At 62.2% G+C, this 57,671-nt stretch carries 48 protein-coding genes and 4 pseudogenes (1 of these 52 running past the window's edge); 29 read left to right on the forward strand and 23 right to left on the reverse strand.

The features are described from left to right. The first annotated feature begins 107 nt into the window (after nt 1-107). Entirely contained in the window at nt 108-431 is a 324-nt protein-coding gene (locus AC0L2H_RS09285) for a hypothetical protein (protein ID WP_155249129.1), read from the forward strand. 120 nt (nt 432-551) lie between these two features. On the opposite strand, the gene AC0L2H_RS09290 is transcribed toward AC0L2H_RS09285, so the two are convergent. The 4 genes from AC0L2H_RS09290 to AC0L2H_RS09305 form a co-directional block, all read right to left on the reverse strand. Then, nucleotides 552-716, reverse strand: a complete 165-nt coding sequence (locus AC0L2H_RS09290) for a hypothetical protein (protein WP_155249128.1) — start codon at nt 714-716, stop codon at nt 552-554. Nucleotides 717-1,128: 412 nt separating this feature from the next. Further along, nucleotides 1,129-1,479, reverse strand: coding sequence for a peptidoglycan-binding protein (locus AC0L2H_RS09295; RefSeq protein WP_155249220.1), 351 nt, complete (start codon nt 1,477-1,479; stop codon nt 1,129-1,131). Between the two features lie 215 nt (nt 1,480-1,694). After that, complete coding sequence (locus tag AC0L2H_RS09300) at nt 1,695-2,309, reverse strand: radical SAM protein (RefSeq protein WP_063827332.1); 615 nt, start codon at nt 2,307-2,309, stop codon at nt 1,695-1,697. A 417-nt stretch (nt 2,310-2,726) separates the two neighbouring features. After that, entirely contained in the window at nt 2,727-3,074 is a 348-nt protein-coding gene (locus AC0L2H_RS09305; protein ID WP_020628967.1) for a hypothetical protein, read from the reverse strand. Between the two features lie 211 nt (nt 3,075-3,285). Here AC0L2H_RS09305 and AC0L2H_RS09310 point away from each other — a divergent pair, with 211 nt between their 5' ends. Beyond that, the gene (locus AC0L2H_RS09310) at nt 3,286-3,705 is read left to right on the forward strand and encodes a hypothetical protein (RefSeq protein ID WP_019859975.1); all 420 of its coding nucleotides are present in this window, start codon (nt 3,286-3,288) and stop codon (nt 3,703-3,705) included. A gap of 1,177 nt (nt 3,706-4,882) precedes the next feature. On the opposite strand, the gene AC0L2H_RS09315 is transcribed toward AC0L2H_RS09310, so the two are convergent. From AC0L2H_RS09315 to AC0L2H_RS09325, 3 genes and pseudogenes are all read right to left on the reverse strand, one after another. Then, the gene (locus tag AC0L2H_RS09315; RefSeq protein WP_019859973.1) at nt 4,883-6,076 is read right to left on the reverse strand and encodes an IS91 family transposase; all 1,194 of its coding nucleotides are present in this window, start codon (nt 6,074-6,076) and stop codon (nt 4,883-4,885) included. 3 nt (nt 6,077-6,079) lie between these two features. Next, a complete protein-coding gene (locus AC0L2H_RS09320; RefSeq protein WP_019859972.1) occupies nt 6,080-6,988 on the reverse strand; it encodes a tyrosine-type recombinase/integrase in 909 nt (302 codons plus the stop codon). A gap of 375 nt (nt 6,989-7,363) precedes the next feature. Then, nucleotides 7,364-7,537: pseudogene (locus AC0L2H_RS09325) on the reverse strand (tyrosine-type recombinase/integrase); the annotation flags it as partial. Nucleotides 7,538-7,638: 101 nt separating this feature from the next. Here AC0L2H_RS09325 and AC0L2H_RS09330 point away from each other — a divergent pair. Then, the gene (locus AC0L2H_RS09330) at nt 7,639-7,839 is read left to right on the forward strand and encodes a hypothetical protein (protein WP_473589923.1); all 201 of its coding nucleotides are present in this window, start codon (nt 7,639-7,641) and stop codon (nt 7,837-7,839) included. Between the two features lie 665 nt (nt 7,840-8,504). Here the strand turns inward: AC0L2H_RS09330 and AC0L2H_RS09335 are convergent. Together AC0L2H_RS09335 and AC0L2H_RS09340 are read right to left on the reverse strand one after the other, a co-directional pair. Beyond that, a pseudogene (locus tag AC0L2H_RS09335) lies at nt 8,505-9,194 on the reverse strand (tripartite tricarboxylate transporter permease); the annotation flags it as partial. 97 nt (nt 9,195-9,291) lie between these two features. Beyond that, entirely contained in the window at nt 9,292-10,668 is a 1,377-nt protein-coding gene (locus tag AC0L2H_RS09340) for an aminotransferase-like domain-containing protein (protein WP_473589924.1), read from the reverse strand. Between the two features lie 139 nt (nt 10,669-10,807). Between AC0L2H_RS09340 and AC0L2H_RS09345 the strand changes: the two genes are divergently transcribed. From AC0L2H_RS09345 to AC0L2H_RS09385, 9 genes are all read left to right on the forward strand, one after another. Then, nucleotides 10,808-12,127: a hydroxymethylglutaryl-CoA reductase, degradative gene (locus AC0L2H_RS09345; RefSeq protein ID WP_473590359.1), complete on the forward strand. Its 1,320-nt coding sequence runs from the start codon at nt 10,808-10,810 to the stop codon at nt 12,125-12,127. A 3-nt stretch (nt 12,128-12,130) separates the two neighbouring features. Then, nucleotides 12,131-13,138: an ABC transporter permease gene (locus tag AC0L2H_RS09350; RefSeq protein WP_473589925.1), complete on the forward strand. Its 1,008-nt coding sequence runs from the start codon at nt 12,131-12,133 to the stop codon at nt 13,136-13,138. 37 nt (nt 13,139-13,175) lie between these two features. After that, nucleotides 13,176-14,192 (forward strand): sugar ABC transporter substrate-binding protein, encoded by a 1,017-nt coding sequence (locus tag AC0L2H_RS09355; protein WP_473589926.1) that lies wholly within the window; start codon nt 13,176-13,178, stop codon nt 14,190-14,192. Between the two features lie 14 nt (nt 14,193-14,206). Further along, nucleotides 14,207-16,321: an ABC transporter permease gene (locus tag AC0L2H_RS09360; RefSeq protein WP_473589927.1), complete on the forward strand. Its 2,115-nt coding sequence runs from the start codon at nt 14,207-14,209 to the stop codon at nt 16,319-16,321. Continuing rightward, nucleotides 16,321-17,427 (forward strand): SMP-30/gluconolactonase/LRE family protein, encoded by a 1,107-nt coding sequence (locus AC0L2H_RS09365; protein WP_473589928.1) that lies wholly within the window; start codon nt 16,321-16,323, stop codon nt 17,425-17,427. The genes AC0L2H_RS09360 and AC0L2H_RS09365 overlap by 1 nt, the downstream gene beginning before the upstream one ends. Then, the gene (locus tag AC0L2H_RS09370) at nt 17,420-18,931 is read left to right on the forward strand and encodes a sugar ABC transporter ATP-binding protein (RefSeq protein WP_473589929.1); all 1,512 of its coding nucleotides are present in this window, start codon (nt 17,420-17,422) and stop codon (nt 18,929-18,931) included. The genes AC0L2H_RS09365 and AC0L2H_RS09370 overlap by 8 nt, the downstream gene beginning before the upstream one ends. Further along, nucleotides 18,915-19,805: a hydroxymethylglutaryl-CoA lyase gene (locus AC0L2H_RS09375; RefSeq protein WP_473589930.1), complete on the forward strand. Its 891-nt coding sequence runs from the start codon at nt 18,915-18,917 to the stop codon at nt 19,803-19,805. The genes AC0L2H_RS09370 and AC0L2H_RS09375 overlap by 17 nt, the downstream gene beginning before the upstream one ends. 217 nt (nt 19,806-20,022) lie before the next feature. Next, on the forward strand, nt 20,023-20,319 hold the full coding sequence (locus AC0L2H_RS09380; protein ID WP_473589931.1) for a hypothetical protein: 297 nt from the start codon (nt 20,023-20,025) through the stop codon (nt 20,317-20,319). 189 nt (nt 20,320-20,508) lie between these two features. Further along, nucleotides 20,509-21,570, forward strand: a complete 1,062-nt coding sequence (locus AC0L2H_RS09385; RefSeq protein WP_473589932.1) for an aromatic ring-hydroxylating oxygenase subunit alpha — start codon at nt 20,509-20,511, stop codon at nt 21,568-21,570. A gap of 292 nt (nt 21,571-21,862) precedes the next feature. Here the strand turns inward: AC0L2H_RS09385 and AC0L2H_RS09390 are convergent. Both AC0L2H_RS09390 and AC0L2H_RS09395 read right to left on the reverse strand, forming a co-directional pair. Continuing rightward, nucleotides 21,863-22,078, reverse strand: a pseudogene (locus tag AC0L2H_RS09390) (GMC oxidoreductase); the annotation flags it as partial. A 928-nt stretch (nt 22,079-23,006) separates the two neighbouring features. After that, on the reverse strand, nt 23,007-23,183 hold the full coding sequence (locus AC0L2H_RS09395) for a hypothetical protein (protein ID WP_473589933.1): 177 nt from the start codon (nt 23,181-23,183) through the stop codon (nt 23,007-23,009). 391 nt (nt 23,184-23,574) lie between these two features. Between AC0L2H_RS09395 and AC0L2H_RS09400 the strand changes: the two genes are divergently transcribed. Then, nucleotides 23,575-24,921 (forward strand): SGNH/GDSL hydrolase family protein, encoded by a 1,347-nt coding sequence (locus AC0L2H_RS09400; protein WP_473589934.1) that lies wholly within the window; start codon nt 23,575-23,577, stop codon nt 24,919-24,921. A 549-nt stretch (nt 24,922-25,470) separates the two neighbouring features. Here AC0L2H_RS09400 and AC0L2H_RS09405 read toward each other — a convergent pair. Next, entirely contained in the window at nt 25,471-27,387 is a 1,917-nt protein-coding gene (locus AC0L2H_RS09405) for a hybrid sensor histidine kinase/response regulator (RefSeq protein ID WP_473589935.1), read from the reverse strand. Nucleotides 27,388-27,666: 279 nt separating this feature from the next. Between AC0L2H_RS09405 and AC0L2H_RS09410 the strand changes: the two genes are divergently transcribed. Further along, complete coding sequence (locus AC0L2H_RS09410) at nt 27,667-29,106, forward strand: DUF7125 family protein (RefSeq protein WP_473589936.1); 1,440 nt, start codon at nt 27,667-27,669, stop codon at nt 29,104-29,106. Then, a complete protein-coding gene (locus AC0L2H_RS09415; protein WP_473589937.1) occupies nt 29,103-30,155 on the forward strand; it encodes a sensor histidine kinase in 1,053 nt (350 codons plus the stop codon). The genes AC0L2H_RS09410 and AC0L2H_RS09415 overlap by 4 nt, the downstream gene beginning before the upstream one ends. A gap of 171 nt (nt 30,156-30,326) precedes the next feature. Here the strand turns inward: AC0L2H_RS09415 and AC0L2H_RS09420 are convergent, their stop codons facing one another. Then, entirely contained in the window at nt 30,327-30,644 is a 318-nt protein-coding gene (locus AC0L2H_RS09420) for an AMP-binding protein (RefSeq protein ID WP_473589938.1), read from the reverse strand. Between AC0L2H_RS09420 and AC0L2H_RS09425 the strand changes: the two are divergent. Further along, a pseudogene (locus AC0L2H_RS09425) lies at nt 30,595-31,178 on the forward strand (FAD-linked oxidase C-terminal domain-containing protein). The gene AC0L2H_RS09420 and the pseudogene AC0L2H_RS09425 overlap by 50 nt on opposite strands. Nucleotides 31,179-31,453: 275 nt before the next feature. Here AC0L2H_RS09425 and AC0L2H_RS09430 read toward each other — a convergent pair. From AC0L2H_RS09430 to AC0L2H_RS09470, 9 genes are all read right to left on the reverse strand, one after another. Continuing rightward, entirely contained in the window at nt 31,454-32,680 is a 1,227-nt protein-coding gene (locus AC0L2H_RS09430) for a PQQ-dependent sugar dehydrogenase (RefSeq protein ID WP_473589939.1), read from the reverse strand. A 230-nt stretch (nt 32,681-32,910) separates the two neighbouring features. Beyond that, nucleotides 32,911-33,915, reverse strand: coding sequence for an ABC transporter permease (locus AC0L2H_RS09435; protein WP_473589940.1), 1,005 nt, complete (start codon nt 33,913-33,915; stop codon nt 32,911-32,913). Next, nucleotides 33,912-35,567: a sugar ABC transporter ATP-binding protein gene (locus AC0L2H_RS09440; RefSeq protein ID WP_473589941.1), complete on the reverse strand. Its 1,656-nt coding sequence runs from the start codon at nt 35,565-35,567 to the stop codon at nt 33,912-33,914. Before AC0L2H_RS09440 ends, AC0L2H_RS09435 begins: the two co-directional genes overlap by 4 nt. Before the next feature lie 29 nt (nt 35,568-35,596). Then, nucleotides 35,597-36,652, reverse strand: coding sequence for a sugar ABC transporter substrate-binding protein (locus tag AC0L2H_RS09445; RefSeq protein ID WP_473589942.1), 1,056 nt, complete (start codon nt 36,650-36,652; stop codon nt 35,597-35,599). A 308-nt stretch (nt 36,653-36,960) separates the two neighbouring features. Beyond that, nucleotides 36,961-37,749 carry an SDR family NAD(P)-dependent oxidoreductase gene (locus AC0L2H_RS09450; RefSeq protein WP_473589943.1) on the reverse strand — a complete coding sequence of 263 codons (789 nt, stop codon included), beginning with the start codon at nt 37,747-37,749 and terminating at the stop codon, nt 36,961-36,963. 15 nt (nt 37,750-37,764) lie between these two features. Beyond that, entirely contained in the window at nt 37,765-38,724 is a 960-nt protein-coding gene (locus AC0L2H_RS09455; protein WP_473589944.1) for an ABC transporter permease, read from the reverse strand. Beyond that, nucleotides 38,721-40,265: a sugar ABC transporter ATP-binding protein gene (locus AC0L2H_RS09460; protein WP_473589945.1), complete on the reverse strand. Its 1,545-nt coding sequence runs from the start codon at nt 40,263-40,265 to the stop codon at nt 38,721-38,723. Before AC0L2H_RS09460 ends, AC0L2H_RS09455 begins: the two co-directional genes overlap by 4 nt. Next, a complete protein-coding gene (locus AC0L2H_RS09465) occupies nt 40,262-41,275 on the reverse strand; it encodes an ABC transporter permease (protein ID WP_473589946.1) in 1,014 nt (337 codons plus the stop codon). Before AC0L2H_RS09465 ends, AC0L2H_RS09460 begins: the two co-directional genes overlap by 4 nt. A gap of 103 nt (nt 41,276-41,378) precedes the next feature. Beyond that, entirely contained in the window at nt 41,379-42,476 is a 1,098-nt protein-coding gene (locus AC0L2H_RS09470; protein ID WP_473589947.1) for a sugar ABC transporter substrate-binding protein, read from the reverse strand. A gap of 306 nt (nt 42,477-42,782) precedes the next feature. On the opposite strand from AC0L2H_RS09470, the gene AC0L2H_RS09475 reads away from it, so the two are divergent. The 11 genes from AC0L2H_RS09475 (at nt 42,783) to AC0L2H_RS09525 (ending at nt 54,215) form a co-directional block, all read left to right on the forward strand. Continuing rightward, nucleotides 42,783-43,868 carry a LacI family DNA-binding transcriptional regulator gene (locus AC0L2H_RS09475; protein ID WP_473589948.1) on the forward strand — a complete coding sequence of 362 codons (1,086 nt, stop codon included), beginning with the start codon at nt 42,783-42,785 and terminating at the stop codon, nt 43,866-43,868. 456 nt (nt 43,869-44,324) lie between these two features. Next, nucleotides 44,325-45,089 carry an SDR family oxidoreductase gene (locus AC0L2H_RS09480; protein ID WP_473589949.1) on the forward strand — a complete coding sequence of 255 codons (765 nt, stop codon included), beginning with the start codon at nt 44,325-44,327 and terminating at the stop codon, nt 45,087-45,089. A 60-nt stretch (nt 45,090-45,149) separates the two neighbouring features. Next, complete coding sequence (locus tag AC0L2H_RS09485; RefSeq protein ID WP_473589950.1) at nt 45,150-45,794, forward strand: glucose-6-phosphate isomerase; 645 nt, start codon at nt 45,150-45,152, stop codon at nt 45,792-45,794. Between the two features lie 100 nt (nt 45,795-45,894). Further along, nucleotides 45,895-46,848, forward strand: a complete 954-nt coding sequence (locus AC0L2H_RS09490; RefSeq protein ID WP_473589951.1) for a shikimate dehydrogenase family protein — start codon at nt 45,895-45,897, stop codon at nt 46,846-46,848. A gap of 4 nt (nt 46,849-46,852) precedes the next feature. Continuing rightward, a complete protein-coding gene (locus AC0L2H_RS09495) occupies nt 46,853-47,788 on the forward strand; it encodes a phosphoglycerate dehydrogenase (protein WP_473589952.1) in 936 nt (311 codons plus the stop codon). Beyond that, nucleotides 47,785-48,642, forward strand: a complete 858-nt coding sequence (locus tag AC0L2H_RS09500) for an MBL fold metallo-hydrolase (RefSeq protein ID WP_473589953.1) — start codon at nt 47,785-47,787, stop codon at nt 48,640-48,642. The genes AC0L2H_RS09495 and AC0L2H_RS09500 overlap by 4 nt, the downstream gene beginning before the upstream one ends. Before the next feature lie 21 nt (nt 48,643-48,663). After that, complete coding sequence (locus tag AC0L2H_RS09505; protein WP_473589954.1) at nt 48,664-49,554, forward strand: SIS domain-containing protein; 891 nt, start codon at nt 48,664-48,666, stop codon at nt 49,552-49,554. 19 nt (nt 49,555-49,573) lie between these two features. Further along, nucleotides 49,574-50,317 carry a deoxyribose-phosphate aldolase gene (gene deoC / locus AC0L2H_RS09510; RefSeq protein WP_473589955.1) on the forward strand — a complete coding sequence of 248 codons (744 nt, stop codon included), beginning with the start codon at nt 49,574-49,576 and terminating at the stop codon, nt 50,315-50,317. A 40-nt stretch (nt 50,318-50,357) separates the two neighbouring features. Further along, on the forward strand, nt 50,358-51,905 hold the full coding sequence (locus AC0L2H_RS09515; RefSeq protein WP_473589956.1) for a xylulokinase: 1,548 nt from the start codon (nt 50,358-50,360) through the stop codon (nt 51,903-51,905). Then, nucleotides 51,902-53,422, forward strand: coding sequence for a xylulokinase (locus AC0L2H_RS09520; RefSeq protein WP_473589957.1), 1,521 nt, complete (start codon nt 51,902-51,904; stop codon nt 53,420-53,422). Before AC0L2H_RS09515 ends, AC0L2H_RS09520 begins: the two co-directional genes overlap by 4 nt. A gap of 46 nt (nt 53,423-53,468) precedes the next feature. Further along, nucleotides 53,469-54,215, forward strand: a complete 747-nt coding sequence (locus tag AC0L2H_RS09525) for an SDR family NAD(P)-dependent oxidoreductase (protein WP_473589958.1) — start codon at nt 53,469-53,471, stop codon at nt 54,213-54,215. A gap of 179 nt (nt 54,216-54,394) precedes the next feature. Here AC0L2H_RS09525 and AC0L2H_RS09530 read toward each other — a convergent pair whose 3' ends face one another. Beyond that, nucleotides 54,395-55,156, reverse strand: coding sequence for an SDR family NAD(P)-dependent oxidoreductase (locus AC0L2H_RS09530; protein WP_473589959.1), 762 nt, complete (start codon nt 55,154-55,156; stop codon nt 54,395-54,397). A 307-nt stretch (nt 55,157-55,463) separates the two neighbouring features. Here AC0L2H_RS09530 and AC0L2H_RS09535 point away from each other — a divergent pair, with 307 nt between their 5' ends. Next, nucleotides 55,464-56,927: an aldehyde dehydrogenase family protein gene (locus tag AC0L2H_RS09535; RefSeq protein ID WP_473589960.1), complete on the forward strand. Its 1,464-nt coding sequence runs from the start codon at nt 55,464-55,466 to the stop codon at nt 56,925-56,927. Nucleotides 56,928-56,932: 5 nt separating this feature from the next. Further along, a protein-coding gene (gene xylB, locus AC0L2H_RS09540) for a xylulokinase (protein WP_473589961.1) crosses the window boundary here: on the forward strand, nt 56,933-57,671 show its 5' end (the start). 782 nt of this gene lie beyond the right edge of the window; 739 of the gene's 1,521 nt are visible here — the first part of the coding sequence; the start codon lies at nt 56,933-56,935; its stop codon lies off the right edge, out of view.

Here is a 57,671-nt window from a genome sequence, read left to right on the forward strand (position 1 = left end):
CCACAGAGAGCACAACCACCTTGTAGATGGCCAAAGATCGCCCTGATCGGCGAGAGAGGATGCTCTCTGCGGTGTAGTTGGCGAGTTCAGGAATAAGTGAGATAATCATGCCGATCTCGCTGGTTACAGTGATATTGATCCATGATGCTGCCAATTGTCCAGCATGTCTTCGGCGCTTACTACACCAACGAAATACTACAGCAGAAACTGAGGCTATGAACCAAAGACCACCGGAAGTTGATGATGCCGCTTCTCGAGTTGACTCGGTTAAGCCGTATACTGATATGTCGGTATTCATCGTTTTTCTTTTTCAAAAAAATTCAACGATGAATGTCGGCGATCATCCTGCCGCTTGGCAGCACTCCCCCGCGCCTAATGGCGGCAATACCCATGCCGACCACGCAAATAGAGGCCAAAAAGGCGTTCTGTAGCTTGTTCCCAACCCAACTGAGAGTGCGTCGGCCGTACATCACGCCGCCGACAAACTAGGCGACAGCTGCCCGGAGGTGACCGAGATCAACCCCAGGTAGTTGCGAATATTGTCGATCGTCTTAATGATGCTTAAGATATCTTTCCAAGGCTGCTATAGCCAGTCCTAACGCAGCAACTGCGCCAAATCCTGCCACCGCTGCCCAGAACCACCACCCTCCGGACGTTGCACATGCTTCTTCGCGCGTTAACTCGGTCACACCACAGGCTTGCATATTGGTCTTCATTTTTTTTCTCCTTTCCTAGAGCTCGAAATCACAGGATGAAGCAATAATGCACCGTAGCAGCGTGTGCCGCCGCACAACGAGATCATCAAAGGTCGTGCCAACTGCACAGGAAACCGCGAAACGGCTTAGTTGTGAGCGCGGCGGCAGATCGCGGCGAACAACACAGTGTCACGAACTCGACAAAACCGACAAAGATGACCAAAGATCGTTCTGGCCGTGGATGCTCTCTCCAGGTAGCTGGATACGTCAGGGGATATTTTTCCATAGCCCAGATAGTGACCAGTAGTAGGCCCATGACTTCTTCTTCGTTAGTTCTAGAATGACAGCGATTATAACTGCGACACTAAAAGCTCCAAACAATAACCAGAGAAGCCACCCGCCAGAAGTTGAGGATGCCTCTTCCCGAGTTAGCTCAGTCACGCCATATACAGACATATCGCTGCATGCGCAGTAGCCCGGCCCTCAGCTCCGGATTCATCTCGCCGTCTATCTCCCCGCTGTAGTAGCCGAACGCGAGCAACGCGAACTGGACCTCCTGGACGATGTCCCTGAACTTGTAGGAATTGCCTGGGAGTGTCTTCAGCGGTGACGGCGCTGGCGCGATAGCGGGCGGTTGATAGATCGGGGCAAGCGTGGACGGCGCGTTATACAGCGGAGCGGCTTGGCTCGGCGCTGCGGGGTGTAAGAATAGCCGCCCGACGACGACCTGTGGCTCGAGTGAGAACTGTGACTGCTGTGGCTGCGATGTCCCGCCAAGGTATATAGGTGGTCGAGCTTAAAAATATCGAACAGAGATTTCGTGTTTCCGAGATCGCCATCCAACGTTGGCTTGGTCGGCAGCGCCTGTGCATTGGCAGGCAAGAATCCCGCAGCGAGTAGCGACGGTATCGCGAAAAGTCGCTTCTTCATTGGATAGCCCCAAATTGCTGTATCCGTGGTTAGCTGGATGCCACTCGAAAAATCCCCCGCACCGAGCCTTCAACGAGCATCCGTCACACTCCTCTCGGTAGGCACGCTTCCAGTCGGAGATCGTAGCCGGCGCCAGATGGCGGTATGGCTCCGGTACCGTGCAGAGCGGGAAATTGTAGAGCCGGCATCTATTCCCCGGCTCCGCACCAGATCGATGGAACGGCCGACGACATCGAAGCCTTCCGAACTGTCGTAGAAGAGCGTCTTCCAGTTCATTCGACCGAAGCCGATGTTCTCCATCTGCATGACTGCCCATGTCCGGATGAACGGCAGAGTGGAGATGATGAACCTTGCCAGTAGAGGCAGCCCATCCGCATTCGGACGCATCAGAACGGTGCGGAGCTCTACCTGGGCACCCAGGCGGCACATGAGCGCCAGGTTCTCGAGCAGCTGGGCGTGCGCGCCGGCCTTCCCGACGATCTCGTCATGAACAGCGGGATCGCAGGAATAGAGAGGGATCCCCCAGACCACCCTTCCCCGATCGATACGACTCATTGCCTCCCAGTCATCCAGATCGAAATGCTGGCCATTGGTCAGGACGTGGAAGGAAAGGTCCGGGCGCGCCAAAAGCACCCTTTCTAGAAATCGGAACAGTTGAGTTTTGAAAAGTGTCGGCTCCCCCACCGGAGATCCCGATCGTCACGCCTTCCGGCGCAAGCAATGCCGCAGTCTCGAAATACGGGAATAGGTCGACGTGGTGGCTCTTGGGCGGCTGGGAGCACATTAGGCAAACCTGGTCGCACCGCTCCGTAACTAGGAAGGTGTTGTGTCGCGAATCACTACGGATAAGGCGGTCCGCAGTTCCGCGCCGCGGGTTCACGAGCAACACGTCTCCATCGACCTTGGAAGGATCGATGCCAATGATTCGTATCGGACCGCCCTCGCTGACGTAATCAGCCCCTTTCGGGCCGACGCGCTCCAGCGCAGCGTCGAAAGGATTCAGTTGTTCAGTCCCTTGCCCGCAGAGCGAGAGCTCAAACGACCGAAGCCTGACCACGAAAAGCTGGTCAGCGTTTGCTTCCACCTTGATGCGTAGGGGTATCATGGGTGGACCGGCGCTATATTGCCGTTCCAGCCGGCAACGCCGAGCCAAGCGGCCAACGAAGCGCGCGTCGGCTCGTCGTTTCGGTAGAGAATCTCAAAGATTTTGTCGAAGAGCGACAAGTGCCGGCCGCAGAACCATGTTTCAGGCCGCGGCACGTCGATCCGGCCATACCGGGAGAGATCATCGATCACGTCAGTGCCGCAGAACGGTTGGTAGGCGCAGTGGATGCAATCCGGATCGAAGTGGTTGAATGCACCGGAATTGAGAACGTCGACCTTTGCCCAGTCGATTCCCGTCCCGACATCGCCGATGCTGAGATCGATGCGGCCGATCCTGGACAGCATTCGGGCTTCGTCGGTCGGATAGAAACGCCCGTCGTGATCTATCACGACATAGTCGGAGGCGAAGAAGTTCGGGTTGCGTATGTCGACGTGGTTATCGGCGTCGAAGCGAAGGACGCGCTTCAGGCATTGCCTGAGCCGCCAAGACTCGGTCCTTTGAGCGCTGCGAGTTCGCCAGCGGAGCGAGCAGCGCTGCCAGTCTGTCGCCCCCCAGATGTACGCGACGGCGCCGCTCGAGCTGCAGGCGAAGGGAAGGCTTCGCGTCCGGGTAGCGGTTCAGGAGTTCCGGGGCGGCGCTATCCGGGTCGATCTCAAGCATCAGGTCGGCGGCAGCTGGTACCTTGTGGCGCGTGAGCAAGCGTTGCGCGGCGAAATAGGCCTCTTCCGGATCCTCGCTTCGCAAATAGCCAATGGCCCCGATCGCGTTGCCGCGGTCAAACCCCGAGTGGCGGTAGGCCGCGCGCAGCAGCTCGTCTCGGGCCCGGCCGTCGCCCGCCTCGGCAAGCAGTCGCAACAGCCCGCCATCGACGATCAGGTGTCCATTCGCTCGCGAGCGCCGCAGGAAGCTGACGACCGCAGCCCTGCCCTCTGGATGATCGATGAGTGGACGCAGGTAACCTTGGTGCGACCATGATGAACTCCCAATGTCCTGCTCTGACAGCCAGTCAATAACGGCGCGCCGGGCATCTGCATCACGTTTCGCGGAAATGGCCTGTTGCCTCTACGAGCGCTGCGCTCGAGGACGGCATTATTCCGATTACCTGTTGTGGCCACTGATCGAGCAGGAAGTTGTGAGCAGACTGACCGGCGAGTGTAAAGCAGATGGTTCGCGAAGTTGCCTCGAAGACCAGCGACATCGCCGGCTATTTGATTGGCTGGTTATTCATTTCCCCTCGGACCTCGTCCCATATCGGCGACGCCGCCGAGCGAGCGCTGCCGCGACTGCGTTTCCACCGTTTGTTCGATCAGTCCCACGGAGATTGCTTCCAACCTTCATGAACGGCATCCACGAGCGCTGCGGCTAAATCTTGGATATCGATCTCGCTCATCGGGGTCGAGAGCGCGCCAGAGCAAATCGGCGTCATCAGAAAACCCCGTTCCAGCATTCACGGTCGGCGCCACCACCACCTTAGCCGCTGAACGAGAATGCATAATGGCCTTTTTTCTGAAGCTTCCTGCGCAGTTGGCACGAGTCTTGATGTTCCCATTGCCCGGCGGCGATCTGCCTTCCGACAGTCGACCTTGACTGATCTGCATGTTCTATAAGGGAGAAAACGATGAATACGGCGGACTACTCTTTGAAGGTAACCGGCACGATTACGCCCGACACGCTGACTGCGCTAAGGATAGAGGCCAGATGACATGCTGGTCGCAATAGAACGTGGGCAGGTCTATTGCGAAACCGTGAACCCACACTGCTTCTTTTCTATCTCAATCTGCTTCGTAATGCGAATGTCGTCCTGCGCGTAGGAAATTGACGGCCTGAGTATGCAGAAGCTGACCGTCCGCTTGCGTGAAGAGTTTCGGGCGCCGGCAGGCGTACGAAAGTCCCCGAGGAAGGAACCCGCGGGCCACAGGCGATGGTTATGGGGATTTCGATTTTGGGCAAATGTCGGCGATGGCGCGACCGCCGCTGGGAAGCGCAGGGGTGGATGCGGACAGGCCGCTTCGTTGCGCCTCCGCGCGGTATTGCCGACCCGGCATGCGGTTGGGTGTGGCCCTGTCGACATCGATAGTCACCATGCGCGCGCGTGGGTCCGTTGCCGGAGGCGAAGCGCCTGCGGCTGAAGGCTCGACCATGCCATGCCGGATCATGGGCCGTTCTCCCGGTTCGGTGCCGTTGCGTGCGGCGGTCCGCGGGGCTGCCTCCAGCGTTCGAACACCTCGATGACGATCATGCGCCCGCCGCAGCACGGGCACAGCGGCCGGAAGTCCTCCGGTTCGTCTGATGTGTCGTCATCGGGCGGCGCGGCGACGTCCAGGAGTTCGCGGGCGAGCGCGAGGCTGGCCTTGCGGGCGGAGCCGGCGAGCAAGCCGTAATGCCGGATGCGATGGAAGCCACGCGGCAGGACATGCAGCAGGAAGCGGCGGATGAACTCGTCGGGACCCAGCGTCATGACCTGCTGGCGATCGGCGCCGTCGCGGCGGTAGTCCTTGTAACGGAAGGTGACGCCGCGCTCGTCGAAGGCGATCAGGCGGCGGTTCGAGATGGCGACCCGGTGAGTGTAGCGCGACAGGTAGGCGAGCACCGCTTGGGGGCCGGCGAAGGGCGGCTTGGCATAGACCACCCATCGCTTCTTCCGGACGGGAGCGAGGTGGCGCAGGAAGGCCCGCCGCTCGGGGAGATGAGCAAGGGCGCCGAAGAACGCGAGCCGCCCCGCCTCATGCAGCGCGACCAGCCGGGTGAGGAAGAGCCGTCGGAACAGCTTGCCGAGTACGCGCACCGGAAGCAGGAAGGCCGACCGAGAAGATATCCAGCGGCTTCCGTCCGGCGCGATGCCGCCGCCCGGCACGATCATGTGCAGGTGCGGATGGTGCGTCATCGCCGATCCCCAGGTGTGGAGCACCGCGGTGATGCCGATGCGCGCGCCGAGGTGTCTTGGGTCGGCGGCGATGGTCAGCATCGTCTCCGCTGCCGCCTTGAACAGCAGGTCGTAGACGAGCGCCTTGTTCTGGAACGCGATGTCGGCGACCTCGGCGGGCAGCGTGAACACGACATGGAAGTAGCCGACCGGCAGCAGGTCGGCCTCGCGCTCGGCCAACCATGTCCGTGCCACCGCGCCCTGGCACTTCGGGCAGTGCCGATTGCGGCAGGAGTTGTAGGCGATCCGCCATTGGCCGCAGTCCTCGCAAGCCTCGACGTGACCGCCAAGGGCTGCGGTGCGGCAATACTCGATCGCCGACATGACCTTGAGCTGGGCGAGGCTCAGGTGACCTGCATGGGCGGCCCGGTAAGCGGGTCCGGCAGCACGGAAGATGTCGGCGACCTCGATCGAGGCGCGCACGGCTCAGATGTCGGGCGAGACCTCTCCCGGCTTGAACAGCCCGAGCTTGTCGAGCGGGCTCGTCACGGCACGCACCGTCCGGGTCGCGACCTTCGCGTAGAGGGCGGTGTTGTTGAGCTTGGCATGCCCGAGCAGGACTTGGATGATCCGGATGTCGGTGCCGTCCTCCAGCAGGTGGGTGGCGAAGCTGTGGCGCAGCGTGTGCGGCCCGACCCGCTTGGCGATGTCGGCGGCCTGGGCCGCCTCGACGACGATGCGATAGAGCTGCCGCGTGCTGATCGGCTTCATCGGATGCTGCCCCGGAAACAGCCAGCCGTCGCGGTGCATCACGCCCTGCTGACGTCCGACCTTCCACCACTCACGCAGAAGCGTGAGCAGGTCCTCCGAGAGCATGGCGTTGCGATAGCGCCCGCCCTTGCCACGCTCGACGCGCAGCAGCATGCGCTCGCTGTCGACGTCGGCAACCTTCAGCATCGACACCTCGGCGACACGCAGGCCCGCGCCATAGGCGACTGACAATGCGGCCTGGTGCTTGAGACACGTGGTGGCGTTGAGCAGCCGGGCCACCTCGTCGCGGCTGAGCACCACGGGCAGGTTGCGCGGATGCGCCAGCCGGACGAGCCTGCGCGCCAGGTCCGGGCGGTCGAGCGTGTGGGTGAAGAAGAAGCGCAGCGCCGACACGATGCTGTTCATCGTTGGCACGGGAACGCCGTCCTCCTGCTGCTCGATCTGGAACCGGCGCAGGTCGTCGGCGGTAGCGGTGTCTGGTGAACGCCCGAGGAATGTCGCCAGGCGTCCGATGTTGCGGAGATAGTTGCGCTGCGTCTCGCGTGAGAAGCGCCGCATGTTCATGTCGTCGATCAGCCGCTGGCGCAGCGGGCTGACGGATGCATCGAGAACGGGGTGCTGCATGGTCAGGCTCCTTGTTGAAGAAGCCCGTCATGCTCTGCCCCCGCCGGACGACGCTCAATGCAGGCGCGACGCCCGGCCTGTGCCCTCTACCTCAATCGCAGGCGCCCTCCCGCGCAGCGGGTTCGTTCTCCGTGCCCATTTCCGCCGTTCTAGACCCTGTCTCCGAACGTTCGCGAACGAGGTTAGCTGCGGTCGGCTGTTTGGCGTCGCGGGAGCATACGGGACGATACGGGAAGCTTTCAGATTTTCGCCCACGAAAAACTCAACAAAATCAACGATTTTCATTCGCCCTCCGGGCCCACCATTATCGTTATTTATCAATGCTTTATGGGGTGGTTCGCCAACAGGTTCGCCAAGCATCGGCTTGCGTGTCACGAGACGCACGACTCGATCCATGCCCTGTACTGCAAGCCGTACCTGCGAGGCCTCGCGCGAATAGAGCTCCGCATGATCAATGTCGTCGTGACCGAGCACATCCATGAGCTGTCTGGTTGAGGCCCCTGCCTCGGCCAGATAGACACCAAGCGACTTCCTTAGTCCATGCAGGGTCAGCTCTGATCCCAGCGCAGGCCCGCGACGTCGCCGCGGCGGTTGCCTAGCCAAAGGGCCAAACCATAACAAGGGCGTGCCGCGGTGTTGCAGTACAGGGCATGGATCGAGTCGTGCGTCTCGTGACACGCGTGTTCTTGCGCTTGCCCGACGACATCGCGGGCAAACCCTATCCATTGCCGTGGCCCGAGCGTTTGAGTTGGGACATTCATCTGCGGAACGGCCGGTTCAAAACCGAACTGGTAAGTTCGCTGAAGTCAAACGACAGCCGTATGGCCGAGCGCAGCTTTGCCGCTGATTGAGGATGCGCACCGCATCGTAGACCTTGCACGGAAGGCTTTGACTAATGGCCCTCATCTGAGTGGCGGATGGATCTCAAGCGTGAAGTCGAGCCAGGTGGTCCATCAGCTTCAGTCGGTCGTATGCGCAGTTGGCGAACAAGTGCTTCAAACAGGACTAGCGTTTGCGGATCGCGTCCCGGATTGCCTGCGCACCGGCGCTCTCTATCGTGATCGACACCGATGTCTGCGCATTGATCTCCGCCAGGTGCGCCACCTTGTCAGGATGCTAACCCCATAGTGAAAGCGGCCTGCGCCGAAGGATCGGTTCTCAGAAGTGCGTAGCAGGCCGCATCAATGACTGCCCGCGCATCGTTTGGCGTATCGACACGACGCAAGATGATGTCCTGGGACCCGCGATTAAGGAAGGCGATGATCGTCGACACCCGTCGCTCTGGAAGGCGCGCGATCGTTGTCAGCCCGTGCCGCTCGGCCGGCACGCTGCAGGCTCGACGTCGCGTGGCGAAAAGACCCGTGTTCGCCGTCGAGATAGACGAAATCGAGCCCGACCGATGCCGATCTTTGCGGTAACTTTTGCACGGCAAGCCAGCCAGTAGCTGGCCGTCTCATCAGGGACAGGTCCCTGACCGTATATCTCTTTCAACAGTGCTGCGAGACCGGAGCCCCGGTCAGTCTTCCTGGAACACCTGTTCACGCCGCCGGCTTACGGCCGGAAGCGCCATCGATACCGCGAGAACCAGGGCAAGGATCAGCAGCACGAGGCTAACCGGATTGGTGACGAACGTCTCCACGCTGCCGCGCGACAGGATCATTGCGCGTCGGAAGTTCTCCTCCATCATCGGCCCCAGGATGAAGCCCAGCGCGAGGGGCGCTGGCGGGCAGTTGTACCTGATGAACAGAAAACCCAGGAGCGCGAGAGCGGCGGCCATCAGGACGTCGAACGAGCTATTGCTAACGCTATAGGCGCCGATGCAGCAGATGACGACGATCGCCGGAAAGAGGATCGAGTACGGGATGCGCAGAAGCGACACCCAGAGTCCGACCAGCGGCAGGTTGATCACGACGAGCATGATTTTCCCTATCCACATGCTGGCGATGAGCCCCCAGAACAGTTCGGGACGTTGGGTCATGACCTGGGGTCCCGGCGCGATGCCCTGGATCATCAAGGCGCCCATCATGATCGCCATCACTGCGTTGGAAGGAATCCCCAGCGTCAGCATCGGAATGAACGAGGTCTGCGCGCCCGCATTGTTCGCGGCTTCTGGCCCGGCCACGCCTTCAACGGCGCCCTTTCCGAATCTCTCCGGGGTCTTCGATATCTTCTTCTCCAGCGTGTAGCGGGCGGAATTTTGGGCTAGGAGACCCATATTGCTTGCCATCTAAGCGGGTTCTCCTCACTTTGTGTGGAGCGGGCAGCATTCGTGCCCTCCGCCGCAAGGCGGGGCTTTGGCATGTTCAAGTCCGCCGATGCCTAAGTTCTGCCAGCATGAAGTCAAAAAAATGAGGATCCGAGGCCCAGGCGATGTTGACGCGGATGCCTGCCTTGGCAGGTTGGCGCTCCGGCGAAAACACGGTACCAGGTGCGATAAAAATTCCCTGGCGAGCGCCTTCCCGGGCGAGGGCGATGTCATCGACATAGTCAGGAAGCTCCAGATAGACGTAGTAGCCACCTGTCGGCTCGGCAAAGAGCTTGAGACCCATCTTCTGAAGCCGGGGAACGACCGTCTCGGTGGCCTGCTGCACACGCTGCGCCAAACGCTTGAGGTGGCGCCGATAGTGACCTTCACTGATCAATCCATGGATCAACCGCTCAATGTGTCCTGAGCTGTTGACTGTCGTCAGCATCTTCAACTCGGCAAGGGAAGCGATGAGGTCGGGACGCGCGGCGATATAGCCGCAGCGCAGGCTGGCCGACAGCGTCTTGGCAAAGGTGCGCACGCAGATGACGTTCTGCAACTGATCGAGCGGCGCCAGGCCGACGCCACGCACCGTCGGCAGATCGACGAACGGGTCGTCCTCGACAACCAGCATGTCGCAGCGCGCGGCGATCGTCAGGATCGAATGGGCGGTCGGCAGATTGGTCGAACTGCCGGTTGGATTGTGCGCCAGCGATTGCGTGAAGAACAGTTTTGGACGCTCACGCTCGGCTTTGCCGGCGAGGTCCTCGAGGTCAGGGCCGGTTTGCGTCCGCTTGACGCCGACCATGCGGATCTGCGCCAGCTTCAGCTTGGCGAACAGCGGGTAATAACCGGGGTCGTCGACCAGCACCGTGTCGCCGGCGACGAGGAAGCGGCGGATGATCAGGTCCAGCGCATGGTTGGCGCCGAAGGTCAGCAGGATCTGTTCCGGGCTCGCCTGCACCTCGCGTTCCATCAGGTCGAAGGCCAGCCGCTCGCGCAGCGCCGGCAGGCCCATCGCCGAGCCATAGCCGTCGCTGCTGGAGCGCTGGTGCCGGCCGAGCAGCCCGAGATGGCGGCGCACTTCCGATTCTTCCATCCATGAGGCCGGGGGGCGCCCGTCGCCGACGCGGATCGAAAAGCTCTCCTCCAGTTGCGCATTGAGCAGCGAGGCGATGTCGACCGCTTCCGCGACATGGCGCGGGCGCTCGCTCGGCGTCTGCCGACGGCGCTCGGCCACCGTGAAGCCGGCGCCGGGCCGGGAATGCGCGATCCCCGCGGAGACGAGCCGGTCATAGGCGTCGACGATGGTGTTCTTGGAGACGTCGAATTGCCCGGCGGCCTTGCGTATCGACGGCAGCTTGGCTCCGACGGCAAGCGAGCCGGCCTCGATGCGCCTCCTGATCTCTGCCGCCACGGCCTCGGCGCGCGTCATCCCAGACATCCTCCGATGGGCTGTGTGCCCGGAAATGAACTGGTACAGCTTGTTGCTGTTTCCTACAACTGTACCTTGATAGATGGTATCAGTTAAACGATAGCTGCCTCAACGACAAGCATTCAGGGAGGCGATCGTGATGAGGGCTGTCCAGGACAGCGGTGTCGAGCCGCGGCTGAATTCCCGCATCGAGAAATTCCGTGACCTGTCGCCGGCCGATCGCCTGGCGGCAGTCGGCGATGCGGCGCGTCTTGCGCAGGCGGATCGCGATGGCTTGCGTGGCGGCGTCCTGCCCCTCGATCTCGCCAATGGCATGATCGAGAATGTGGTCGGCACCTTCGAGATACCGCTCGGCGTCGCCACCAATTTCACCATCAACGGTCGCGACTACCTCATTCCGATGGCGGTGGAAGAGCCGTCGGTGGTCGCCGCCGCTTCCTACATGGCGCGCATTGCGCGTGGCTGTGGCGGCTTCGAGACATCGAGCACCGCGCCGATCATGAGGGCGCAGGTGCAGATCCTCGGCCTGTCCGATCCGCATGGCGCGCGCGCCAGGCTTTTGTCCGCCCGCGACCAGATCATCGCCGCCGCCAATGAGAAGGACCAGGTGCTGATCGGGCTCGGCGGCGGCTGTCGCGAGATCGAGGTGCAGGTGTTCGAAGACACTGCCGTCGGGCCGATGGTGGTGCTCCATCTGCTCGTCGATGTGCGCGACGCGATGGGCGCCAACACGGTCAACACCATGGCCGAAGCGGTCGCGCCGATGATCGAACGCATTTCGGGCGGCACCGTCCGGCTGCGCATCCTCTCCAACCTGGCCGACCTAAGGCTGGCGCGGGCGCGGGTGCGGCTGACGCCAAAGGCATTGGCGACGAAGGAGTTCACCGGCGAGCGCATGGCCGCCGGCATCGTCGAAGCCTGCTCGCTGGCGATCGTCGATCCCTACCGGGCGGCCACGCACAACAAGGGCATCATGAACGGCATCGACCCGGTCGTGGTCGCGACCGGCAATGACTGGCGCGCGATCGAGGCGGGTGCCCATGCCTGGGCGGCGCGCAGCGGCCGCTACACGTCGTTGAGCCGCTGGGAGATCGACGCCGCCGGCAATCTCATGGGCACGCTGGAAATGCCGATGGCGCTGGGCATGGTCGGCGGCGCCACCAAGACGCACCCGGCCGCGCGCGCGGCGCTGAAACTGCTGGGCGTGACCAGTGCGCAGGAGCTTGCCGAGGTCACCGTCGCCGTCGGGCTGGCGCAGAACATGGCGGCGCTCAGGGCGCTGGCCACCGAGGGCATCCAGCGCGGACACATGGCGCTGCACGCCCGCAACATCGCCATCGTGGCGGGCGCGAGCGGCGCCGATATCGATACGGTGGCAAGGGAACTCGCGGCCGACCATGATGTGCGCGTCGACCGCGCCAGGGAAATCCTTCTCAGGCTTGGCAAAGAGAAGGCCTGAACGGTGAGCGAGGCGGCTGCACAGGGAAATCTGGTACGGTTTTCCAACCTGCTCAAAAGTCAGGAGGGCATCGTGCTGGTGCTGGCGGTGCTGGCCTTCGTGCTGTTCTCGTTGCTGCTGCCGTCCTTCTTCAGCCCGGGCAATATCCTCGCCCTGATCAGGAGCGTCTCGATCCTCGGCATCCTGGCGCTCGGCATGGCGCTGGTCGTCATCGCCAGGGGCATCGATGTTTCGATGATCGCAACGATGGTGGTGTCGGTGTCCTGGGCCTTCGTCATCGCCCGCTCGGGTTACTCGCTGGAATTCGCGCTGCTGGTCGGCGCGCTGTTTGCGGTGGTCGCCGGCGTGTTGATCGGGGTGCTGATCGCCTTCGGCGAGGTCGCGCCGATCTTCGCAACGCTGGCCGCGGGCTCGGTCATCTACGGCCTTGGCCGCACCTTCTTCTTCACGCTGGAGATGCAGAATGTGCCGCCGGACGCAGGATGGTTCTCGCTCATCGGCCAGGGCCGCATCCTCGGCGTTCCGGTAACGGTGGTGGTGTTTGGCGTGCTTTGCCTGGCGCTGCACCTTGTGCTCAGCCGTACGCGGTTCGGCTGGCAGACCTATGCAATGGGCAACAATCCGGGTGCAGCCAGAATTACCGGCATTTCCAACCGGCCGATGATCGTGGCGCAATATGCGATCAGCGCGCTGGTCGCTTATGGCGCAGGACTGGTGCTTGCCTCGTCGGCGTCGGCGATCAATGCCCGGCTTTTCAATTCGACGATGATCTACGACATCCTTCTGGTCGTCGTCCTGGGCGGCATCGGCCTGAATGGCGGCCACGGCAAGGTCCGCAACGTCATTCTGGGCACGATCTTCGTCGGCATCCTGCTCAACGGCATGACGATCATGAACATCCCTTACACGATCCAGAACCTCGTCAAGGGCGTGGTCCTGCTTCTGGCCATCGTCATCGATTCGCTCGTCAATCCGCGCGACGAGCAGACATCCCAACAGGGGGATCTCTGACACTTAATTTCAACGTCAAATGCAATGGGAGGAAACCATGCGACTTCTGAAAACGACAAAATGGCTGGCCGCGGCCTGCATCGCGCTTGCCGGCATCGTCACCGCCAGCGCCCAGGACAAGGGCCTGGAAAACCCGCGCTCGACGACGTTCCGCAAGACGCTGGAAGGCAAGAAGGTCGTCTTCCTGCCGCTATCGATGGGCTTCGACCTGACCGAAGGCTGGGCGGCGGTGATGCGCCAGCAAGCCAAGCGCCTCAAATATGATTTCGAGATCCGCGACCCCGCCTGGAGCACCGATGCGGGAACCCGCGCGCTGCAATCGCTGATCGGCGAGAAGCCGGACCTGATCGTCGCGCACAATCCCGACATCCAGTCCTACGCCCGCCTGCTCGCGCAGGCCCAGGCCGCCGGCATCAAGGTGGTGCAGATCAACCTGGAATCGAACACGCAGACCGATTCCTATGTCGGCGCCGACTGGACCGAGATCGGCGAACAGGCGGCGCAGGCCGTGGTCGACAAATGCAGCCCCGGCAAGGGCGCCTCGACCAAGGTCGCCATCGACACCGGCGTGCCGACGGCGGCGTCCGACGTGTTCCAGCTCGACGGCATCTATCGTGTGCTGAACCAGCATCCCGATATCCAGGTGGTTTCGCAGCAGGCCACCGAATACAATCCGGAAAAGGCGCGCTCGATCATGGAAACGGTGCTGCAGCAGCACCCGGACCTGTGCGGCGCCATCGGCATCTGGGACAATCAGGATACCGGGACCGCTTCGGCGATCCAGCAGGCCGGCAAGGGCGACCAGGTCTTCCTCGTCACCAGCGGCGGCGGCAACAAGGTCGGCTGCGAGAATGTCGAGAAGGGCCTGTTCAATCTCTACATCAGCTACAACGTGCCGCTGCAGGGCGAGATCCTGAATGCGGAGATCGCACGGCTGCTGCTTTCGGATGGCACGGCCGGCGAGAACAAGACACTCTACTTCAACCCGCTGACACAGATCACCAAGGCCAACGTGAACCAGCGCAATTGCTGGACGTTGGACGATCTGAAGTAGGGAATTCCTGACTTATGGCCACCAGCGATGCGCTTTCACGGCTGCGGTACCGGCTTTTGCCCGACCGTCTGTTCGGTGAGTTGCTGACCAAGAGCTGGATCGACAATGTCATTCCGGCATTGGCGCTGGTGGTCACAATCCTCGTCATGACCTGGATCGTTCCCGGCTATCTCACTGTCGCCAATCTCACCGATCTTGCCCGCCAGGTGTCGGAATTCGGCCTCATCGCATTGGCGCTGACCATCGTCATCCTGTCGGGCGGCATCGACCTCTCCGTCGGTTCGATGTTTGCGCTATGCGTGCTCGCCGCCCTGGTGTCGATGAACGTGCTCGGCCTGCCGGTCGGCGTGGCGCTGGCCGCGACGCTTGCCACTGGCCTCGCCTGCGGGCTGCTCAACGGGGTGCTGATCGGCTATCTCAGGCTGCGCGCCTTCATCACCACGCTGGTGACGCTGGTCATCTACCGGGCGCTCTACGACATCATCTTTCCCCGGCTTGCCAGCGCGATCGTCGGCTCGATGCCGGTCTCCCCGACATGGGACCTCATCGGCTTCGGCACGTTTTATGGCCTGCCCGTTTCCTTCGCCATTTTCGCCGTCATCGCCATCGGCGTGCATATCGTCCTGTCGCGACTGAGGCCGGGATGGCGTTTGCGCGCGGTCGGCGGCGCGCGCCGCTCCGCCTACAATGCCGGTATCAACGTCAAGCTGACCGTCTGCCTCGCCTATGTGGCATCCGGCCTGCTGACTGCGATCGCCGCCTTTCTCTTTTCCGCCAGGCTCGGCAGCACCGGCGCCGACACCGGCATCGGGCTGGAGATTTCCGTGCTGACCGCCGTGGTGCTTGGCGGCGTTTCGCTGGGTGGCGGCCGCGGTTCGGTCGGCAATGCGGTGATCGGCTCCATCCTGGTGCTGATCCTGACCAGCGGCCTCATCCGACTGTCGATGCCTGGTTCGGTCAACCAGCTGATCCTCGGCCTGGTGCTGATCGCGGCCGTGCTGTTCGATGCGAAATGGGTGAAGAACCGCGGCAAGTTGTTGAGCAAGGTCTATGTCTCGCCGACCTATCTGAAGCTGCCGAATTTGACGCCGCCAACTGGAACCGACGTGCTTGCCGTCAATGACAGGCTTGGCGCGGCGGAACTCATCGGGCTCGGCGCGGTCGAAGGTCCTGAAGACGTCGTGCTCGACCGTGACGACAATCTCTATACAGGGACGCGGCACGGCACGATCGTGCGGTTTCTTGCACCCGACTATGCGCGGAACGAGGTCTTCGCCCGTATCGGCGGTCATCCGCTGGGTCTCGCCTTCGCGCGGAATGGCGATCTGCTGACCTGCGTCGGCGGCATGGGCGTCTATCGCGTCTCGTCGGACAGAAAGGTGACGAAGGTCACCGACGAAACCAACCGCAGCCTGCTGTCGGTGATAGACGATTCACGCCTGCGGCTTCCCGACGATCTCGACATCGCGCCGGATGGGCGCATCTTCTTCAGCGAGGCGACGATCCGCTACGAGATGTCGGAATGGGCGGTCGATGCGCTGGAGGGCAGGGGCAACGGCCGGCTGATCTGCCACGACCCGAGGACCGGCGCCACCCGCACTGTCCTGCGTGGCCTGATCTTCCCCAACGGCGTCACCATCTGCCGCGATGGCCAGTCGCTGCTCTTTGCCGAGACATGGGCGTGCCGCATCTGCCGCTACTGGTTCGACGGACCGGACAAGGGCAAGCATGAAATCTTCCTCGACAATCTGCCGGGCTACCCCGACAATCTCAACCGCGGCTCGGACGGCACCTACTGGGTCGCGCTGCTCGGCATGCGCACCAGAACCTTCGATCTGGCCATGCGCAAGCCAGGTTTTCGCCGCCGCATGGCTAAGCGCATCGCCGCCGATGAATGGCTGTTCCCCAACATCAATCGCGGCTGCGTGCTGCGCGTCTCGGCAACCGGCGAAATCATCGATGCGCTCTGGGACGAGGCCGGCGAAAACCATCCCTCGATCACTTCGACCTGCGAGCACAAGGGCTGGCTCTATCTCGGCGGCGTCTCCAACAACCGCATCGGCCGCGTCCGCATCGAAGGCGCCGATCCGCAATGGACGGCGCATGACGATTATTGGGGGAAGCGCTGATGGCAAGCCTCGGCGCATTCGTCCGCCGGCTGTTTTCGGCTGATGATGCCGGCATCAGCGTGCCGGCCATGGACGGCGTCTTCAAGCCGGACAATCGGCTGGAAGAGGCGGAGCGGCTGGTGTCGCTTCCGGCGATCGACAATCTCGTCTCGTCGCCGGCTGGACTGCTCTGCAGCAGCGGCAAGACGCTTTTCCAGCTTGATCCTGGCGGCGCCAGCGTTTCGCCTGTCGCGATAGCGGAGTTCGCGGCGCCGATCAGCTTTGTCGCATCTGCGCCCGATGGCCGCCTTGCGGTGGGGATCGAGGGTGAGGGCCTGCAGACCGGGCAGCCAGGCGCCTGGAAGCGCGTCGACCTCCCAGGCGACATCGCATCCTGCCTGACAGCCGGCGTCTTTGCAGCGGATGGCTCGCTTTACGTGTGTGTCGGCTCCCGCAGGCACCCGGCGCGCGATTGGAAGCGCGATCTGATGGAGGGCGGCAGCAGCGGCATGGTTCTCGCCATCGATTCGGCCGATGGCTCCCATCGCGAACTTGCAGCCGGATTGGCATTTCCCAACGGCGTGGTCATGCTGGGCAATGGCCGTCTGGCTGTCAGCGAAAGCTGGCGCCACCGCATCGTCGCCATCGATCCGAAATCTCCGCGTCCGGTAGCGATGCTGGAGGACCTGCCGGCCTATCCGTCGCGCCTGTCGCCCGCTTCCGGGGGCGGTTTCTGGATGGCGCTGTTTGCGCCGCGCCGCCAGCTTTTCGAACTGGTGCTGCGCGAGGACGACTATCGCCGCGAGATGATGGCGACGATCGATCCCGGCGAATGGATCGGACCGGAGCTAGCCGGGTCGGCGCGGCCGGATCAGCCGCTGAGTCAGGGCTCGGTCCGGCAGATGGGCGTGCTGAAGCCGTGGGCGCCGTCGCGCTCCTACGGCCTCGTCGCGCGCTGCGACGACAGCGGCCGGCCCAGCGAGAGCTGGCACAGCCGCGCTGACGGCAGCATGCATGGCATCACCTCCGTCTGTGAGCATGGCGGCAGCGTCTATGCCGCCTCGCGCGGCTCCGGCACGCTGCTGCGCCTGCCCGGCGCGACATCCGGCGAGGCCCGGCATGACTGACCGCCACGCGACCGACATCGTCCAGTTTCGCAAGGCCACCAAGGCCTTCGCCGGCAACGCAGCGGTGCGCAACGTCGATTTCACGCTGCGGCAAGGCGAGGTCCATGCGCTGCTCGGCGAGAACGGTGCGGGGAAGTCGACGCTGACCAAGGTGCTGGCGGGCCTCTATCCGCTGACCTCCGGCGAGATGCTGATCGACGGCAAGCCGGTCAGCTTTTCGTCGCCTGGCGACGCCATGAAACACGGCATCGCCATGGTGTTCCAGGAGACCAATCTCATCCCGTCGATGAACGTCGCCCAGAACATCTTCCTGGGCGAAGAAAGCTTCTTCAACCGGTTGCGCGGCGTCAACATAAAGGCGCAGCAGCACTTGCAGCGGCTGAACTTCCATGTCGAGCCGACCGCGCTGGTGTCGACGCTCGGCGCCGCCAGGAAGCAGATGGTCGAGATCGCCCGCGCCGTCCACCACAATGCCCGCATCTTCATCTTCGACGAGCCGACGGCGACGCTGACGCCGGAGGAAAAGCAGCACTTCTTCGCCCTGGTCGAGCGGCTGAAGGGAGAGGGCGCCTCCATCATCTTCATTTCACACGCGCTGGAAGAGGCGCTGTCGATCGCCGACCGCATCAGCGTGCTGCGCGACGGTGCGCTGATCGTCACCGACGAAGCCCGCAATCTCACCCGCGAGAAGATCGTCCAGGCGATGGTCGGCCGGCAACTGACGGATGCGCTCTATGGCGACGCCGCCAAACGCGTCGCGCGCGCACCGGGCGAAAAGGTGCTGGCGATCGAAAACGTCTCGATGGGCAAGGCGGTACGCAGCGCCACGCTGTCGGTGTTTGCCGGCCAGGTGACCGGTCTGTTCGGCCTGGTCGGCGCCGGCCGCACCGAGATGATGAAGATCGCGGCGGGCGTTTTGAAACGCGACTTCTTCCATGGCGGCCGCATCACGCTGCGCGGCGAGGTGGTGCGCTTCCGCGTACCGCGGCAGGCGGTGCGGCGTGGCGTCGCCTACATCACCGAGGACCGCAAACTCGACGGCCTGTTCGACACAATGGGCATCGCCCAGAACGTGTTCTTGGGCAAACTGGCCAAGGGCTCCAATCCGGTCTCGGTGATCGGCCTCAATGAGGCGCGCCGGCAATCGGCCGAATCGATCGAGACCATGAAGGTCCGCTCGATCGGCGCCAATGCCCGCGTGGTCGAGCTTTCCGGTGGCAACCAGCAGAAAGTGGTCATCGCCAAATCGCTGATCCAGGCACCGTCGCTGATCATCTTCGACGAGCCGACGCGCGGCGTCGATGTCGGCGCCATCGCCGAGATACACCAGATCATCGAGCGGCTTGCCGATGCGGGCGCGGCCGTCGTCGTCATCTCGTCCTATCTTCCCGAAATCCTCAATCTGTCGGATCGCATCCTGGTGGCGCGCCAGGGCCGCATCGTCGAGGAGATGACCATCGACGAGGCCTCCGAAGAAAAGATCATGTATGCCGCCGTCCATTGAACCGCACGGCGGGGACCGGCAGGTCACGATCGTTGAAGTCGGTCCGCGCGATGGGCTGCAGAACGAAAAGCGGCTGGTCTCGACCGGTGAAAAGCTGCGCCTGATCGGCATGCTGGCCGATTGCGGCTTTGCCCGCATCGAGGCGACGGCGTTCGTCTCGCCGAGATGGGTGCCGCAGATGGCCGACCACGAGGCGGTCATGCGGGGTGCGGCGCGGCGTGCGGGTCTTGTGCTGTCCGCCCTGGTGCCCAACGAGCAAGGTGCGCGCGCCGCTATTGCGGCCGGCGCGCAAGAACTCGCTGTGTTCACCAGCGCTTCGGAGACGTTTTCGAAACGAAACACCAATTGCACGATCGAGGAAGGGCTCGCCCGTTTCGTGCCGGTAATGGCGCTGGCCGCAGAACACGCCTTGCCGGTGCGGGGCTATGTTTCCTGCGCAGTCGACTGTCCCTATGAAGGCCCGATCGAACCCGGCGCGGCCGCAAAGGTTGTCGCCCGGCTGCGCGATCTCGGCTGCGCCGAAATCGCCGTCGCCGACACGCTCGGCAGGGCGACGCCAGAGCGTGTGCATGCCATGGTGCTGGCCGCCCTCGAAGAGGCGGACGCCGCGCGGCTGGACGGCCATTTCCACGATACCGGTGGCCTGGCGCTCGCCAATGTCGACGTCGCCTGGGATCTCGGACTCAGGGTGTTCGATGCCGCTGCCGGCGGGCTAGGCGGCTGTCCCTACGCGCCGGGTGCGGCCGGCAATCTTCGCAGCGGCGCGGTGGTGGCGCACCTTGCGTCGAAAGGGATTTCCACCGGCATAAATCGCGAATTGCTGGCCGGCATCGAAACCATGCTTGCCGAGAATAAGTTTTTCGCCGAGCCATAAAGCCACTACAACCCCGCAGCAAGTTTGCCTGCAATGAGTGCCGTCCCGATCTTCGGGGCTGGCGTCTCGGAACATGCGACACGAGCCATATATTGCTGCCTTGGCTGCCCGCTTGGCTTTAGCAAAATTTTGACGAGGCATCGAATTTCTGGCGCGCGTGCCGCCCTTGGTTGTGAACGTCAGTACGAAACCCCGATCGCCTCACACCGAATGGAGAGTGTCGGCGATCGTTCCCATCAGGTTTCTGCATGTCGCCGCGTCCTTTCCAATCAGAAACCCGGGAAGGGAAAACGAACTTAAGCGGCTAAAGGAGGAATTCCCCGAATTTCTGCCGGACGCCGTTAAAGCGAGCACACTGGATGCCGCGAAATTCGGCGAGTTCGGACGATCGTCATTGGGCGCCCTCCTTGAAAAGGCTGTTTCGGACGCTGACGCTGGCGAGCAAGATGCCGAAAAGGTCAGAAGCGTACGTCAAATTTGCTTCTTTAATATAAAGACGGCGCGCCAATGGTGACGGTCGGTTGGTTAGTGGTCGCAGCATCCGACCTCCCAATCTTGGAAGGCTGTCAGTTCGACGCACTGCCTTTCGTTCGAACAGGCGCCGCAAAATTGCACGCCGGTTTACAGGCTGTGCGCAGCAGAGCCAATTCCCTTGCGATGTAGCCCCGCTTACGACAGGATCGCCGCAACTGGAGGTTAGCCTATGACGCCAGATACCTTGCGACCCGACCACTCGCCACGCGATACTCTGCCCGTGCAATACCTGAACTTGGACCCGTCGCTTTATGTCCGCGATGATATCTGGCAGCAGGAACGGTGCAACATCTTCGCGCACAGTTGGCAGTTCATGGGGCCCGTCGCCTCGGTCGCGACGTCCGGCCAATACCTTGCCATCGACATCGCCGGCACGCCGGTCTTCGCCATCCGTGGCCGGGACGGGACCTTGCGCGGATTTAAGAACGTCTGCCGCCATCGGGGGGCGAAACTTCTGGCCGATGGCGCGGGCAAATGTGGGCTGATCGTTTGTCCCTATCACAAATGGTCCTTCGCCGACACCGGACGGCTGGTGCAGGCCCCATGGTATGGCAAGGATCCCGCGATCATCGCCGAAGACTGGCCGCTGGAGACGGTGCAGTTGTCCGAATGGCGCGGGCTGCTCTTCGCGGCGCTCGACCCGAAGGAAAGTCTTCTGGATCAACTTGGCTCTCTGCCCGACGAACTGGCGGACGAGCCGTTGGAGACCTATGCCGCCACTGATCAGGCCACCGTCAGCTTTACGGCGAACTGGAAGATCTACACCGACAATTTCGTCGAAGGCTACCACATCCCTGGCACACATCCCTCATTCTACGCTGCCATCGACTTCGAAGCTTTCCAGACCACCGCCCATCCCGGTTATGTCCGGATGACCGCACCGCCGAAAGACGGTCTGTTCTATCGCGGCAAATGGCTTTGGATGTGGCCGAACTGGACGCTGTCGCTTTTCGATGGCGGCATGAACGTTAGCCGGATCAACCCGACCTCACCGCATCACACAGACCAGCACTACCATTTCTTCTTTGCCGACACCTCTGCAGAAGCATCCGAGAGCAGGGCGAAATCTGTGCAAGGCACCTTGGCCGTGGTGCGCGAGGACTACACCATCTGCGCCGATACGCACCGCAACTATGCCGCAGGGGCCTATAGCTCCGGCCCGCTCTCAGGGCGGCATGAGCGGGGAGTGCAGTATTTCCAGGAACGGGTCGCTGCGGCATTGGGGCTGTGACCGTCCCTGGCGTCCTTGTCCGCCGGATAGTGCTCCGGCCCGGCGCCGGCACGAGAGCCCCCCGGCCAGTCGAGGGTATAGGGCGGGCACGGTAAGACGAGTTACGAGCGTCGCGGCAATCGGAGTTCGCTCAATGCAAAGAGTAGATCGGCGAACGCGGCTTTGACAGCGGACTGACCGCTTTGTTGCCAGCTGACTCAAGAGCGGACGTGATTGTCGAGCGACCGGACTTCAACTGCCGCCGGTTTTCCGCCAGGGGATCCAATCCGCCGCGAGGCGAACGCGCGTGTGATTACCTGCTGCTGGATCGGATTATATCTGTGGCCTTCTCGGCGATCATGACGACCGGGGCCGTGCCACCCGACACGATCTTAGGCATGATCGAGGCGTCGACCACGCGCAGGCCGATTATACCTATCACCTTGAGTTGCGGATCGGCCACGGCGCTCCCGTCAACGCCCATGCGGCAGGTGCCGACCGGGTGGAAGATCGTCGTGGCTATGTTGCCGATCGCCTGGACGGGCAGCGCCTGATCTTCCGTGCCTCAAAGGCCGCCAGACGCTTCGCCCCATAAAGACATTCATGAAGTTGGTCAGAGGTCATTAGATTTTGGCAGCCACGTCCCGCTAGCTTGACTTTGTCGCCCTTTTGCGGCGGTGAATCAGCACCGAAAGTTGATCCACCCACGGAGGCGCGCGAGATCCTTCGACTCAAGGGAGCCAATCGCGTCGCGTTTTGACAAGCGTTTTCGTCGTCCGCGACTTGTGCGATGCCTGTGATCCCCAGCGGCAAGCGGATTGATCCCGACTTGGACTGGATGGCCCGCAAAGTGGGCGGCCCTGGAATATGAGCTCGGAGGAAACGTCATAGTTAACGGATTTTTAGACCGCGCTGCTTTATCTAAAACAGCGCGGTCTAATAAACCGAGCACGGCGGCTCTGGACGACCCCCCGCAAAGGACCGGAGCCGCCACCTTTATACCGTCAAACGTTGAACGAATCGTTCCAACACATTCTTGCCAAAACATTAAGGAGATCGATTTCAGCGCATTTTTGTCGTCGTATGACGACTGTGCGGACCACCATTTTGTGAGAACTCCAGCGCGTGGCGCAGGGCGGAAATTGCTTAAACGGAATTTGAATGGTCATCTTTCGAATGATGCCATCATACGACGCGATGGTGCAGAAAGAACGCTGAAGTTCATCGGGAGCGATGGAACTCATCCCGTGCCTTGCGCGACGACAGATCACCGTCAGTCCGAGGGCGCGTTCCGCCTAAACGTTCCCTGTCCTCGACTGGAAGAGCGAAAGCTCCTAGTCGCGGCCATAGCAATCCGAGCCTTGGCAGTTTTAGCACTATTGAGGCGCTCATCAAGCTAAGGCTTAATGTCGAAGCGACGGCAGGCCACAGCTCCCGCAAACGCCTACGACCCACCTTCAGTGCTGATCGATCTCCATCAAGCGGTGTGCAGCCTCGACCAGACACCGCCGCTCGCGCATCCTATTGCATAGAGCGATATTCTCAGCCAGCATTTCTTCTGTACGGTCAATCGCGAGTTCGGTCTGATTAATGCGCTCCCTGGCATTGGCGATCGCGCTTCCGTGGGATTCCATAGTGTTTGTCATGGTTCCGTAACTCGTTGCGGACCCAATCGTTCCCTCTAAGGTCAGCACACCACATTTCGGTGTGCATCCGATCGTTACGCTGGTCCTTCGTCGGCTTCCCCTCCGTGGCCAACGCGCCGGTTGGGGAAATTGCCTGACTGTTCAACCTGCCGATTGGCGGCTCCCCCGCAGGCGACATGGATCCGGTGCAGCAGACTGTGTCGATTCGGGAGACCCCGCAACTGCGGTCCCGACGCGCCGGCACCGGCAGTGCCGCTCGCCAGGCGTTCCGTTCGGCATCGCCGGAACTGGGGCGTGACGCAGGACGCTGATCCGCCAAAGTGTTACTGGCGGCAGCCAGAGCCCAATCCTCGATCGTTCCCGGATGTCGCACGGAACGTTGACAGCGATTCCCGGCCAGTTCAGTCTTCGTCTCGGGCAACAGGGAGCGTCAACACGCTGGCAATCGACGTGCCGGCAAAGGGAGGACATCATGTACAGGCTTGTATCCGCAATTTTGGCGGGCGCGGCTCTATCCTATGTGTCATTGCTGCCCGCTACCGCGCAAGACTCGACCGAATGGATCGGTACTTGGACCGCAAGCCCGCAGCCGGCTTGGCAGGCCGACTTTCCGGTCCCGCTCGGCTTTCCCAGCAACTATTTCCGCAGCACGATCCGGCAAATCGCGCGTATCAGCATAGGCGGCAGCAAGGTGCGGATCGTCCTCTCCAATGAGTATGGCACACAGCCGCTTAAGGTTGGGGCCGCCCATGTCGCCATCACCACCGACGGAGCGGCGATTAAGCCCGAGTCCGATCGCGTCCTAACCTTCGGCGGCGAAAGCTCCATCACCATCCCCCCCGGTGCGCCCGCCATCAGCGATCCCGTCGACTTGACTGTGGCACCGCTTTCTGAACTCTCCGTCAGCCTGTACTTCCCCGAAAGCGCTGCTGCCACGACCATGCATTGGGACGGGCACCAAACTGCCTATGTGGCCGCCGGCGACAAGACCGGCGAGGCCGACCTGAAGGCGGACTCGACACAGACGCAGCGCGTGTTCCTGTCCGGGATCATGGTTGACGCGGCCGACGGCGCGCGTGCCGTGGTCCTTTTCGGCGACTCGATCACCGACGGTGATGGCTCCACCATCGACGGCAACGACCGCTGGCCTGATACGCTTGCCAAGCGGCTGCAAGAGGCCGGCGGGGCGCCTGTAGCTGTGCTCAACCAGGGGATTTCCGGCGCAAAGATCCTATCGGACAGGATGGGCGTCAATGCGCTGGCCCGCTTCGACCGCGATGTACTCAATCAGGCGCGCGCCGACACGGTCGTGCTGATGATGGGCATCAACGATATCGGCTGGCCGGGAACCGGCCTGGCGCCGTCCGACACCCAACCCACTGCCGAGCAAATCATTGCCGGCTACAAACAGTTGATCGCACGCGCCCACACCGACGGCATGCGCATCGTCGGCGCTACCCTGACACCTTTCGGCGACGCTTTCGTCGGGTCGCCGTTCCAGGGCTACTACACCGAGGACAAAGAGAAGATCCGTCTGGCCGTGAACGATTTCATCCGTTCCGGAGCGTTCGACGGCGTCATCGACTTCGACAAGGCGGTGGTCGACCCGGCAAGGCCCGGCTACATCAAGGCGGAATTCGACAAGGGCGATCACTTGCATCCCAATGCGGCAGGCTACAATGCCATGGCCGGAGCTATCGACCTCGGCGTGCTTTCTGCTCAATAGCTGGGTAGCCGGCCGTGTGACAGCTAAGCGAATCGACGGCGTGGTGGCACCACACCACGCCGCAGTTGCGAGAGAAACTTCACTTCCCGGATGGGTTCCGGTCAGATGGGCAGCTTCCGCGGCACGAACGTCCGGTTGTCGAGATTTGGAACCAGAGCCTGCCAGTCATGGACCCTAGTCGTCTTCTAGTTCTTTGGTTCGCAAGACCATACGAGATCATACGAGAGATATGGGTTGGCGAACCATCCATGAACGTATTGATTTCCTGTAGAAAACGGCGATCCTGAGAGACTATAATAATCGTTATTTGTCAGTGGGTTACGAAGCGGTTCGCCCAACTTGAATCAAGAAGCTAATCCAGCCACTGGCTGACCGCATCCATCTTCTACCGAATGGCAGCTTTGCGCCTGATATCGGTCATCGCGCTGACGCCATTGTCCTCCAGAAGCGGACATCGCCGGGTGTAAAAGAACCGTTAGTCGCAACTGGAAGCCGGTGTGCGGTGGCCATCGAGCGCCGGAACTTAAGCTGGGCAGTCTCGCAGCGACCCTATACAAGGTTAGCGGTTGCTATTGCGCTCGCTAGTTCTTCTTCTGTGAACGGTTTGCTTAGAATTTTGATGCCGCGAGTGCCCGGGAGTTCGGCGTAGCCCGTTGCAATAACGACCGGGATGTTCGGCCACTTGTCTTTGATCGTGTTCGATAGTTGTAGCCCAGTCATCTTCGGCATGGCGTGATCCGTTATGACGAGATCGAACCGCTGTTCCTCCAGCAAATTAAGGGCTGCCGCCGCAGAATGTGCCTCCGCAACCGTATGGCCGAGATCCTCGAGCATGGCGGCGGTATTCAACAGAACGAGGGCGTCGTCATCCACTGCCAGGATCCGCAGAGACACCGTCTCAACTGCTACCTCGGCCAGAACATCTGGTCCGTGCGCGACTTCTGAGCTTGCGGTTGCGACCGGCAGCCACAGTTCCGCTGTTGTCCCGGCTCCCTTGCTGCTTCGAAGCGCCAGGCGCCCGCCCATTTGTTCTGTCATCCCATGCACCATCGACAGACCGAGGCCCGTGCCTTTGCCAACGCCCTTTGTGGTGAAGAATGGTTCAGTCGCCCGAGCCAGCGTTTCTTCGTCCATTCCTTCCCCACTGTCTGTTACCGAGAGGCAGACATATTGGCCCGGAGCCAAGCCAGCATCTTTGCTTTCGCCGACCTGTTCCATCCGCGCGGAAATGACGATCGTCCCGCCGTCAGGCATGGCGTCCCTGGCGTTGACGCACAGATTGAGCAAGGCAAGTTCGATCTGGCTTTCATCGATCATCACATGATCGAGCGAGAGCGGAAATTTCGTCTCTATGATCGCTCTTGAGCCCAGCGACCGCTCCAGCAACTCTCTCATTCCCTGGACAAGCCCAATTAGGTCGACAGGCTTTGGATCGAGTTGCTGCCGCCGGGCAAAAGCCAGCATGCGCTGCGTCAACGACGCTCCCCGTCGCGCACCGAGCACGGCGTTGTCGAGGAGACGCAGCAACTGTGGCTCATCGGGTAGCCGTTTGCGAAGCAGCTCGAGACTACCCAGAACCGCCATCAGCAAGTTGTTGAAGTCGTGAGCGACGCCGCCGGTCAGCTTGCCGATCGCATCCATTTTTTGTGAATGGAAGAGGGCCTCACGGGCTTGGTCTAATGACCCCTGCGTCTTCTTTCGTTCAGTAATGTCGCGCGTGATCTTCGCGAAGCCGAGCAGCTCTCCGTCCTCGTGCCGAATGGCGTCGATGACCACGTGGGACCAGAAAGCGGTCCCGTCCTTTCGTATGCGCCAGCCTTCGCGCTCAACTCGCCCTTCCCGGGCAGCGATCTCCAGCGCACTTTGCGGACTGCCTCGCTCACGGTCCTCGGGCGTATAGAATTGCGAAAAGTGCCTGCCGATTATTTCATCTGCCGAATAACCCTTGATGCGTTGCGCACCCGCGTTCCAGCTCGTGATTACGCCTTCGGGGTCGAGCATGTAGATCGCGTAATCCGTCACGCCTTGGACCAGACGTTGAAACTGCTCCTGGCTTTGGCGCAGTTCTTCCTCGGCTTTCTTCCGTTCGGTAAGATCTCGCGTGACTTTAGCGAAGCCAGTGAGATTGCCGCTTGGGTCGCGGATAGGGTCGATGACAACGTGAGCCCAAAAACGCGTCCCATCGCGACGGACCCGCCAACCTTCGCTCTCAAACTTGCCTTCTCGGACGGCTGTCTCCAAGGCCCGCGAGGGAAGCCCAGTTTCCCGATCCTCCTCAGTGTAGAAGCAAGAGAAATGCTGGCCGATGATCTCGCTTGCGGAGTAGCCTTTGAACCGCTCGGCCCCTGCGTTCCAACTCGTCACGGTTCCGGAGCGGTCCAGCATATAGATTGCATAGTCGGTAACGGCCTCGACGAGAACGCGGTAGCGATCCTCATCGGGTTGGTTGACGGTCCCGTGAATCATTCCCCAATCCCATGCATTTGCTAACTCTATGAAACTGCTGTCGTCTCGGATGGTTCCAGATGAACAGATGACGGGTCGCGAAGGCGTACGCGCTTGTGCGACCCAGGGTGAGATTGCCGTGGCTTACAACGAGCTACTTGCCTGACAGAGGCGCGGCCATTACAGAAACTAGAGTTTCAGATAGCTGGGATCTGGCCGCCGGTCGGTCTGCCCCGGTCCTACTTCGAACGTATGATACCAAACGACGGGCTTACGATCCTGTTTGGAGACAAGAACGGAATGGCCGAGCGAATAAAGCAAAGCGTTGTAAGTTCTGGTATTTCGGGCTTGGACGAAATCCTCCGCGGTGGACTGCCCGCCTCCAACTTCTACATCGTGCAAGGCGATCCAGGGGCAGGCAAGACAACCGCGGCGTTGCAGTTTCTGCGCGCTGGGGTAGCAGCCGGTGAACGCTGCATCTATGTAAGCCTTTCGCAAACCGCCGCCGAACTGCAAGCGATTGCGTCTTCACACGGCTGGACGCTTGATGGAATCCGCGTTGAGGAATTGTCCGCTTCGGAGACCCTGAGCGGCGCGGCCGATCAGACGATTTTCCAGACTGCCGACCTTCGCTTGGATGAGACGCGCAAGGCGATCGAGCGCGCGATCGAGGAACACAAACCACACAGGCTGGTTTATGACTCGCTCTTGGAAATCCGGCTGATTACCGGCGACACGCCGAGATTCCGACGCGAACTGATTGGCTTCAAGGCTTTCCTGGCCAAGCGGCGCATTGTGGCGGTTTTGCTCGACACCCAAACAAGCGGCGGCGATCACAACGGCGAGGAGATCGAAGGCATCGCCCACGGAGTCATTCGGCTTGATAAATCTCTCGAGGATTACGGTGCCGTGCGCCGGCGTATCGAAGTGAGCAAAATGCGAGGCGTGCCGTTTGCAGATGGCTATCACGACATGGCCATTCGCGAGGGCGAAGGTGTTGTGGTGTTTCCGAGGCTTGTTCCCGGGTCGCCTCCCGAAGTGAGCAAACCGCAACTGATCAAATCTGGGGTCGACGCGCTCGACGAGATGTTCGGGGGCGGCCAGGAATCGGGAACTATAACGCTTGTGATTGGCCAGTCGGGGACAGGCAAATCGACGATGTCGTCGCTCTACGCCACTGCAGCGCTTCAGCGGGGCGAAAGCGTCGCGCTGTTCCTGTTTGAGGAGCGATTGGAGACTTTCTTTCGCCGTTCCGAGGGGCTTGGGATGGACCTTCGGCAGTTCTACAAGGATGGTCAACTCGTCATCTACGATTTCAGTCCGAACGAAATTTCGCCGGGCGAATTCGGCCAGATCGTGCAGCAAGTCGTCAGCCGCAATAACACTCGTGTCGTGGTGATTGACAGCTTCACCGGGTACCTGAATTCACTTCCTCATCGCGAAAAGGCGGTGCTGGACATCCAGTCTCTCCTGAAACATCTCGCGCGCGCTGACGTGCTGACCATGCTCATTGTCGCTCAACATGGATTGCTCGGACAGAATGTCGGGATAGATGTGGACGTGAGCTTTCTCGGCGACACGGTGCTTCTTCTTCGAATGGCCGAGCATGAAGGCCGCCTGAGGCGCAACATCACCGTCGTCAAGAAGCGCCACGGCCCGCACGACCTTGATGTCCGGGAACTTTTCATCGCGAGTTCCGGGGTTTCGGTCATTGCATACAATCCTCTGCCCGAGACGTGAGCGACACCAAGCTCAACGGTTTGGGAACACTGGATTGGGTGCTCATTTTGGCGCCCTACCGCAAGGATGCTGCATACACGGCCTCTCTGCTGCAAGAACGTGGTCTACGAGCTCAAGCGGCGAGCCCCGAGGATTTGGAGGATTTGCTCGCATTATCCCCTGGAGTGCTGGTTGTTACCCACGAAGCCCTGGATTCCAAGGCTATCGCAACAGTTGGGGGTTTCCTCCAGGCCCAACCGAATTGGTCAGAAATCCCAATTGTTGTTCTGCTGGACCGCGCGGCACAGCAGTCACGCATCCAAGCCGCCCTGAGTGCTGCTTGGCCACGTTCGCGGCAGATATTCTATCAGCGTCCCGTGGCCGCGCTTGAGCTGATAAGCGGGATCCAGTCGGCACTCCTAACCAGGGCACGACAGCGCGACGTGCGCGACTATCTTGAGCGTGAGACGGAACTGCGCCTTGAGCTCAATCATCGTGTGAAGAACATCCTGGCGACGGTGGTATCCATTTTTGACATGACGCGGCGCGGGGCAACTTCGACGGACGGCCTCGCCCAAGACTTCAAAGGGCGATTGCGCGCGCTGTCGGATGTTCATTCTGCAGTCTTTGACGCCGGTGGCGAGACCGTGGCCTTAACGGACGTCGCAAAATCGGTCCTAGCCCCATACATTTCCGAGGGACAAAGTGGCATCACGATTGAAGGACCTGAGGTGCTGCTTTCGCGCGATGCCGGCACAACCCTCGCCCTATCCCTTCATGAACTCGCGACAAACGCCATCAAATATGGCGGCTTGTCCCGGCCCGAAGGCAGGATACGCCTGGAATGGAATATAACGTCGAGTCCGGAACCAGTGCTGACCTTGCGATGGACCGAAACAGGAGGACCGATGGTAGTCGCACCCTCGCGGGTAGGATATGGAACCCGCTATATGCGCGCGGCATTGACCAATCTGTTCGCAGAGGCTCCGGATCTCGTCTTCGCAACGGAGGGGCTGCGTTTCTCGATTAGCGGACTACTCTCCCGCCTTACACCGGAGGTGCTGAGCTGATTGCGGCTGTCCTCTTCAAGATCTCCGACCATTGTTCGAATACCGCCCTTTTGACTTGTGCTATCCACACCCCATCAAAGTCAGAAGGTCATTATGCGGACTTCGGTGGCTCACATGCCGCTGGCTCCTCCGGCACCCTCCGGCCTACCATTATCGTTATTGATCAATGTTTTAGGCGGTGGTTCGCCACGAGGTAGGCCGCGCCGTCGAGGCGCTTGCCGCCACAGCCACGAAGCTCGTCGCTATCTCCGGCCCGTTCGGCAGCACGATCGCCACCCGGTCGCCCCGGCCGATGCCGCGCGCGTGCAGCGCCGCCGCCGTGGCGCCGATCAGGTCGCGCAGCCCGCGATGGGCGAGGGTGGGCCGGTCAGGCGCCAGGATCGCCGGCGCTTCATCGGCGCCGGCGGCGAGCGGGCGCGAAAGCCCTTGCGGATTTGCTTTGGTCGCTCCTGCTGGAGGTAGCGGACAGCAGGGAGGGGCCGATCTCAAGGAACCACTAGAGGAGACGCTGACATCTGCGCTCGATGACGGGATCGCTAACGATGCCCTCATCGCCCAGAATGAGGCCCAGGCGGGATCCTTCTGGTACCTGCGCCACGGCGTCTCGGAGGCAATACGACATGCAGGGCCAAACATGTCGCACGACAGCTCGGTCCGCTTGAACGACAGGGAGACTACGTGGTTCGGACGCGCGAGCGAATCGTCGCACGATTTCCGGAAGCGATGCCGCTCTATGTCGGCTACTTCGGTGACGGCAACATGCATCTCGTGGTTATGTTCTCACCGGACGGCTTCGCCGATCGTGCAGCCTATCTGGCGGTTTCGGCCGAGCTTGACACGATCATCGACGTTGTCGTGGTCGAGCTGGGGGGAAGCATCACCGCCGAACATGGCATCGGGCTCAGCTACCGCTCGCGTCTCGCCCGCACCACTGACGCGGCAGAAATCGAGCTGATGCAAGGCATCAAGACTGTCTTCGACCCGAAGAACATCATGAACCCAGGGAAGCTGTTGCCCGGCTGAGCCACGGAAGGCGCTGATAGCCGCCCGGTGAAGGCAGGCGGAACCGGTTTTGAAGAAAGGCGCTTTCATCGGTTCATCGACTGGCAGTTTTGATGTTTGGGCTAGACGATTAGAACGACCGCAATGACCCGAGGTTAATTCCAATGGGTGCTAGACTGCGTCGATCTCGAGGTTCAATTCGTGACCTACCCGCCGGCGACTCCTTGTCCGAACGGCCCTCGGCTGGATCAGGTTCTCCCGCGCGCGATGATCGCATCTTTGCTATCTACCGTAAGTTAGTTCTCGCGTGTCAGGCGAAGAATCTGTCCGCCGTCGTCAGTTAAAAGCACTATCGAACCATCACGCGCTACAGCCACGTCGCGAATGCGGCCGGTTCCTTCCAGATAGCGAGCTTCGCCAGTGACGCGGCCAGCGGAGAGCGTCAGGCGTACAAGCGATAGGCTGGACAGCCCGCCGACGAGGATGCTTCCTCGCCATTCGGGGAACATGCTCCCATCGTAGAAGGCCATGCCGCTCGGCGCGATTACCGGATCCCAGTAATAGATGGGCTGCTCCATGCCATCCCGGGCTGTGATCCCTTCTCCGATAGGCGCTCCGCTATAAGCTTCACCATAGGTAATGATGGGCCAGCCATAATTCTTGCCTGGCTCGGGACGGTTAAGTTCGTCGCCGCCACGCGGGCCATGCTCGATCGTCCACAGTGCGCCATCCGGTCCAAGTGCGGCAGCCTGCACGTTCCTGTGACCGAAGGACCAGATTTCCGGCAGGCCGCCTTCAATCTGGGGATTACCAGGAGCCGCGCCTCCGTCCGGATCGATCCTGATGACCTTACCGAGATGCGCGCCGACGTCTTGGGCTAACTGCTGCTGGCCTCGTTCACCGGTTGTAACAAACAATGCGCCGTCGCGGTCGAAGACAAGGCGCGATCCGAAATGGTAGTTCGACCGCCATGCCGGCTGCTGTTGAAAGACGACCCGCACCTCGCTCAGAGCCGCGCCATCGGCTGACAGAACCCCAGTCGCGACAGCCGTTGCACTACCCTCAGCGCCACGGGGCTGAGAGAAACTCCACCAGACCCGCCGAGACTCATTGAAATCATCGCGAACGGCCACATCGAGGAGCCCGCCTTGGCCCTGCGCCACGATCTCAGGTACCCCCTGGATCGGCTCAGATACTGTCCCGTCGGGCCGCACAAGGCGCATGCGTCCAGGGCGTTCCGTTACCAGCCATCCGCCATCCGGCAACTCCGCCATGCCCCAAGGGTTCTCAAGGCCTTCCGCGACCACGGTGCTTATCAACTGGGTACTGTCGTTGATTACCGGAGCGCGCGTCTGACCTGGGAATGCCGGCTGCTGGTCTGCAGCATTGGGCGGCGCCAAGTTGAAATCCTGGGCGGAGGCATTTCCGGCCGCTGCGAGGATGATAGATGCGATCGCGGCACGAGAGGCAATAGACCAGCTTTGTCGGTGCCCGGTTAGAGAGGCCTGATGTATGTTTCGCATGAGATTATTCCTCTGCAGCTGTTGCTAGGCGCTGGACGGCAAGCTTCGCCCGTGGCTCACCTCTTGGCCAGCCTGTTCTCGACCTTTGTGCGATTGCTGCCGACTGACTGCCACTTGTTCCGCTGAAGGTGGCAATATGCTCGACGTCCCGAAAGGCCGCTTTCCATGCGCGAAGAACATGGTAGGTCTGAGCTTCCGGCGCAAGATCGGCACCAATGCGATGGTGGGTACTACTTTGGACGCAAGCGCAAGAGGCCGGGCAGGATTTGTGCAATGCCGGCATGCCGGAACGCGCCTTGGCGAAACTGGTCGAAAAGCGCGGCAAGCACGATGACGAGGCCGACGCTCATCTGCTGCAGGAAAGGCGAAAGCTCCAGCAGGATGAAGGCGTTGCGCAAGGCGCCGAGCAGGTAGGCGCCAAGCATGGCGCCCAGGATGGAGCCGCGCCCGCCGGAAAGGCTCGCTCCGCCGATGACCACGGCCGCAATCACGTCCAGCTCCAGCCCTGTTCCTGCCTGCGCTTCGGCGACGCTGACCTGTGCGGTGTAGACCATGCCGGCGACCGCCGCCAGCACACCGCTGAAAACGAACACGGCCACACGGGTCGCATTGAGCGGAATGCCGCTCAACCGCGCCGCTTCGTCATTGTCGCCCACGGCAATGATGCGCTGGCCAAGCACGCTGCGTTTCAGCACGATCTGGCCGGCTATGACGAGCCCGATGAAGATCAGCACCTGGACCGGCACGTCGAACAGCTCGCCCTGGCCGATGAACATGACGCTCGGATCGACCATGATCGGCAGGCCGCCGCTGATCACCTGCGTCAAGCCGCGGGCGACCGAGAGCATTCCGAGCGTCGCAATGAAGGAATTCACCCGGCCATAGACGACGATCAGACCGTTTACCAGTCCGGCGGCAGCCCCCACGGCAATCGCGAGACAGATGCCGAGTATCGGATTGAGGCCTTGCGACATGGCATAGGCTCCGCAAAGGCCGCTCAGGCCCATGACCGATCCCACCGACAGGTCGATTTCCCGCGCAATGATGACGAAGGTCTGGCCGATCGCCATGATGCCAACGACGGCAACCGCCACCAGCACGTTCCTCAGATTGTCGGTGCTGAGGAAGTTCGGATTGAAGAACGAGAAGGCGATCGAAAGACCGAGGATGACCGCGACAAGCCCGGCTTCCTGACCTCTGAACAGGGGGAGGCGCTTGAGGCTGGAGAAGGTCATGGGGCAGTCCTCTTTTCGGGATGCAAACCGGGTTGCGGCTCTTCAGGCGCGGTCCCATCGGGCAAAGACAGGTCCGATACCAGCGACGTGACGGCGGCGTCCTCGACCGTTTCTCCAAGTGCGGAAGCCACGACGCGAGCGGCCTGCGGTCCTCGTTCCAGATTGTCCGCGATGCGGCCCTCCCGAACCACGACAATGCGGTCGGCAAGCTGCAGGATCTCGTCGAGTTCCGATGAAACGAACCACACCGCCAGACCCTGGACGTGCGCCAGATTGCGGATCAGGTGATACATGTCGGCCTTGGTGCGCACATCAACGCCGCGTGTCGGTTCGTCGAGGATGACAAGCGACGGGTTCGAGGCGAGGGCGCGCGCTAGAAGGACTTTCTGCTGGTTGCCGCCGGACAGGGACCCTATCGGCGTCGCGACGCTCTCGGCTTTCACGCCGATGTTGTCGGCGCTCTTTTGAGCGAATTCCGTTCTTTGACGGCTGTTGAAAAAGCCGAAGCGGCCGAAGCGCTCGAGCACGTTGGAGGTCAGGTTGAAACAGATATCGTGGCCGTAGAATATCGACGTCCGGCGTTCTTCGCTGATGAAGGCGACGCCGCCGCGCAGTGCCTTGCGCGGCGAACTGAAGCGGACGGGCTGTCCGCAAAGACGGATTTCGCCCGCCAGCAGCGGATCGGCGCCGATAACGGCGCGGATGATCTCCGTGCGTCCCGAGCCGACCAATCCGGCCATGCCGACGATCTCCCCGGCGCGAATGTCCAGATCGACCTCGCGGAAGGCCAGGCCGGCCGCACCGCGGACCGAGAGCACGGGGGTTGCGGATGTGTCGACGCGCGGCGTTGCCGGGGCGCCGGAGTCCGGAATGACTTCGGCCGCCGAAAGCCGTTCTCCAGCCATCGACCGGATGGCCTTCTGCTTCGGCAGATCCTCGACCGTTCCCTCGCCGACCTTGCGGCCGTCGCGCATCACCACGACCCGGTCGGCGATCTCGTAGACCTCTCCCAGCCTGTGGCTCACCAGCACGACGGCCGTGCCTTGATCGCGCAGCCGTCTGACGATCGCAAACAGCCGGTCGGTCTCGCGGCGCGTCAGGCTTGAATTCGGTTCGTCGAGGAAGAGCACGCGTGGATTAGCGGCAAGCGCGCGGGCGATCTCCACAAGCTGGCGTTCGGCGGCCGACAGGCTGGCGCATTTTCGATCGAGGTCGGGCAGGTCGTCTGCCAGCCCGAACCCGCCAAGAAGTTTTTGCGCGTCCGTCACCAGTCGGTTGCGCCGATGCAGCGACGCGCCGGAACATGTGCCCAGCCTTGCCAGGAATATGTTCTCGGCAACCGTCATCTCAGAGACAAGCTGCGGCTCCTGGTGGACCACGGCAATGCCGAGTCCGGTCGCGGCAAGCGGGCCCGGAATGATCGTGGGCACGCCTGAAATGATGACCTGTCCGCTGCTGGGCTGAAGTTCGCCCGAGCAGATGCGGATAAGCGTGGATTTGCCCGCACCATTCTCACCGAGCAGCGCGGTCACGAGGCCGGGACGGAAGCTCATGCTGACGTCGATCAGGGCATGCACCGATCCGAAACTCTTGCCGACGGCCGTGACCTCCAATGCGGTATTGGCGTCCGTCGGCAATCCCGGTCCAGTCATGTCTTTCGCACCGCTATGTTCCACACAGCCTAGAGGTGAGGAACGGTTCCCACCGGAAGCAAGGCCGGATCGAGCTTATCGACATTCTCCTTGGTCATGAACAGGCTGATCGCAGGCTGGAGAACCTGTTCCGGCTTTTGTTGCGCGACGATGTTGTTGAACAATGAAATCGCGACATTGTAGCCTTGGCCGAACTCGTCCTGGCCGGTGGCGCCATACATGCTTCCGTCGCGGATGGCGGCAATGTTCTCCTGGGTGAAGTCGTAACCGACCACCTTGATGCTGTCCTGCTTCCCGGCGGCCTTGACGGCCTGCGCCGCACCGAATGGACCGCCCGCGGTGGCGTAGATCGCGACGAGGTCCGGGGTGGAGGTAAGGAAGTCCTTGGCCGCGGAGAACGTCGTGCCGGCGGAGTCCTTTGCTTCAACGCCATCATTGACCGGCGTGATCTTGCTGCCCTTCAGCCCTTCCAGGAAGCCCTGGCGACGCTGCTCGGAGCCTGGGGCGGTGAACTGGCTGACGATGATGCCGACCTTGCCGGGTTTGTCGCCCACCGACTTGATCAGTTCGGCGGCGGCATTCTGGCCAGCCTTGATCTGGTCCTGCGCATAGTTGATCACGCCGCCGGCTTGCTCGACGCACGGAAACAGCGTGTTGTAGGCGCCCATCGAGATCTTCTTGGCGACCATGTCTTTCAGCACAGTGCAATTGCCTTCGCCGGCAATGAAGAAGCCGATGCCATTGTAGCCCTGGATGGCGGCAGCGTTGATGGCCTGGTTGACCGTCGGCACATCGATATTGGCACCAGCGACGATCCATTTCACTTCGCCGCCGCGCGGGCCAAGCACCTCATTGGCGGTCTCGGCGCCTTTTTGCACCGCAACCCAGTACGGGTTGTTGGCGAACCCGATTATGGCGATTTTCGCCTTGACGCCGCCGTCATTCGCCACCGGCTGCGGGCGCCCCGCGATCGGATCCATCCCTTCCGCCAATGCAGCGTTGCCAGCCATGAGGGCCGCAAGCGAAACCATGACAAAAGCCGCACGGCGGCCTGCCGAGGCAGTTTCCTCAAAAAACATTTTCATAGGGTCCTCCCGAACCGTTGCTGTGTTGTGTCGAAATCAAGGTAGCAAGGCGACCGGCTCCTCCTCATCGGCCTGGATCTGTCGCCTCCTTCGTCAGGTCGTCATCCGGGTTGGAGCACGATCATTCATGCCCTCCCCAATTGGTACTGTTACTACATTTTATTTTCGTTACAAGTCCGACCTGGTTTATGGGGGCAAAGAACTAGCGATGACCAAGAGGGTTTTGATCATGTCGCGCTGCTCGATCGTGTAGCTTTGATATGATTTGTGTACTTTTGCTACCGTGCGGACGCCAATGCGATTGCCGGTCAGACGGTTTTCAACATGCCACCATCGACATGATAGGTGGAGCCGACGGAGTAAGACGCGCGGTCGGAGCACAGGAACACGAAGAAGGCCGCCAGCTCCTCCGGCTTGCCGAAGCGCCGGATCGGGGCATACTCGTCGGCGACGCCCTGCAGATAGGCTTCCCAATCACCGCCCTTGCCGGAGGTCAATTGCTTGGCAGTCTTGATCCAGTCCGGCGTGAGGATCAGGCCCGCATTGACGGTGTTGACCCGGATGTTGTCCTTGACCACCTCGTTAGCGAGCGTCTTTGAAAACATCATCAGCGCCGATTTGGTAACGTTATAGATCGGCTCGTACCAGAGCGGCTGCGTCGCGCAGATCGAGGCGTTGTGCAGTACTACGCCGCCGCCGCGCCGCTTCATCCCCGGCACAATGCCGCGCGCCAGGCGGACCGCCGCCATGACGTGCAGTTCCCAGTAGTGCTGCCACTTGTCGTCGGGCGCCTCCAGGATCGTCTCGTTGCTTCCCGAGCCGGCATTGTTGATCAGTATGTCGGCGCCGCCGAACGCTTCGGTCGCGGCGATGAGCGTGTCGCAGCCGGCCGCGGTGGCGACGTCGCAGACAACCGGCAGCGTCTTGATGCCGTGCACCTTGGCGACTTTCGCCGCCTCGTCCTTCAGGCGGTCGCCTTGCCTGGCCGCCATGACGATGTCGACCCCTTCTTCGGCCAGTGCGTTGGCGATCGCCAGTCCGATCCCGACGCTGCCGCCAGTGATCACGGCAACCTTGCCGCTGAGATGCATGTCCATGCCGGAGTCTCCACGCTATTTGACGATAGGTATCTTCGATCTGTCGATGGTTATGGCAACCGCCGCGATCAGGACGACGCCAAAGACGATGTTCTGCGCGAAGATATTGACACCGAGGAACGTCATGCCGATGCGCACGACCGAAATGATGAGGGCGCCGACCAGCGTTCGCCAGATGCTGCCTACGCCACCGGTGATGGCGGTGCCGCCGACCACGACGGCGGCGATCGACGGCAAGAGCAGCTCCGCGGCCAGCGTCGGCGAGCCGCTCGCCAGCCTGCCCGCAAGAACGACGCCGGCGAGTGCTGCGAATCCTCCCGACAGCACGAACGCGAATATCTTCTGCCGACCGACCTTGACGCCCGAGGCATAGGCTGCCGGTTCGCCGGCGCCGATGGCCGCGCTGTAGCGTCCGAAGCGGGTATGGGCTTGCAGAACATGCGCGACCGCGAGCACGACGAGCCCGATGACGATCACTCCCGGTACACCGAAGATCGTCCCCGTGATCCAGCTCTGGTAGGAGCGCTCGATGTCGGGCAGCATGATCGAGCGTTCGCGCGAGATGACCAGCGCACTGCTGTAGAGCACGCCGCCCATCGCCAGTGTGGCGATGAAGGACGGTATCTTCAGCCGGACATGGGCGACGCCGGAAAGCAGCCCGGCCACGAGGCCGAGCCCGATCGCCAGAACGAAGGCACCGTAACCAAGCGGTGCGACCGTGAGCGCGACGACGACGCTGGCCAGCGACGCCATCGACTGGATCGACAGGTCTATGCCGCCAAGCATGATGACGAAAGTGACGCCGGTGGCGAGGATGAACAGTACGGCGGTGTCGCTGGCGAGCTGCAGCAGCGTGGCCGGTTGCAGGAAGACCGGTTGCAGCGTTCCCACCAGGATGACCAGGATTATCAGCGTCGCCAGCGGCAGCCATTGCCGCAACCGGTCGCTGCCCAGCCTGTCGGCAAATGCGCTCATACCATGTATCCGATCAGGTCGACCTGGCGCGGCTTTGCGCCGGGATTGGCGGAGGTCCGGTGGGTGATTTCGCCATCGCGCATTACCAGCACCGTATGGCTGAGCCCGATGGTTTCTTCCAGCGTGTCCGAAGTCAGGATAACGGCGAGGCCTTCCGTCGTGACCGCACGCACGAGTTCGTAGACTTCTTCCTTGGCGCCGACGTCGAGCCCGCGTGTCGGATGGTCGAGGATCAGCACTTTCGCCTTGGCGTTCAGCCATTTCGCCAGCACGACCTTCTGCTGGTTGCCGCCCGACAGATTGAGACAGAGCGTGTTGATGCCGGGCGTGCGGACCTTGAGGCGCTCGACCCAGCTGGACGCCAGCCGCCGTTCCTCGCGCGCATCGATCAGGCCGTGCCGGCTAAGGCTTTCGAGGTCGGCGAGCGTGATGTTCGCCGCAACCGGAAGGAACAGCACCAACCCTTCCACACGCCGCTCACGTGGAATGTAACCGATACCGCTGTCTACCGCCTCGGCCGGTGTGCGTAGCGTCACCTCGCGGCCGTTGACCACAAGACGACCGCCATCATGCGGCGCGAAGCCGGCAAGGGTGCGTGTCAGCTCCTCACGCCCCGAGCCGATAACCCCGGCGATGCCAAGGATCTCCCCTCGGTGCAGCTGAAACGAGACGTCCCGGTAGGCGCCGGTGAGCGACAGGCTGTGGGCCTCCACCGCAATCTCCGCGCGATAAGGTTTTTGCAGCGGCTCTCGATAATACTCAGCCTGCAGGCTGCGGCCGACCATCAGATGATGCAGCTCATTGACATCTGCGTCGCCTGCCTTGCGTTCGGCGACCACGGCGCCGTCCTTCATCACATAGATACGGTCTGACAGCTCCAGCACTTCGTCCAGCCGGTGCGAAACGAAGATGAACGACGCGCGCGATTTCAGCGCCCGTACGCGCGCAAACAGGATATCGATCTCGGCGCGCTCGAGAACGGATGTCGGCTCGTCGAGCAGAATGATCAGATGCCCGGCCCCTCGTTCCTCGAGCGTCAGCGCCTTGGCGAGCTCGACCATCTGCCGTGATGCAAAGTCCAGCTCTTCGGAGCGCGTGCGCGGGTCGACGTCGACCTTCACCTTGGCGAGCTGCCGGGCGGCCGCATCGTAGAGCGTGCGCCAGTTCACAATGCCGAAGCGGGTGAACTGCTCCTCGTTGCCGAGGTAGATATTTTCTCCGACGGAGAGGTTGGTGAGCAGCGACTGCTCCTGGAAGACCATGCCGATACCTTGGCAGTTGGCGTCCGCGGCATCGAGGAAACGGGTTGGACGACCACCCACCCTTATCTCGCCGGCATCATGCTGATAGACGCCGGAGAGGATCTTCATCAGCGTTGATTTGCCGGCGCCGTTTTCGCCGATCAGCCCGACAACTTCTCCCGGCCGCAGTTCGATCGAGACCTGTTTCAGCGCATGGACACCGGGAAAGCGCTTGTCGACATTGACCAGTGACAGCACGGGGGCAAGCGACAGCACGGGCTCGGGCGACGGCGCGTTCATTTGACGATCCGCATCAGCTTGCGGTCGATCGAGAGGGCGACCGCGGCGATGATCATCAGACCTTGCACGCCGATCTGCACGCTCGGCGGCACGCCCATGAGCACCATGCCGTTGGCAAGCACCACGACGATCAGCACGCCGACCAACGTCTGCAGCACACTGCCCTGGCCGCCGGAGAGCGCGGTGCCGCCGACGACGACTGCGGTGACCGTGGTGAACAGGCGGCCATTGCCGATCTGTGCATTGCCGAGGCCGAGCTGCGCAGCCGCGAGGATGCCGCCTATGGCATAAAAGACACCGGCGAGCGTGAACGCCATGATGCGCACACGCGCCACCGAAATTCCCGACAGTGCCGCCAATTCCTCGCCGCCGCCCAGCGCATAGATATGGCGGCCGAGCCGCGTGTAGTTCTGGATGACGAGCGCTACGCCGAGGCAGGCGAGCGCCAGCCACACCCCTCGTGGGAAGCCAAGGAAGCGCTCGATCGCCAGCCCGCGGATCATTGGATCGTTGATGCGGATCGCCATGCCGCCGAGCAAGGCATTGGCGGCACCGACACCGATGAACCAGGTGCCGAGTGTCGTCATGAACGACGGCACCTTCAACTTGACGTGGATAACGCCGTTGACGAAACCCACGGCGGCGCCGATCACCAGCACCGCCAGCACCGCAAGCAGCCCGTAGTCATTGCCGTTGGCGCCATTCAGCACCAGCATCGACAGGATGACGGCCGAGAGCGTCAGCACACCTTCGACCGAGAGGTCGATCGAGCCCATCAGGATGATGAAGGTTGCGCCGAGACCAAGCACCAGCGGGATCATCGCCGACTGGCTGATACGCACGAAATTGCCGAAGCTCAGAAAGTTCGGATTGATGATCGCGATGATGATGCAGAGCAGGACGAGGACGATGACCGGCGCCCACGACGCCAGCCTGAAACGGCCAACGCGCTTTGCGGGCGTCGCGTCGGGGAGCGCGGAGGTCGCGGATGTGCTTTGGGTGCTCGTCATGGGCTGCCGATCGACGCAGGCACCGCGGCTCGGCCGCAGTGCATGAAATGCTGCCAGGGGCGGAAAGGGGGCGCGGGCGGCATAACCGGCCGCGCCCGTCGGTTCAGTATTTGATCTGCCCGCTCACACGGCCCCAGATGTCGTTCCAGTCAAGCTTCGGTTCGGACTTGATGTTGCTGTCGTAGAAAGACTGCGCGTTCTCGGCCGTGATGATAACGCCGGTGCCGTAGAATTCGCGGTGTTCCTTGCCTTCCTTGGACGGATCGAACTTGCCGGTCTTGGCGTGGTAGCCGATCGACAGCCCCATCCCTCCTTGCCAGTACGGGTCCCAGGCGACGGTGCCGGCCAGTTCACCCTTCAATATGGCCTCCACGGCGAGTTGGATGCCGTCGACGCCGGTGACCGGCACCTTGCCAGCGCGGCCGTCGGCACGCAGCGCCTCGACGGCGGCAAGCGCCATGTCGTCGTTGGCCGCCCAAATGCCGCCGATCTCGTCGCCGAACTGCGTCAGCCAGGCATTGGTCTTTTCCAGCGCTTCGGTCGCCGACCAGTTGGCGACCTGCATGTCGAGCAGCTTTACGTCGGGATTGGCCTTGAGGGCCTCTTCCAGGCCGGCCTTGCGTTCGATGGCCGGCACGTTGGACTCGATGCCGCCGAGCGCCACGATCCCACCCTTGCCGCCCATCGCCTTGATAAGAGCCTCGGCCATCGCCTTGCCGTAGGGCACGCCGCTGAACGAAATGTGCGCGACATAGTTCGGGTCGAAGTCCCATGGATGCAGATCGGCGGGCTTGTTCCACTGGGTCACGACAGAGGCTCCCGCCGCCTTGCAGGCCTCCACGATCGGACGGGCATCAGGGCTGTCGTTGGGATCGACATTGATGACGCAATTGCCGCCGGTCTTGGCGAGAATCGCCTTGATGTCGGCGATGCCCTTCTCGCTGTTGCCTTCGGTCACCAGTGTCACATATTCGGCGCCGACCGACTTGGCGAAAGCTTCGCCGCCCTTGTTCCACGTCGCGTGGTAAGGGTTGGACAGCGACCGGATCGAATTGACGACGGTTGGCTTGTCCTGCGCAAAAGCGCGGCGTGTGATGATTGCGGGAAATGCGCCGGCCGCTCCGAGCAGCGTGGCGCCCTTCAGAAATTCACGCCGTCCGAACGGACGGCCAAACACAGTTGTAGCGGTCTTCCTCACCATAGGTCACTCCTCCCGACGGAGGGTGCCTTGGCCTGGCATCCTCCTGCTCCTCCAGGTCGGCAGTGTGCTCCAAAGGACTCGCAGCGGCGTCCTGCTTTCCGGGCGTCCGGCGGCTGTTCCCGCTAAACGCCTGCACCGCACCATGTCGCACATTGACGAAGCCAATCCAACGATGCATAGCTATGCACGGCCCAAAAACACTGTCAATGCCCAGTCAGCGCAGCGGCTAAAGAATAAGCCGGGTCAGGGTTGGCGGCTCGCACGCAAAGCGGTACGGACGATTGTTGGTTGCGGGGAAGACGTGAGATGACGGCTGAGAAGAAGGCCGCGACGTTGGGCGCGGCGGACGCGTCGCCGGATCCGGACTGGCCGCGCGGGACCCTTAAGAAATACGCCTCGTCGATCGACGTCGCGCGTGTCGCGGGCGTCTCGCAGTCGCAAGTGTCGCGCACCTTCAGCGGTGGCAGCAAGGTCTCCGAAAGCACGCGCAAGAAAGTGCTGGAAGCGGCGGAGCGGCTCGACTATCGGCCGAGTCTCATTCCCAGGATCATGCTGACCCACAAGTCGAACCTCGTCGCCATCGTGGTCGGTGGGCTCTACAACCCATTCTACTCGGCCGTCCTCGAAGAGTTCATGATCAGGTTCCAGGCCGCCGGTCATCAGGTGCTGCTGTTACACATTCCAAACGATCACGCGCTGGACGACGTCATCCCGAAGCTGGCGAGCTATCGGGTCGATGCCATCGTCAGCGCGCTGGCGATCCTGTCGCCAGCTGGTGCCGCGACGCTCGCCAAGTTGAAGATCCCGGTGATTGCGTTCAACACAGCGGTCAACAACGAATGGGTCACGTCGGTGTCGAGCGAGAATTTCGAGGCCGGGCGAGAGATCGCCGATCTGTTCATCGCGCGCGGCGCCCGCTCGTTCGGCTTCATCTCGGGTCCGTCGACCAGCCCGGCAAGCGCGCGGCGCCGGGAAGGATTCGAGGAACGGCTCCGGGAGAGGGGCGCGCGCCCGCCGACTATTGCGCGCGGCGACTACCGCTACGAGGGCGGCTTCGCGGCGGCGCTGAGCATGTTCGGCGGCTCGTCCCGACCCGATGCGTTGTTTTGCGCCAACGACCTGCTGGCGATCGGCGCGATCGACGCGCTCCGACTGCGGCTTGGCTTGCGGGTGCCGGACGACGTCCTTGTGGCGGGCTTCGATGACATTCCCGCCGCATCCTGGGCTTCCGTCGACCTAACGACGTTTACGCCTGATGCGGCGGCCATGGTGGACGAGACGATTTCGATCGTGCTGTCGGCTGCCAACGGCAAGCCGCTGGCGACAAAACCCGTCGTCGTCTCGGCGCAGCTGATAGAGCGTGGGACAACCAACAGGGGTCTGCGATCCTAGCCCGGCGGCACGCGAGCGTTACCACTGGTTCACCCGTTTGGCGTGCGCTTCCTTCCAGGGCCGTGCACGGATGCGCCCAACCTGCCGCTGCAATTCATGGACCGATCTCCGGAATACCATCTGCGTGTTCGGTACTTTTACTACATAATAGACCCAACCCCGCCGTAAATCTTGTGTGCAGTCCCCTCAGACCTCCTGTACAATGCCCATATTTGAGCGACCGGCCTATTGACACCGAAAAGTCTAGGTAGTCTCATTACAGAAAATGAAAGTTGCGTTACGGGGAAGCTCGCCCGGACGCTTCGGGGAGGAGTGCGTGTACACAGATCAGTTCAGACCGGATGGCAGGGCGGCGCTTGTCAGCGGTGGCCGCCATGGAATTGGCCTTGAATGCGCACGTGCTCTTGGTGATGCCGGAGCGCGGGTGATCACCCATACGCGTCAGGAGTATTGAATATGGCCGGTGTCGAAGCAGCATCCGATTTCCTCGATTTCTCGGGCAAGACGGTTGTGGTAACCGGCGCTGCCGCCGGAATTGGCATGGCGGTGGCCGAGGCGTTTTCGGCGCGCGGAGCGTTGGTCGCGCTGGCCGATCGTGATCCGAAGGTGATCGAAACAGCCGCTGCGCTCGGCCAACGGCATGTCGCCTATGTTGTCGATGTCACTGACGAGCCTGCCGTCGAGAAAATGGCGGAATCGGTGACAGAGGCCTTCGGCCGGATAGACATACTGGTCAACAACGCCGGAATAGGTCCGCTTGCACCTGCCGAAAGATACCCCACCGCCGAATGGGACCGCACGCTCGACATCAACCTGAAAGGGGCCTTCCTGGTAGCGCGCGCATTTGCGCCGGGGATGCTGGCACGCGGGTTCGGCCGCATCGTCAACATGGCCTCGCAGGCCGCCATCATCGGAATCGAAGGCCATATCGCCTATTGCGCCAGCAAGGCTGGAATCGTTGGAATGACGAAATGCATGGCGCTGGAATGGGGACCACGCGGGGTGACGGTGAATGCCGTGTCGCCGACCGTGGTCGAAACGGAGCTCGGCCTTAGCGGCTGGGCCGGCGAGAAGGGGGAGCGCGCACGCGCGGCAATACCCACCCGCCGGTTCGCCAAGCCGGGGGAGATAGCCGCGTCGATCCTCTATCTGGCAAGCGACGCCGCCGCGATGATCAACGGCGCCAATCTCGTCATCGACGGCGGGTACACGATCACATGAAGGTCATGTTCCAACCACCGGTTGCGAATGACGCCAAATCAAATGGTTACGAGGTGAATATTGACCAACTTGTTTGAGCCCGTTGGCTGCACCGTCGATCCGGTCGCCGGCAGCTTGTCCCATGCCACCGGCCGATATCAGAAGCGGTTCGGCGAGCTCGACGGGCTCTATGCCGACAACTCGGCCTTCGACGCGATGCGTGCCGAGTGGCACGACCGGGTCGTTTACGAGGTTTCCGAGTTCCGGCCGCGCGAAGACGTCGGCGACCTGATATTCGGCGTCACCCGGATGTCACCTGGAAAGGTGGGCGACGAGTACTTCATGACGCGCGGCCACATTCACAAGCAGGCAGACAGACCCGAGATCTACTACGGCCGAAATGGCCGCGGATTGATGCTCATGGAATCCCCGGAAGGTGAGGTCCGCATCGTGCCGATTGACGAACTGACCGTCTGCTACGTGCCGCCTTTCTGGATCCACCGGTCGGTGAATACGGGCAACGTCGATCTGGTCATGCTGTTCTGCTATCCAGCCGATTCCGGCCAGGACTACGAAATCATCGCCCGTTCCGGCGGCATGCGGTCGCGTGTTGTCGACGATGGTGCAGGCGGTTGGAAGGCGGTCGAAAATCCCGCCTGGCAACCCCGTGATGCCACGACCATTACCAGACTGTATGCGTCACGAAACGCCGGGGCACCAGCGTGACCGGGCTCTTCAAAGCGACAATGGAGCTTCGCGTCGTCCTCAGGATGTTTGTTGAACGAACGTCCTCTTTCGCCAACCGACTGCGTCGGGAAATGGCGCAATGAGCCGTTACCAGCCCGCGAGCCAGCCGACCTTCTACTTCATCGGTGTGACGACCGCCAAGAGCTCGATCATGCGAGTGTTCCCAGCCTGGGCGCGCTATCTCGAGCTGAAGGACGCAGTCATCAAGGGGATCGATTTCCCGCTTCATGCCGATCCGGCGAGCTATCGCGAAGTCGTCTCTTTCATCAAATCCGACCCTCTTTCGCTTGGCGCACTGGTTACCACGCACAAGATCGATCTGTTCAACGCTGCGCGCGACCTCTTCGACGTGATCGATCCGCATGCACGCCTGATGCATGAAACCAGCTGTCTTTCGAAACGGGATGGTCAGCTCGTGTGCCACGCGAAGGACCCGATTTCGTCGGGGCTGTCGATCGACGGATTCATCGCTCCCGGCTACTTCGCGACGTCGGCCGCCGAGGTGCTGTCGATGGGAGCCGGCGGCTCGACCATCGCCCTGACGTGGCATTTGATGCGCAAGGAATGCGGCACCGATGTGCCCTCGCGCATCGTCGTGACGAACCGATCGCAGCCGCGTCTCGATCATCTGGCACGCATCCATGCCGATCTCGGCTCACCGGTTCCTGTCGAGTACGTGCTGGCGGATCGCCCCGAGCTCAACGACCGGGCGATGGCCGGGCTGAAGCCGGGATCGCTGGTCATCAACGCGACCGGGCTCGGCAAGGACGCGCCGGGGTCGCCGATCACCGACGCCGGCATTTTTCCGGAGCGGGGCATCGCCTGGGACCTGAACTATCGTGGCGATCTCATCTTCCTCGACCAGGCGCGGCGCCAGCAGGATGCGCGCCGGCTGCGGATCGAAGACGGCTGGACTTATTTCCTGCACGGCTGGACGCAGGTCATCGCCGAGGTTTTCGACGTGACCATCCCGACTTCAGGTCCAACGTTCGAAGAGCTGTCTCGCATCGCTGTCGCGTCGGCAAAGGGGTGACGTCATGGACCGCATCCTTGTCACGCCGCGATCGCTGACGCTCGACCCTCCGCCGGAGCTCCAGCTCCTGGCCGAGGCCGGGTTCGAGCTTGTCTTTCCTCCCGCCGGCCGCCAACCGAACGAGGCCGAGTTGCTCGGCCTCGTTCCCGGCTGCGTGGGCTGGCTGGCGGGCGTCGAGGCCGTTTCGCCAAGGGTTGTGGAGGCTGCCGACCGGCTGCGCGCCATCAGCCGCAACGGTGTCGGCCTCGATAATCTGCCGATGCGGGAACTCGAGCGGCGCGGCATTCGTGTTCTCAAGGCCGAGAACGCCAATTCGATCGGCGTGGCCGAGTTGACCATCGGGCTGATGCTGGCTGGGCTGCGCCGCATCCCGGCGGCCGACGCCGGCATCAAGGCAGGCGAATGGCTGCGCTTTCGCGGCGCGGAAATCGCTGGACGGACGGTCGGGCTTGTCGGCTGCGGCGCGGTCGGTCGCCATGTCGCCAGTGTGACTTTGGCCATGGGCGCGAACGTTATCGCGTACGACCCGTTTCGACAGGACTTCGAGATATCGGGGCCGCTCGGCTGGCGCGAGCTGGATGATGTTTTTCGCGAAGCCGCGATCATATCGCTGCATTGCCCGCCGCCACCCGGCGGGCAGCCGCTGATCGATGCACGGCGCCTGTCCGAAATGAGGCCTCGCTCCATCCTGGTCAACACGGCGAGAGCCGCGCTGATTGACGAGGATTCGGTGCGGGAGGCACTCGATGAGGGTCACCTCGCCGCTTACGCTACTGACGTCTTTGCCGAAGAGCCGCCGCGTCCCGGCGGCCTCGCCAGCCATCCGGGTGTCATCGCCACCAGCCACATCGGCGGTTTCACGGAAGAGAGTGTTGGCAAGGCGACGCGGATGGCCATTGCCAATCTGCTCGACGCCTTGGCAGCGGAGCGTATGAGATGAGGACGCTTGAGGTTATACCCTTCTCCGAGCCGCTGGCGGAAAGGCTGGCCGCGCCGCCATCCGGCACGACTTTGTTCTGGCTCGGTCAAGCCGGCTTCGCCATCGCATCGGCCGGCCGGCTCGTCCTGATCGATCCGTACCTTTCCGACAGCCTTGCACGGAAATATCAGGGCAAGGCTTTCTCGCATGAGCGCATGATGCCGCCGCCCGTGGCCATAGACGATCTCGGGCCTGTAGACCTGGTGGTTGTCACGCATCACCACACCGATCACATGGATCCGGAGACTCTCGCGCCGATAGCCGCGGCTAACGCGCAGTGCCGTTTCGTGGTCCCGCGAGCTTCAGCAGGCGAGGCTACCCGACGCATCGGCGTAGGTTCCGACCGGCTGTTCGCCCTCGACGTAGGCGATACTGTAGAGCCCTTGCCCGGGTTCACCGTCACCGCGATCCGCGCCGCGCATGAGACACTCGAGCGCTCGCTCGAAGGCCATCATCGTTTCCTCGGTTACGTCTTCGTGACCGGTGGCGCGCGTCTCTACCACTCGGGCGACACAGTGCCCTTCGAAGGTCTGGCGGCTGAAGTGTCCGCACTGGCACCCAACGTTGCCTTGTTGCCCGTGAACGGCAGGAGAGCAGAGCTGACCGCTGCCGGCATCGCCGGCAATCTGACGCTTGCGGAAGCATGCCAACTCGCCGGCGCCATCGGAGCAAAGCACCTGATCGCGCACCATTATGGGATGTTCGCGTTCAATACGCTGGAGCCGGCAATCATCGATACCGCTGCAATGGAGGCTGGTTGCGCGGTCGATATCCATAGGGCACGAACGGCAGTTGAGTATAGGCTGTCGAACTGAGCCCCGATGATGAGGATGGAGATGCCCCCAAAGCCAAGACTTTCCACTCCGACCGACGGAAACGACAACATTCTCGAAGTGGTTCGGGTGAAACGCCACGAATTGCGCAAGTCCGACCGCAAGGTCTGCGATGTCGTGCTGGCGGATCCGAAGCGCATCCTGAACGCCACCGTGGCGGAAACGGCCGAGTGGGCCGAGGTCAGTCAGCCGACCGTCATCCGTTTCTGCATATCGATCGGTTGCCAGGGATATCAGGACTTCAAGCTGCGGCTTGCCCAGAGCCTTGCGCTCGGCACGCCTGCAACGCACTCGGTCATCCTCGACACCGATTCGTCGGCCGAGGTAGCCGAGAAGATCTTCGACTACACGATCACCAGCCTCGACTGGGTCCGCAATCGCCTGGATCCCGTTGCCATTGGACAGGCGGTGCAGATCCTGGAGAAGGCCAACCGCATCGAGTTTTTCGGATTTGGTGCTTCTGGCATCGTTGCGCGCGACGCGCAGCAGAAGTTCCCGCTGTTCGGTGTGCCATGCGGTGCCGAGACCGATTCGCATCAGCAGATCATGGTGGTCTCCATGCTGAAGCAAGGCGACGTGGTCGTCGTGATCTCCAATACGGGCGCGACGCTGTCGATCATCGAGACTGCCCGGCGTGCACGCGAACGCGGCTGCCAAGTGATCGGATTGGTCGGAATGAACGGACCGTTGGTCCACTATTGCGACGTCGTCATCGTGGTCGAGACGCTGGAAAACACCAACATCTATACACCGACCATCTCGCGCATCGCGGCCCTGACCGTCGTCGACGTCCTGTCGACGGCCGTCGCTCTGCGCCGAGGTGCAGAACATGTCGACCGCTTCACCGGGATGAAGCGAAACCTGAGTTTCCTGCGAACCACGGACCGGATCTGAGCCCGATTGGACAAAGAGCATGCCCCGCAACACCCGACCAAACACCATGTCGTCAATTGATGCCCGTGAACTTGCCGCGCTGATCGACATCAGCGCGGTGCAGGCGTTCCACAGCGAACAGGACGTTCGCGAGCTTGCCGAAATTGCGGTCGCGCAGGGTTTTGTCGCAGCGCATGTTCTACCACATTTCGTGCCGTTGCTGCGCTCGCTCCTGCCGCGAGAAGGAGCCACGATGGTGGGCGGACCCGTGGGCTTTCCGTCTGGTGGGCACACGACGAAGATCAAGGCAGCCGAAGCCGCCGGCCTGGTCGCCGCCGGCGCTCAGGAACTCGACATGATGATCAATGTCGGCCGGCTGAAGTCGAACGATCTCGCTTATGTCCGCGCCGACATCCGTGCTGTCGTCGAGGCGATTGCGCCGGTTCCGGTGAAAGTGATCCTGGAACTCGCGCATCTGAGCGACGATGAAATCCGCAAGGGCGCGGAGATCGTTGCGGCCAGTGGTGCTGCCTTCGTCAAGACCGGCACCGGCTGGACGCCCAACGCAACCACCGCGGAGAGGTTGCGGCTCATCATCGAGACGGTCGACGGCGCCGTCGGGGTCAAGGCTTCGGGGGGCATCCGTAGCCTCGAAGCCATTGCCGAGATGCTTCGACTCGGCGTGACGCGTTTCGGCATCAACACCAAGGTCGCGGTCGATCTGGTCCGACAGTGTGCGGAATTGCTTGGTGGCAGGCTCGATCTCGCCCGGGAGATCGCCTGACGGCTTTGCGGAAGGTGCTGGCAGGGAGGAAAGTTGGCGCATGTCGGTATCGGTAGTGGCGTTCGACCTGGGAACCGGTGGCGTGAAGGCTGCGGTGTTCCGGTCCGACGGGGCCTGCGTTGCCGAATGCATCGTGCCATACCAGACCTTCTATCCATCGCCGTCGCGGCATGAGCAGCGTCCGCTCGACTGGTGGAACAGCGTGCTCGAAAGCCTGAGAACGCTTCTGGCGGAACCGGCAGTCGATGCCCAGTCGGTGCGGGCGATCGCTATCTCCGGGCACAGCCTTGGCTGCGTTCCGCTGTCGGATACCGGCGAACTGCTGCAGGAGTTTACGCCGATCTGGTCGGACGGCCGCGCCGAGCAGGAGGCCGAGGCCTTTTTCTCGAAGACCGATCGGCTGGGCTGGTATCGCAGGACGGGCAACGGATTCCCCGCATCGCTCTACACCGTGTTCAAAGTGCTCTGGCTGCGTCGACACGAGCCGGACGTCTTTGCGCGCACCCGCACGATCATCGGCACCAAGGATTTCATCAACTACCGCCTGACGGGCTGCATTATGACCGACCATTCCTATGCCTCCGGCACGGGCGCCTATGACCTGCAGGCCGGCCGCTATTGGGAGGAACTGCTGGCGGCCGCCGAGCTCGATGCCGGATTGTTTCCCGATATCGTTGCTTCGACCGATGTGGTCGGCGAGGTTCTGCCTGACGTGGCAGCGATGCTCGGCCTTCCGCCGGGCGTCGTGGTGGTCGCCGGTGGCGTGGACAACAGCTGCATGGCGCTGGGAGCATGCACCTTCGCCGAGGGCGACGCGTTCAGTTCGATGGGTTCGTCGAGCTGGCTGACCGTTTCGTCGTCGCAGCCGCTGCTCGACGACCGGGTCTGGCCCTATGTCTTTGCGCATGTCGTGCCGGGGATGTTCATTTCCGCCACGTCGATCTTCTCGTCCGGGACCAGCCTTAACTGGGTGCGCGACAATTTGCTGCCCGACATTGCGGAGAGGGCAACGGCCGCCGGCCGCGACGTGTTTGATGAGCTTTTCCAGATGGCGCTTGCGTCTCCGCGGGGCGCGCACGGTCTCGTCTTCCTGCCGGCGCTGGGCGGCGGCACCGCACTCGAAGGCGGGCCGGCGGTGCGCGGCGGCTTCGTTGGCCTCGACCTCAGGCATGACCGAGCCGACCTGATGCGCGCCACGCTCGAGGGCATAGCGCTTGGCTTGCGCGTCGCGCTCGACGAAGTGCGGCGGATGACAACCGTGCGCGACGAGATGATCATGGTCGGCGGTGGTGCTCGCAGTGCCATCTGGCGTCGGATTTTCGCGGATGTCTTCGGCTGCACGATCCTGAAGACAGGCATAGACCAACAGGCGGCCGCGCTCGGCGCCGCCGCGCTTGCCCTGGTGGGCATTGGCGCCTGGCCCGACTTTCAGCGTATCCGCGAGCTTCATGTCGCCGAAAACCGTACCGATCCCGATCCCGAAGCTGTTTCCGTCTACGAAGCGGCGCTGAATGCGTATCGACTTGCCGCCGCGCAACAGCTCGCGCTTTCGGGGCCGCTGTTGGCGCTTCGGGAGTTGTCGTCATGAGCCCTGAGCTTTTTCTCGCCGTTGACGTCGGCACCGGCAGCGTCCGTGCCGCCCTGGTCGATCCGCGCGGCAGGATCCTCGCGATCGCGGCGCGGGAGCATGACCAGATCGTACCCGAATTCGGCTGGGCCGAGCAGCGGCCGCTCGACTGGTGGGAAGGCGCGCGCGCCAGCATCGCAGCCGTCCTCGATCGGATCGACGGTGCGCGCAACCGTGTCCTGGCGGTCTGCGTGTGCGGGCAGATGCACGGGCTTGTGCTGCTTGATGAAAACGGTGTGCTGACGCGCCCCACCGCACCGCTGTGGAACGACAAGCGCACGGTCGACCTCGTCCGGCGGTTCGAAGAGGAAAACGATCCGGAGAGCTATCTAGCCGAGAGCGGCAACACGCCGACGCCGGCCTGGCCCGGGTTCAAGCTGCAATGGGTGCGCGACAACGACCCCGATGCCTATGCCCGAAGCGCGGTGGCAATCATGCCTAAAGACTATATCAACTATCGCCTGACCGGCGAGATCGCTATGGATACGGGCGATGCCTCCTGCAGTTTCCTGATGAATCCCGAGCGCCGCGATTGGTCGTCCGTGATGATCGAGCGCATGCAACTGGACGGCAGCAAGCTGCCTCCGATCCGCAACCCGCTCGACATCATCGGGCACGTCACCGAGGCGGCCGCCCGCGACACCGGCCTGAACGCCGGCACGCCGGTGCTGGTTGGCGGCGCCGACTTTCCCGTGGCGCTGCTCGGTTCGGGCGCGTGCCGTCCGGGCATCGGCTCCGACAGCACCGGTACGGGCGCAATCATCACGGTCATTGCCGAAAAGCCATTGCTTGATCCGGAAATCTCCAACGTGGCCACGATCGAGGGGAATTGGGGACCCTTCGTGCTGCTGGAGACCGGCGGCGATGGCATGCGCTGGGCGCGGCGCGCCTTTCATGATCGTGCGCTCTCCTACGATGAGATCGTCGCACGTGCCGCCACCGCCCCGGCAGGATCGGACGCGCTTTTCTTCCTGCCGTTTCTCACCGGCGAGCGCCTGGGCAAGCACCGCAACGCCAGGGCTCAGTTTTTCGGGCTGGGTGCTGCGCATGGAATGGAGCATCTGCATCGTTCGATCCTGGAAGGCATCGCCTTTGCCGTCGCGCGCCACATCCGCATCATGGAGAAGGCGTCGGGAAAGGCGCTTGAACGTGTAATCGCCGCCGGCGGCGGCGCGCGTAACGAACTCTGGTTGAAGATCAAGGCAAGCATGTTCGGGATCCCCATCCTCGTCCCGCGGGAGCCGGAATGTGGGATCGTCGGCTGCGCCGCCATGGCCGCGACCGCGACGGGGCGCTTCAGCAAGGTGGAGGACGCCGCCGAGAGCTTCGTCGCATACGGCAAGGAAATCCTGCCCGATCCCTCATGGGCCGAGACCTACCACCGCATGCAACCGGTGTTCGACAAGCTCTACCACCACAGCCAGGCGATTTACGACGACATCGACGCCCTCAACGCTGCTTCGCGTGTGCGGGACTGATGATGGTCTCGCCTGGCTCCAGGACGACCCAACGCAGGAGGAGAACATGCAGGAGATCATCGACAGTTTTCGGCCCGGCCTGTTCAAGGGCAAGACAATCCTCGTCACCGGCGGCTCAAGTGGCATAGGGCTGGCCATCGCCAAGGGCTTCGCCCGCCTCGGCGGTTCGGTCGTCGCCATTGGCAGTTCAAAGCAGAAGCTTGCGGCCGCGCGTGCCGGGAGCCCGGACATTCGCTTCGAGCAGGTCGACGTGCGCGACGCCAAGGCCATCAAATTGTTCATGGACGGCCTCGACAGGCTGGACGTCCTGGTAAACGGCGCCGGCATCGCGCGCCCGCTGTCGGAGTTCGAGGACGAAACCTATCTCGAGGTCATCGACGTCAATCTCAACAGCCAGATGCGTTTTGCCATGGCCGCGCGCCTATTGCTCAAGGCTTCGGGCGGCTCGATCATCAATATCGCCTCGATGCTGAGCTATCTGTCGGATCCCACCGTTCCCGCCTACGGCGCCAGCAAGACCGGCGTGCTCGGCTTGACCCGGCATCTCGCGCACGCCTTCGGACCGGAGGGCATTCGCGTCAACGCCATCTCCCCTGGCTACCACAAGACGGATATGACGAAGGCGCTGTGGACCGATCCGGTTCCGGCCGAGAAAATCGCGGCCCGCTCCGCGCTGAAGCGCTGGGGAACGGTGGACGATCTCGTCGGGACGGCGTTGTTCCTGTCGTCACCGGCGGCGACCTTCGTGACGGGCGCCGACCTGCCTGTGGACGGTGGCTTCGTGGTCGGCTGACGCTGGTCAGCGCTTTTTGGCGATCAGCAGCTTGCATTGGTTGGGGCGTTGAACGGGTGAGATCATCGCCAGCCGGCTCGACCACCTCGATTTCGGCCTTGCTCAGGTGCCCGCCACAAACCCAAGCCGTCGCTTCTTTTCGAGAGCCGAAGCTATTGCCATGAACTATTTCTCACTGCTCAGACCGAAGTATAGCCCGCGTCGGCGCTGACAATGCTGCCGGTCATCAGGCTGGATGCATCGGACGCCAGGAAGAGAACGACCGAGGCGATTTCATCCGGCCTGCCCATCCGCTTCATGGGCGTGAGGTCGATCCAGCGATCGGTCATGTCCTTGTTCTGTTCGAGGTTCGCGAGCAGAGGTGTCTCGATATAGGTGGGCGCCACAGCGTTGACGCGCACGCCACGCTGTGCCCATTCGACAGCCAGCGATCGCGTCAGATGATGTACGCCGGCCTTGGAGGCGTTGTAGTGGCATTGCGGCTGTGGCGTGTTGACGATGTCCGCCGACATCGAGCCGATGTTGATGATCGAGCCGCGACCGGCCTGCAGCATCTTGCGCCCGAAGGCGCGGCAGCACTTGAAAACGCCAGTCAGGTTGACGCCGATCACCCGGTCCCATTCTTCGTCGGTCATATCCTCGGCTGCTGTGTTGGAGGCGATGCCCGCGTTGGCGACCAGGACATCCAGAGGCGGCAGCGAGCCGGCGAGCGCGTCGAGGGCCTCGCTCTTTGTAACGTCCAGGGCATGCGCATCGGCCTTGAGGCCGCGGCCCGCGAGTTTCCCGGCGACCGCCTTGGCGCGAGCGGCATCAATGTCGGTGACATGGACATGGGCTCCGGCTTCCGCCAGCGCCGTCGCACAGGCCTCGCCAATCCCCTGGCCCGCTCCCGTGACCAGAGCGATTCGACCCGTCAGATCGAATTTGGATATGTATGACATGGGTTCCTCCATATTTTCGCTCTCTGCGTCTTCGCATACAGTAGTAGAACTACCATTTTGTTAGCGCCGCAATGACCATGGCTGCCCGCCAAGGCGGTTGCAGAGCCGAAAGCGTAATGAAATCCAGGTTAGCTCTTGGAAAACTAATTGATTCACATATGGAAAGCAAAGGGTTAGGAAGAACAGGGTAACGTCAGGTGATTGACCCCATCTGCCGCCGAGAAGAGGTTGCGCTAACTAGTAAATCTAGTTTATGAGGATTGGTGGACAAAACCCGGAGGCGCGGGGCAGATAGAGGAAGCCGTCCTTGATAACGGAACTTGCCGGGAAGCTTTTTATAGGCGGCGCCTGGAAGGCGGGCGAGGGTGCTCGGATTCCGGTTGAGAATCCCGCGACGGGCGAGGTGCTCGCCCATATTGCCGCGGCGACGCCGGCCGAGGTCGATCTGGCTGTCGCGGCCGCCCGGAAGGCCTTCACGAACTGGTCGCGAGTGGCGCCTGTCGAGCGCTCGAAGGCGCTCCATCGTCTGGGCGACATCATTAGCGCCGAGGCGAACGGCATGGCCCGTATCATGACGCTCGAACAGGGCAAGCCGCTTAACGAGGCCAGGGGCGAAATCCTGAAGCTTGCAGAAGCCTGCCATTTCTACGCGGAAGAGGCGGTGCGCATCCATGGCGAGATCGTGCCGAACAGCACGACAGACATCGACAGCCTCGTCGTGCGCGAGCCGATCGGCGTGGTCGGCGCCATCACGCCCTGGAATTATCCAGCGGAGCTGATCGGCTGGAAACTGTGCGGGGCGCTCGCCGCAGGCTGCACCATCGTCATCAAACCGGCCGAACTGACGCCGTTTACCGCACTTGCCATCGCAAGCATGGTCGAGAAGGCCAAGATTCCGGCCGGCGTCGTCAATGTCGTCACCGGTCCCGGCTCGAAGGTCGGTCAGGCGCTTGTGGAACACCCCGGGGTGGACAAGATCGCGTTCACCGGCTCCAGTGCGGTGGGCCTTCACATCCAGCGGTCGTGCCCCACCATCAAGCGATTGTCGCTGGAGCTCGGCGGCAATTGTCCCCTCATCGTCACGGCTTCGGCCGATCTCGATGCAGCGGTCAAGGGTGCGGTCCGCCGCTCGTTCCGCAACATGGGCCAGATCTGCATCGCCATCAATCGCATCTATGTCGCGCGGCAGATCGCGGACGCGTTCGTGGATCGCCTCGGGGAGGCGGCTGACAGGCTGGTCATCGGCAATGGCATCGAGAGGCCGGATGCCGATGTCGGTGCGATGGCTTCCGCCGAGCCGCTCAACAAGACGAAGGAACATCTCGCGGACGCACTTGCAAAAGGCGCGAAGCTCATCGCCGGCGGCAGTGCGCCGGAGGGTGACGCCTTCGCCCGCGGCTATTTCTTTCGCCCGACCGTGGTTGCCGGATGCACGCATGACATGAAGGTGATGACGGAGGAGACCTTCGGGCCGCTCGTCGGCGTGATGTCCTTCGATGGGCTCGACGAGGCGGTGGAACTCGCCAACGACACGCCTTTTGGTCTTGCCTCCTACGTCTATGCCAAGGACATGGACGAGATCCGCTATTTGTCGAGCCGGCTCGACTACGGAAACGTTGCCGTCAACAATGTCGACGCCGGCATCATGAACGCGCCCTATGGTGGCCGCAAGCAGAGCGGCGTCGGCTATGAGCACGGCCGCGAAGGCATGCTCGAATACCTGAACTTCAAGCATGTCCGCATCCGCTATGACGAGCCGAAGGGAAGGTGAGCGCGGTGACGCAGGTCCTGCTTGGCATCGACATCGGCACCTCAGGCTGCAAGGCGCTGCTGATCGATGCAGACGGCGCTGTGATGGCAAGCTGCACCGAGACCTATGGACTTTCGCAGCCGCATCCCGGCTGGACGGAGCAGGATCCGCGGCTCTGGATCGAGGGTGCGCGGGCCGCCGTCGCCGGCATCCTCGCGCGCAAGCCGGATGTCGAGATCGCAGCCGTCGGTCTCTCCGGCCAGATGCACGGCCTGACCCCCCTCGACGAGACGCACACGGTTCTGCGTCCGGCGATCCTGTGGAATGACCAGCGCAACAGGACCGAGTGCGACGAGATCAACGAGCGGGCGGGCGGGCTGGAGGGATTGCTGACGCGCACCAACAACCGCATGCTGGTCGGATACACAGGCGGCAAGATCCTGTGGATGCGCAACCACGAGCCGGAATTGTTCGGCCGGCTGCGTCACGTCTTGAACCCCAAGGACTACCTCCGCCTGGTGCTCACGGGAGAACTCGCGACCGAGGTTTCTGACGCGTCGGGCACCGGCCTGTTCGACACCCGCAAACGCGTCTGGGCAACCGGCCTGCTCGGTCTGCTTGGGCTCGACCCGTCGCTGCTGCCGCGGTGCCACGAGTCGCATGTCGTCAGCGGGCGTGTCAGCAAGTCCGGCGCGGCACTGTTCGGGCTCCCGGCCGGCACACCGGTGGTCGGTGGTGGCGGAGACAGCGTCATCCAGACGATCG

This window comes from Mesorhizobium sp. WSM4871 (genome assembly GCF_055811295.1).

Excerpts from the sequence above, each read along its gene's own strand:
- AC0L2H_RS09285 (WP_155249129.1), top strand. The coding sequence starts at position 108 with ATGCCGATCTCGCTGGTTACAGTGATATTGATCCATGATGCTGCCAAT.
- AC0L2H_RS09290 (WP_155249128.1), bottom strand. The coding sequence starts at position 716 with ATGAAGACCAATATGCAAGCCTGTGGTGTGACCGAGTTAACGCGCGAA.
- AC0L2H_RS09305 (WP_020628967.1), bottom strand. The coding sequence starts at position 3,074 with ATGCTGTCCAGGATCGGCCGCATCGATCTCAGCATCGGCGATGTCGGG.
- AC0L2H_RS09310 (WP_019859975.1), top strand. The coding sequence starts at position 3,286 with ATGTACGCGACGGCGCCGCTCGAGCTGCAGGCGAAGGGAAGGCTTCGC.
- AC0L2H_RS09320 (WP_019859972.1), bottom strand. The coding sequence starts at position 6,988 with ATGCAGCACCCCGTTCTCGATGCATCCGTCAGCCCGCTGCGCCAGCGG.
- AC0L2H_RS09330 (WP_473589923.1), top strand. The coding sequence starts at position 7,639 with ATGGATCGAGTCGTGCGTCTCGTGACACGCGTGTTCTTGCGCTTGCCC.
- AC0L2H_RS09340 (WP_473589924.1), bottom strand. The coding sequence starts at position 10,668 with ATGACGCGCGCCGAGGCCGTGGCGGCAGAGATCAGGAGGCGCATCGAG.
- AC0L2H_RS09345 (WP_473590359.1), top strand. The coding sequence starts at position 10,808 with ATGAGGGCTGTCCAGGACAGCGGTGTCGAGCCGCGGCTGAATTCCCGC.
- AC0L2H_RS09355 (WP_473589926.1), top strand. The coding sequence starts at position 13,176 with ATGCGACTTCTGAAAACGACAAAATGGCTGGCCGCGGCCTGCATCGCG.
- AC0L2H_RS09360 (WP_473589927.1), top strand. The coding sequence starts at position 14,207 with ATGGCCACCAGCGATGCGCTTTCACGGCTGCGGTACCGGCTTTTGCCC.
- AC0L2H_RS09365 (WP_473589928.1), top strand. The coding sequence starts at position 16,321 with ATGGCAAGCCTCGGCGCATTCGTCCGCCGGCTGTTTTCGGCTGATGAT.
- AC0L2H_RS09370 (WP_473589929.1), top strand. The coding sequence starts at position 17,420 with ATGACTGACCGCCACGCGACCGACATCGTCCAGTTTCGCAAGGCCACC.
- AC0L2H_RS09375 (WP_473589930.1), top strand. The coding sequence starts at position 18,915 with ATGCCGCCGTCCATTGAACCGCACGGCGGGGACCGGCAGGTCACGATC.
- AC0L2H_RS09385 (WP_473589932.1), top strand. The coding sequence starts at position 20,509 with ATGACGCCAGATACCTTGCGACCCGACCACTCGCCACGCGATACTCTG.
- AC0L2H_RS09395 (WP_473589933.1), bottom strand. The coding sequence starts at position 23,183 with ATGGAATCCCACGGAAGCGCGATCGCCAATGCCAGGGAGCGCATTAAT.
- AC0L2H_RS09405 (WP_473589935.1), bottom strand. The coding sequence starts at position 27,387 with ATGATTCACGGGACCGTCAACCAACCCGATGAGGATCGCTACCGCGTT.
- AC0L2H_RS09410 (WP_473589936.1), top strand. The coding sequence starts at position 27,667 with ATGGCCGAGCGAATAAAGCAAAGCGTTGTAAGTTCTGGTATTTCGGGC.
- AC0L2H_RS09430 (WP_473589939.1), bottom strand. The coding sequence starts at position 32,680 with ATGCGAAACATACATCAGGCCTCTCTAACCGGGCACCGACAAAGCTGG.
- AC0L2H_RS09435 (WP_473589940.1), bottom strand. The coding sequence starts at position 33,915 with ATGACCTTCTCCAGCCTCAAGCGCCTCCCCCTGTTCAGAGGTCAGGAA.
- AC0L2H_RS09440 (WP_473589941.1), bottom strand. The coding sequence starts at position 35,567 with ATGACTGGACCGGGATTGCCGACGGACGCCAATACCGCATTGGAGGTC.
- AC0L2H_RS09445 (WP_473589942.1), bottom strand. The coding sequence starts at position 36,652 with ATGAAAATGTTTTTTGAGGAAACTGCCTCGGCAGGCCGCCGTGCGGCT.
- AC0L2H_RS09450 (WP_473589943.1), bottom strand. The coding sequence starts at position 37,749 with ATGGACATGCATCTCAGCGGCAAGGTTGCCGTGATCACTGGCGGCAGC.
- AC0L2H_RS09455 (WP_473589944.1), bottom strand. The coding sequence starts at position 38,724 with ATGAGCGCATTTGCCGACAGGCTGGGCAGCGACCGGTTGCGGCAATGG.
- AC0L2H_RS09460 (WP_473589945.1), bottom strand. The coding sequence starts at position 40,265 with ATGAACGCGCCGTCGCCCGAGCCCGTGCTGTCGCTTGCCCCCGTGCTG.
- AC0L2H_RS09465 (WP_473589946.1), bottom strand. The coding sequence starts at position 41,275 with ATGACGAGCACCCAAAGCACATCCGCGACCTCCGCGCTCCCCGACGCG.
- AC0L2H_RS09470 (WP_473589947.1), bottom strand. The coding sequence starts at position 42,476 with ATGGTGAGGAAGACCGCTACAACTGTGTTTGGCCGTCCGTTCGGACGG.
- AC0L2H_RS09475 (WP_473589948.1), top strand. The coding sequence starts at position 42,783 with ATGACGGCTGAGAAGAAGGCCGCGACGTTGGGCGCGGCGGACGCGTCG.
- AC0L2H_RS09480 (WP_473589949.1), top strand. The coding sequence starts at position 44,325 with ATGGCCGGTGTCGAAGCAGCATCCGATTTCCTCGATTTCTCGGGCAAG.
- AC0L2H_RS09490 (WP_473589951.1), top strand. The coding sequence starts at position 45,895 with ATGAGCCGTTACCAGCCCGCGAGCCAGCCGACCTTCTACTTCATCGGT.
- AC0L2H_RS09495 (WP_473589952.1), top strand. The coding sequence starts at position 46,853 with ATGGACCGCATCCTTGTCACGCCGCGATCGCTGACGCTCGACCCTCCG.
- AC0L2H_RS09500 (WP_473589953.1), top strand. The coding sequence starts at position 47,785 with ATGAGGACGCTTGAGGTTATACCCTTCTCCGAGCCGCTGGCGGAAAGG.
- AC0L2H_RS09505 (WP_473589954.1), top strand. The coding sequence starts at position 48,664 with ATGCCCCCAAAGCCAAGACTTTCCACTCCGACCGACGGAAACGACAAC.
- deoC (WP_473589955.1), top strand. The coding sequence starts at position 49,574 with ATGCCCCGCAACACCCGACCAAACACCATGTCGTCAATTGATGCCCGT.
- AC0L2H_RS09515 (WP_473589956.1), top strand. The coding sequence starts at position 50,358 with ATGTCGGTATCGGTAGTGGCGTTCGACCTGGGAACCGGTGGCGTGAAG.
- AC0L2H_RS09520 (WP_473589957.1), top strand. The coding sequence starts at position 51,902 with ATGAGCCCTGAGCTTTTTCTCGCCGTTGACGTCGGCACCGGCAGCGTC.
- AC0L2H_RS09525 (WP_473589958.1), top strand. The coding sequence starts at position 53,469 with ATGCAGGAGATCATCGACAGTTTTCGGCCCGGCCTGTTCAAGGGCAAG.
- AC0L2H_RS09530 (WP_473589959.1), bottom strand. The coding sequence starts at position 55,156 with ATGTCATACATATCCAAATTCGATCTGACGGGTCGAATCGCTCTGGTC.